Origin of the sequence: Novosphingobium sp. ZN18A2 (assembly GCF_036784765.1) — a bacterium.
Classification (GTDB): Bacteria; Pseudomonadota; Alphaproteobacteria; order Sphingomonadales; family Sphingomonadaceae; genus Novosphingobium.
In genome coordinates, this window is sequence record NZ_CP136651.1 from 2430971 (window position 1) to 2487499 (window position 56529).

The 56529-nt window shown below is 60.6% G+C and carries 50 protein-coding genes and 9 pseudogenes (2 of these 59 only partly in view); 29 read left to right on the top strand and 30 right to left on the bottom strand.

What is annotated here, in order from left to right; genetic code table 11:
• Positions 1-1179, top strand: a pseudogene (gene istA, locus RXV95_RS11555) (IS21 family transposase) (it extends 104 nt beyond the left edge of the window).
• Positions 1176-1976 carry an IS21-like element helper ATPase IstB gene (gene istB / locus RXV95_RS11560; RefSeq protein WP_216313962.1) on the top strand — a complete coding sequence of 267 codons (801 nt, stop codon included), beginning with the start codon at positions 1176-1178 and terminating at the stop codon, positions 1974-1976. Before istA (RXV95_RS11555) ends, istB (RXV95_RS11560) begins: the two are co-directional and overlap by 4 nt.
• A gap of 56 nt (positions 1977-2032) precedes the next feature.
• Here the strand turns inward: istB (RXV95_RS11560) and RXV95_RS11565 are convergent.
• Positions 2033-2376 (bottom strand): annotated as a pseudogene (locus tag RXV95_RS11565) (transposase); the annotation flags it as partial.
• Between the two features lie 176 nt (positions 2377-2552).
• Between RXV95_RS11565 and RXV95_RS11570 the strand changes: the two are divergent.
• From RXV95_RS11570 to RXV95_RS11580, 3 genes are all read left to right on the top strand, one after another.
• A complete protein-coding gene (locus RXV95_RS11570) occupies positions 2553-3383 on the top strand; it encodes an aspartyl protease family protein (RefSeq protein WP_338466204.1) in 831 nt (276 codons plus the stop codon).
• Between the two features lie 188 nt (positions 3384-3571).
• Positions 3572-4864: an FAD-dependent oxidoreductase gene (locus tag RXV95_RS11575; RefSeq protein ID WP_338466205.1), complete on the top strand. Its 1293-nt coding sequence runs from the start codon at positions 3572-3574 to the stop codon at positions 4862-4864.
• Positions 4865-4950: 86 nt separating this feature from the next.
• Positions 4951-5940 (top strand): sulfur oxygenase reductase family protein, encoded by a 990-nt coding sequence (locus tag RXV95_RS11580; protein WP_338466206.1) that lies wholly within the window; start codon positions 4951-4953, stop codon positions 5938-5940.
• Positions 5941-6071: 131 nt separating this feature from the next.
• Here the strand turns inward: RXV95_RS11580 and RXV95_RS11585 are convergent.
• From RXV95_RS11585 to RXV95_RS11620, 8 genes and pseudogenes are all read right to left on the bottom strand, one after another.
• Positions 6072-6443, bottom strand: a pseudogene (locus RXV95_RS11585) (transposase); the annotation flags it as partial.
• 104 nt (positions 6444-6547) lie between these two features.
• On the bottom strand, positions 6548-6757 hold the full coding sequence (locus RXV95_RS11590) for a hypothetical protein (protein WP_338466207.1): 210 nt from the start codon (positions 6755-6757) through the stop codon (positions 6548-6550).
• Positions 6758-6929: 172 nt separating this feature from the next.
• A complete protein-coding gene (locus RXV95_RS11595; protein ID WP_338466208.1) occupies positions 6930-7667 on the bottom strand; it encodes a spermidine synthase in 738 nt (245 codons plus the stop codon).
• Positions 7668-8430: 763 nt separating this feature from the next.
• Positions 8431-8631 carry a hypothetical protein gene (locus tag RXV95_RS11600; protein ID WP_338466209.1) on the bottom strand — a complete coding sequence of 67 codons (201 nt, stop codon included), beginning with the start codon at positions 8629-8631 and terminating at the stop codon, positions 8431-8433.
• A gap of 71 nt (positions 8632-8702) precedes the next feature.
• Positions 8703-8912, bottom strand: a complete 210-nt coding sequence (locus RXV95_RS11605) for a cold-shock protein (RefSeq protein WP_338466210.1) — start codon at positions 8910-8912, stop codon at positions 8703-8705.
• 193 nt (positions 8913-9105) lie between these two features.
• Positions 9106-9330: a hypothetical protein gene (locus RXV95_RS11610; protein ID WP_338466211.1), complete on the bottom strand. Its 225-nt coding sequence runs from the start codon at positions 9328-9330 to the stop codon at positions 9106-9108.
• Between the two features lie 255 nt (positions 9331-9585).
• Positions 9586-9816, bottom strand: a pseudogene (infA, locus tag RXV95_RS11615) (translation initiation factor IF-1).
• A gap of 506 nt (positions 9817-10322) precedes the next feature.
• Complete coding sequence (locus RXV95_RS11620) at positions 10323-10718, bottom strand: hypothetical protein (RefSeq protein ID WP_338466212.1); 396 nt, start codon at positions 10716-10718, stop codon at positions 10323-10325.
• A gap of 475 nt (positions 10719-11193) precedes the next feature.
• Between RXV95_RS11620 and RXV95_RS11625 the strand changes: the two are divergent.
• The 10 genes and pseudogenes from RXV95_RS11625 to RXV95_RS11670 form a co-directional block, all read left to right on the top strand.
• Positions 11194-11328 (top strand): annotated as a pseudogene (locus tag RXV95_RS11625) (IS3 family transposase); the annotation flags it as partial.
• Between the two features lie 123 nt (positions 11329-11451).
• Positions 11452-11625 (top strand): annotated as a pseudogene (locus RXV95_RS11630) (IS3 family transposase); the annotation flags it as partial.
• A gap of 136 nt (positions 11626-11761) precedes the next feature.
• Positions 11762-12040: a helix-turn-helix transcriptional regulator gene (locus RXV95_RS11635; RefSeq protein WP_338466213.1), complete on the top strand. Its 279-nt coding sequence runs from the start codon at positions 11762-11764 to the stop codon at positions 12038-12040.
• The gene (locus RXV95_RS11640; protein WP_338466214.1) at positions 12037-13086 is read left to right on the top strand and encodes an AraC family transcriptional regulator; all 1050 of its coding nucleotides are present in this window, start codon (positions 12037-12039) and stop codon (positions 13084-13086) included. The genes RXV95_RS11635 and RXV95_RS11640 overlap by 4 nt, the downstream gene beginning before the upstream one ends.
• 239 nt (positions 13087-13325) lie before the next feature.
• Positions 13326-14876 carry an acetolactate synthase large subunit gene (locus RXV95_RS11645; protein WP_338466215.1) on the top strand — a complete coding sequence of 517 codons (1551 nt, stop codon included), beginning with the start codon at positions 13326-13328 and terminating at the stop codon, positions 14874-14876.
• A 22-nt stretch (positions 14877-14898) separates the two neighbouring features.
• Entirely contained in the window at positions 14899-16053 is a 1155-nt protein-coding gene (locus tag RXV95_RS11650; protein WP_338466216.1) for an L-lactate dehydrogenase, read from the top strand.
• Positions 16050-17084: a fumarylacetoacetate hydrolase family protein gene (locus RXV95_RS11655; RefSeq protein ID WP_338466217.1), complete on the top strand. Its 1035-nt coding sequence runs from the start codon at positions 16050-16052 to the stop codon at positions 17082-17084. The genes RXV95_RS11650 and RXV95_RS11655 overlap by 4 nt, the downstream gene beginning before the upstream one ends.
• Before the next feature lie 12 nt (positions 17085-17096).
• A complete protein-coding gene (locus tag RXV95_RS11660) occupies positions 17097-17879 on the top strand; it encodes an aldolase/citrate lyase family protein (protein WP_338466218.1) in 783 nt (260 codons plus the stop codon).
• 162 nt (positions 17880-18041) lie between these two features.
• Entirely contained in the window at positions 18042-20195 is a 2154-nt protein-coding gene (locus RXV95_RS11665; protein WP_338466219.1) for a PQQ-dependent dehydrogenase, methanol/ethanol family, read from the top strand.
• Positions 20192-20605: a VOC family protein gene (locus RXV95_RS11670; RefSeq protein ID WP_338466220.1), complete on the top strand. Its 414-nt coding sequence runs from the start codon at positions 20192-20194 to the stop codon at positions 20603-20605. The genes RXV95_RS11665 and RXV95_RS11670 overlap by 4 nt, the downstream gene beginning before the upstream one ends.
• Here RXV95_RS11670 and RXV95_RS11675 read toward each other — a convergent pair.
• From RXV95_RS11675 to ilvD, 4 genes are read right to left on the bottom strand one after another with little or no spacing between them, the layout of a single operon-like run.
• Positions 20602-21807 (bottom strand): glycerol dehydrogenase, encoded by a 1206-nt coding sequence (locus tag RXV95_RS11675; protein ID WP_338466221.1) that lies wholly within the window; start codon positions 21805-21807, stop codon positions 20602-20604. The two genes, RXV95_RS11670 and RXV95_RS11675, sit on opposite strands and share 4 nt — an antisense overlap.
• Positions 21808-21812: 5 nt before the next feature.
• Positions 21813-23162 carry a GntP family permease gene (locus RXV95_RS11680; protein ID WP_338466222.1) on the bottom strand — a complete coding sequence of 450 codons (1350 nt, stop codon included), beginning with the start codon at positions 23160-23162 and terminating at the stop codon, positions 21813-21815.
• Positions 23159-24103 carry a D-glycerate dehydrogenase gene (locus tag RXV95_RS11685; protein ID WP_338466223.1) on the bottom strand — a complete coding sequence of 315 codons (945 nt, stop codon included), beginning with the start codon at positions 24101-24103 and terminating at the stop codon, positions 23159-23161. The genes RXV95_RS11680 and RXV95_RS11685 overlap by 4 nt, the downstream gene beginning before the upstream one ends.
• Positions 24104-25957 (bottom strand): dihydroxy-acid dehydratase, encoded by a 1854-nt coding sequence (ilvD, locus tag RXV95_RS11690; RefSeq protein ID WP_338466224.1) that lies wholly within the window; start codon positions 25955-25957, stop codon positions 24104-24106.
• Between the two features lie 165 nt (positions 25958-26122).
• Between ilvD and RXV95_RS11695 the strand changes: the two genes are divergently transcribed.
• Both RXV95_RS11695 and RXV95_RS11700 read left to right on the top strand, forming a co-directional pair.
• Entirely contained in the window at positions 26123-26902 is a 780-nt protein-coding gene (locus RXV95_RS11695) for an SDR family oxidoreductase (protein ID WP_338466225.1), read from the top strand.
• Between the two features lie 45 nt (positions 26903-26947).
• Positions 26948-27259, top strand: coding sequence for a DUF1330 domain-containing protein (locus RXV95_RS11700; RefSeq protein WP_338466226.1), 312 nt, complete (start codon positions 26948-26950; stop codon positions 27257-27259).
• A 308-nt stretch (positions 27260-27567) separates the two neighbouring features.
• Here RXV95_RS11700 and RXV95_RS11705 read toward each other — a convergent pair whose 3' ends face one another.
• Genes RXV95_RS11705 through RXV95_RS11720 form a run of 4 tightly spaced genes read right to left on the bottom strand, consistent with a single transcriptional unit; the run spans position 27568 to position 30858 of the window.
• A complete protein-coding gene (locus RXV95_RS11705; RefSeq protein WP_338466227.1) occupies positions 27568-28284 on the bottom strand; it encodes an IS6 family transposase in 717 nt (238 codons plus the stop codon).
• Between the two features lie 32 nt (positions 28285-28316).
• The gene (locus RXV95_RS11710) at positions 28317-29270 is read right to left on the bottom strand and encodes a fumarylacetoacetate hydrolase family protein (protein ID WP_338466228.1); all 954 of its coding nucleotides are present in this window, start codon (positions 29268-29270) and stop codon (positions 28317-28319) included.
• On the bottom strand, positions 29267-29836 hold the full coding sequence (locus RXV95_RS11715; RefSeq protein WP_338466229.1) for a cupin domain-containing protein: 570 nt from the start codon (positions 29834-29836) through the stop codon (positions 29267-29269). Before RXV95_RS11715 ends, RXV95_RS11710 begins: the two co-directional genes overlap by 4 nt.
• 26 nt (positions 29837-29862) lie before the next feature.
• Positions 29863-30858: an alpha/beta hydrolase gene (locus RXV95_RS11720; RefSeq protein ID WP_338466230.1), complete on the bottom strand. Its 996-nt coding sequence runs from the start codon at positions 30856-30858 to the stop codon at positions 29863-29865.
• 51 nt (positions 30859-30909) lie between these two features.
• On the opposite strand from RXV95_RS11720, the gene istA (RXV95_RS11725) reads away from it, so the two are divergent.
• Both istA (RXV95_RS11725) and istB (RXV95_RS11730) read left to right on the top strand, forming a co-directional pair.
• Positions 30910-32430 carry an IS21 family transposase gene (gene istA, locus RXV95_RS11725; protein WP_338468554.1) on the top strand — a complete coding sequence of 507 codons (1521 nt, stop codon included), beginning with the start codon at positions 30910-30912 and terminating at the stop codon, positions 32428-32430.
• Positions 32420-33199, top strand: coding sequence for an IS21-like element helper ATPase IstB (istB, locus tag RXV95_RS11730; protein ID WP_338466231.1), 780 nt, complete (start codon positions 32420-32422; stop codon positions 33197-33199). Before istA (RXV95_RS11725) ends, istB (RXV95_RS11730) begins: the two co-directional genes overlap by 11 nt.
• A 63-nt stretch (positions 33200-33262) precedes the next feature.
• Here the strand turns inward: istB (RXV95_RS11730) and RXV95_RS11735 are convergent, their stop codons facing one another.
• The 4 genes from RXV95_RS11735 to istA (RXV95_RS11750) all read right to left on the bottom strand — a co-directional run bounded on the left by RXV95_RS11735 (position 33263) and on the right by istA (RXV95_RS11750) (position 37627).
• Positions 33263-33637 carry a hypothetical protein gene (locus RXV95_RS11735; RefSeq protein WP_338466232.1) on the bottom strand — a complete coding sequence of 125 codons (375 nt, stop codon included), beginning with the start codon at positions 33635-33637 and terminating at the stop codon, positions 33263-33265.
• Between the two features lie 127 nt (positions 33638-33764).
• Positions 33765-35252 carry an ADP-ribosylglycohydrolase family protein gene (locus RXV95_RS11740; protein ID WP_338466233.1) on the bottom strand — a complete coding sequence of 496 codons (1488 nt, stop codon included), beginning with the start codon at positions 35250-35252 and terminating at the stop codon, positions 33765-33767.
• A 294-nt stretch (positions 35253-35546) separates the two neighbouring features.
• Positions 35547-36347 carry an IS21-like element helper ATPase IstB gene (gene istB, locus RXV95_RS11745; RefSeq protein WP_216313962.1) on the bottom strand — a complete coding sequence of 267 codons (801 nt, stop codon included), beginning with the start codon at positions 36345-36347 and terminating at the stop codon, positions 35547-35549.
• Positions 36344-37627, bottom strand: a complete 1284-nt coding sequence (istA, locus tag RXV95_RS11750) for an IS21 family transposase (protein ID WP_338466234.1) — start codon at positions 37625-37627, stop codon at positions 36344-36346. The genes istB (RXV95_RS11745) and istA (RXV95_RS11750) overlap by 4 nt, the downstream gene beginning before the upstream one ends.
• Before the next feature lie 486 nt (positions 37628-38113).
• Here istA (RXV95_RS11750) and RXV95_RS11755 point away from each other — a divergent pair, with 486 nt between their 5' ends.
• The 4 genes from RXV95_RS11755 to RXV95_RS11770 are packed head-to-tail and all read left to right on the top strand — an operon-like array spanning position 38114 to position 42520.
• Entirely contained in the window at positions 38114-38320 is a 207-nt protein-coding gene (locus tag RXV95_RS11755) for a CopG family transcriptional regulator (protein ID WP_338466235.1), read from the top strand.
• Positions 38317-39219: a site-specific DNA-methyltransferase gene (locus RXV95_RS11760; protein ID WP_338466236.1), complete on the top strand. Its 903-nt coding sequence runs from the start codon at positions 38317-38319 to the stop codon at positions 39217-39219. Before RXV95_RS11755 ends, RXV95_RS11760 begins: the two co-directional genes overlap by 4 nt.
• A complete protein-coding gene (locus RXV95_RS11765; RefSeq protein ID WP_338466237.1) occupies positions 39216-41936 on the top strand; it encodes an N-6 DNA methylase in 2721 nt (906 codons plus the stop codon). The genes RXV95_RS11760 and RXV95_RS11765 overlap by 4 nt, the downstream gene beginning before the upstream one ends.
• Positions 41933-42520 carry a hypothetical protein gene (locus tag RXV95_RS11770; protein ID WP_338466238.1) on the top strand — a complete coding sequence of 196 codons (588 nt, stop codon included), beginning with the start codon at positions 41933-41935 and terminating at the stop codon, positions 42518-42520. Before RXV95_RS11765 ends, RXV95_RS11770 begins: the two co-directional genes overlap by 4 nt.
• A 364-nt stretch (positions 42521-42884) precedes the next feature.
• Here the strand turns inward: RXV95_RS11770 and istB (RXV95_RS11775) are convergent, their stop codons facing one another.
• A complete protein-coding gene (gene istB / locus RXV95_RS11775; protein WP_338466239.1) occupies positions 42885-43664 on the bottom strand; it encodes an IS21-like element helper ATPase IstB in 780 nt (259 codons plus the stop codon).
• Positions 43654-45173, bottom strand: a pseudogene (gene istA, locus RXV95_RS11780) (IS21 family transposase). The gene istB (RXV95_RS11775) and the pseudogene istA (RXV95_RS11780) overlap by 11 nt, the downstream one beginning before the upstream one ends.
• A 512-nt stretch (positions 45174-45685) precedes the next feature.
• Here istA (RXV95_RS11780) and panB point away from each other — a divergent pair.
• A complete protein-coding gene (panB, locus tag RXV95_RS11785; protein WP_338466240.1) occupies positions 45686-46498 on the top strand; it encodes a 3-methyl-2-oxobutanoate hydroxymethyltransferase in 813 nt (270 codons plus the stop codon).
• Between the two features lie 250 nt (positions 46499-46748).
• On the opposite strand, the gene RXV95_RS11790 is transcribed toward panB, so the two are convergent.
• Complete coding sequence (locus RXV95_RS11790) at positions 46749-47699, bottom strand: GlxA family transcriptional regulator (protein ID WP_338466241.1); 951 nt, start codon at positions 47697-47699, stop codon at positions 46749-46751.
• Positions 47700-47808: 109 nt separating this feature from the next.
• On the opposite strand from RXV95_RS11790, the gene RXV95_RS11795 reads away from it, so the two are divergent.
• The 3 genes and pseudogenes from RXV95_RS11795 to RXV95_RS11805 form a co-directional block, all read left to right on the top strand.
• Entirely contained in the window at positions 47809-48237 is a 429-nt protein-coding gene (locus tag RXV95_RS11795; RefSeq protein ID WP_338466242.1) for a tautomerase family protein, read from the top strand.
• Between the two features lie 242 nt (positions 48238-48479).
• Entirely contained in the window at positions 48480-49697 is a 1218-nt protein-coding gene (locus RXV95_RS11800) for an alpha/beta fold hydrolase (RefSeq protein WP_338466243.1), read from the top strand.
• Positions 49698-49884: 187 nt separating this feature from the next.
• Positions 49885-50408: pseudogene (locus RXV95_RS11805) on the top strand (IS630 family transposase); the annotation flags it as partial.
• Positions 50409-50458: 50 nt separating this feature from the next.
• On the opposite strand, the gene RXV95_RS11810 reads toward RXV95_RS11805, so the two are convergent.
• The gene (locus RXV95_RS11810; RefSeq protein ID WP_338466244.1) at positions 50459-51298 is read right to left on the bottom strand and encodes a VCBS repeat-containing protein; all 840 of its coding nucleotides are present in this window, start codon (positions 51296-51298) and stop codon (positions 50459-50461) included.
• A 127-nt stretch (positions 51299-51425) separates the two neighbouring features.
• Positions 51426-51803 carry a hypothetical protein gene (locus RXV95_RS11815; RefSeq protein WP_338466245.1) on the bottom strand — a complete coding sequence of 126 codons (378 nt, stop codon included), beginning with the start codon at positions 51801-51803 and terminating at the stop codon, positions 51426-51428.
• Positions 51804-51952: 149 nt separating this feature from the next.
• Here RXV95_RS11815 and RXV95_RS11820 point away from each other — a divergent pair, with 149 nt between their 5' ends.
• Positions 51953-52168, top strand: a complete 216-nt coding sequence (locus tag RXV95_RS11820; protein WP_338466246.1) for a helix-turn-helix transcriptional regulator — start codon at positions 51953-51955, stop codon at positions 52166-52168.
• An 82-nt stretch (positions 52169-52250) separates the two neighbouring features.
• Here RXV95_RS11820 and RXV95_RS11825 read toward each other — a convergent pair whose 3' ends face one another.
• Both RXV95_RS11825 and RXV95_RS11830 read right to left on the bottom strand, forming a co-directional pair.
• Entirely contained in the window at positions 52251-53738 is a 1488-nt protein-coding gene (locus RXV95_RS11825) for an ADP-ribosylglycohydrolase family protein (protein ID WP_338466247.1), read from the bottom strand.
• A 117-nt stretch (positions 53739-53855) separates the two neighbouring features.
• The gene (locus RXV95_RS11830; RefSeq protein ID WP_338466248.1) at positions 53856-54707 is read right to left on the bottom strand and encodes an alpha/beta hydrolase; all 852 of its coding nucleotides are present in this window, start codon (positions 54705-54707) and stop codon (positions 53856-53858) included.
• Between the two features lie 306 nt (positions 54708-55013).
• Between RXV95_RS11830 and RXV95_RS11835 the strand changes: the two are divergent.
• A pseudogene (locus tag RXV95_RS11835) lies at positions 55014-55622 on the top strand (integrase core domain-containing protein); the annotation flags it as partial.
• A gap of 112 nt (positions 55623-55734) precedes the next feature.
• Here the strand turns inward: RXV95_RS11835 and RXV95_RS11840 are convergent.
• Both RXV95_RS11840 and RXV95_RS11845 read right to left on the bottom strand, forming a co-directional pair.
• A complete protein-coding gene (locus RXV95_RS11840) occupies positions 55735-56340 on the bottom strand; it encodes a cation diffusion facilitator family transporter (protein WP_338466249.1) in 606 nt (201 codons plus the stop codon).
• Between the two features lie 116 nt (positions 56341-56456).
• Positions 56457-56529, bottom strand: the end of a protein-coding gene (locus tag RXV95_RS11845; RefSeq protein WP_338466250.1) for an HGGxSTG domain-containing protein. The gene runs 194 nt beyond the window's last position; 73 of the gene's 267 nt are visible here — the last part of the coding sequence; the start codon falls outside the window, past its right edge; the stop codon is at positions 56457-56459.

Genomic DNA, 56529 nt, shown 5'->3' on the forward strand with positions numbered 1-56529 from the left:
TGGCTGGGGAGCCAAGCGGCTGTCGAAGGAATTTGGCTGCGCGCGCAACACGGTGCGCCGCTACCTTCGCGCCGGGGGCGTCGTGCCGTTTGCCAAGGCACCGCGCAAGTCGGCCTTTGACGGCTTGGATGACTGGCTTCGCGAACGGTTCTTCCGGCACAACGGGAATGCCGATGTTATCCGCCAGGAGTTGGCGAGCGAGCACGGGATCGTGATCGGGCTGCGTTCTGTCGAGCTGCGGGTCCAGCCCTGGCGGCGCGAATTGAGGGCGCACAAGAAGGCGACGGTGCGCTTCGAGACTCGCCCTGGGCATCAGCTGCAGATCGACTTCGGCGACACCAGGGTCTGGATCGGCGATGAGCGGGTCAAGATCCACCTGTTCGTGGCGACGCTGGGTTACTCGCGGCGGATGCATATCCGGCCTTCGCTCCGGGAGCGGCAGGCGGACTGGTTCGAAGGGATGGAGGGCACGTTCCTGCGGTTCGGCGGCGTGCCGACCGAGGTCTTGTTCGACAATGCGCGAGCCCTGGTCGACCATCATGATGCAGCGACCCGCGAGGTTCGGTTCAATACCCGGCTCCATGCCTTCGCGCGCTACTGGGGCTTCAGTCCAAGGGCGTGCGCTCCGTATCGAGCCCGAACGAAGGGCAAGGATGAACGCGGCGTCGGCTATGTGAAGCGCAATGCCATCGCAGGCCGCCGCTTCGCGAGCTGGGGCGCGTTCGTTGCCCACCTGGATCAATGGAACCGGGAGGTTGCCGACATGCGCGTTCACGGCACCACTGGCGAACTGCCAATCGTGCGCTTTGCCGATGAGGCGAATGCCCTGCGTCCGCTCAGCGGACGCGCACCGTTCGGCCAGCTGCGCGACCTGGCCCGCAAGGTGCGCTCCGACTGCGCGATCGACCTCGACACCAACAGCTACTCGGTCCCGTGGCGTCTCGTCGGCGAGACGGTTCAGGTCGTGGTTCTGGGCGGTCGCGTCATCGTCGTCATGCCGGCGAGGTCGTGGCCGATCATGCCCAATGCGAGGGTCGCCGGCAGCGGGTTATCGAACGGGCGCATCTGGCTGGGCTCGTCGGTGCCGCGCCCGGGCGCGCGACAATGCCGCCGGCTGCGCCGCCCGCGCTGTTGCGGCCGCTCGCCGAATACGAAGCGGTTGCGGGAGGGGCATGGTGATGGCAGTCGATCACGAGACCCTCATCGCCATGCTGGACCGGCTGAAGCTGACCGCAATCCGCGATCAGCTGGATACGCTGCTCGACGAAGCCGCACGCTCGGACATGACCTTGCGCGAAGCGCTCGCGTTCCTGGTCGGACGCGAAATCGCTCGGCGCGATGAACGGCGGATCTCCATGGCGAGCAAGATCGCCCAGTTCCCCTTCGTGCGCGAACTCGACGGCTTCGAGTTCGATGCGCAGCCTTCGCTGGATCCAGGGCAAATCCGGGAACTGGCGACGTGCCGCTGGATCGCACACGGTGACACGACGCTGTTCCTGGGGCCGCCCGGGACGGGGAAAACGCACTTGGCGGTGGCGCTGGGACGTGAGGCGATCCGGCAGAACTACTCGGTCCAGTTCGTCACGGCAGCAACGCTCGTGGCCCTTCTGGCCAAAGCCCACATGGACGGGAATCTCGATAAGCAACTCACGTTGCTGAGCCGGCCGAAACTGCTGATCATTGATGAACTCGGCTACTTGCCGTTCGAAGCCGACGCGGCTCACCTGTTCTTCCAGCTGGTATCGCGCCGTTACGAGAAGGGATCGATCCTGATCACCTCAAACCGTTCGGTCGGCGAATGGGGCAGCGTGTTCGGCGATCCGGTCGTCGCAACCGCGATCCTGGATCGCCTGCTCCACCACTCCACCGTGATCACCATCCGCGGGGACAGCTACCGACTTCGCGAAAAGCGCAGATCCGGCCTTCTGCAGAAGGCCGGATCTGCGCTCGACAACACCGCAACCGCACCGCAATGACAGGGGGTCAGTTCTTCAGTTCGCCCAAGGGGTCAAATCCTCGGTTCGCTTGACAGGGCGTCAATGAACGCCATCATCATCTCTCGCGGCGGTCGAGCTCCGCCATCGCAAAATACGCCGATGCCTTGCGCAGGATCTCGTTGGCGCGGCGCAGCTCCTTGACCTCGCGCTCCAGTAGCTTGAGGCGTTCCCGGTCATTGGCTGCCTGCGCCGCTGGCCCCGCTCGTCGGCTCGCCTCCTCGCGGCACCAGCGGCGCAGCGTCTCGGTCGTGCAGCCAACCTTCCCGGCGATCGAGGTCATCGCCGCCCATTCCGATGGGTAGTCCCCTCGATGCTCATCGACCATCCGCACCGCGCGGTCGCGAAACTCGGGTGAAAACTTGTTCCTTGTAGCGTTCATCACAGCTCCTTCTCACAAATAGGAGCCTCCGGAAAACCCGGGACGCTTCAAAGCCCCCACGCTCCACTCCGTGTCGCACGCTTGGGAGCACACTCCGCGACACCGTTTGTCAGGTTGACTTAGCCATTCGTCGACGCACCATTTCGACATGGCAGAACGGTGAATAGTGCCCGCGCATGATCCGTACCATCTTCACCATTGTGGCAGCCTGCACTCCCCTTTCTGCTCACGCAGAAAATCTGGTGGTTCGCGGCGACCGCTTGTTCATTCCGGTCAATGTGAAAGGCGAACGGATCGAAGCTCTGCTCGATAGCGGCGCTGAATTGACTGTATTCGACCGAAAATTTGCCGAAAGAACACAAATCCAGGGACAATCGGAAGTCGAGGCCAGAGGAACCGGCGCCAGCACAACCACCGCCACGTTGTCGAAGAATGTGCAAGTCAGCGCACTCGGTCGGCAAATCCAAATCCCGGTTGCGGCGATCATGGATCTCTCCGATGTTGGCACACGCTTGGTTCATGGGCCTTTGCCGATGGTGCTGGGCCGCGAGGTGTTTGATGCAGGGAAGTTGTCAATCGACATCCGCAATGCGCGCATCGAATGGCTTCCCGAAAGTGCCCAAATCTATGGACGCCGCCTCGCGCTGAAGCCTGCAAACGGCATCGAGACGATCACCGTTCGATTTGGGCCAAGCACCGAAGTGAACGCGGATTTCGATCTCGGCAATGGTACGGGCCTTCTCATTTCTGCAGATCTTGCCAAGCAACTGAAGCTTGCCCCCGTAGGAGTTGAACCGGGCGGAGGAATTGGTGGCGCGGCAGACCGTCTGGTCGTTTTCGTTCCGCAACTGGCTATAGCCGGCAAGACGTTTTACAATGTTCGTGCGCATGTTTCCGGCAACATGCAGGAACCGGCGAATATCGGAGTTTCAATCCTCCGGCATTTCCGGATCGTGACCGACTTTCCGAACGGTCAGGTTTGGTTTGAGGCGCAAGGCCCGGATTGAACATCCTTATCCCCTAAAGAGGCAGCATACCTCACTGAGTTGCTGTCAAACCGGACCAAATTCCGGCTAGATTGAATGCGCATCTCGCCGCCAATTTCAGGGAACCTGAACCAAATTTAACGTCGCCGTGCCGGAACGGATGGCGCTTGCAAGGCTTGGTCTAATGTGAGCCGCATAAGGAGCACCACATGACCAAAGCAACTCCGCATATCCTTGTCCTTGGTGGCAACTTCGCCGGCCTCGGCGCCGCGCAGAAGATTCGCGAATATGCCGGTGACGACGTTCGCATCACCGTGATGGACCGCAAGACCTACCTCCTGTTCGTGCCCAACATCCCGGGTGACGTATTCGAGGGACGCGATCCCGCTCTGGCCCAACGCATGGATTTGGTCGACACGCTCACCCGCGATAAGATAGATTTCATTCACGGCGACGTGAAGCAAATCGACGTCGATACCAAGTCTATACGCTTCACTCCGGCAGAGCGACCTGGTGCAGAAGACGAGACGATGGGCTACGACTATCTCGTAGTCGCAGTTGGCAACCGACTGGCCTTCGACCGGATCGACGGCTTTGCCGAGCACGGCCACACGGTAGCCGACCTCTATCACGGGAACCGCCTGCGCCGTTACCTGGAAGAAGAGTACAAAGGCGGTCCGATTGCGATTGGCTCAGCCCGATTCAACCAAGGAGATGGCGCCGACGGGCTGGAGCCCTATCCCGGTGGCAAAATCCCCCGCGCCACGGCCGCTTGCGAAGGTCCACCAGTTGAAGTCATGCTCTCGGCCGCAACTTGGCTCAAGAACCACGACCAGGGCGGTCCCGAAAAGGTGACCGTGTTCACGCCAGCCGACCTGATTGCCGAAGACGCGGGCGAGAAGGTAGTCAAGCAACTCCTAGATATCGCCGGCGGCATGGGCTTCAACTATGTCAACAAGGGTAAGGATATCGTGCGCTTGACCGCTGATGGCGTGGAACTGGCAAGCGGAACGTCAATTGATGCGGAAGTGAAGATCATCTTCCCCGACTGGGTCGCACACGATTTTCTTAAAGATCTGCCCATCAGCGACAACATGGGCTTCATCAAGACCGACCTGTTCATGCGCAATCCCGACTACCCGGATGTCTTCGCGGTTGGCGACTGCGCGGCGGTGACTGTGCCCAAGCTGGGCGCGATTGGGCATCAACAGTGCGATATCGCGGCGAAGCAGATCGCCAAGGACATTGGCAAGATAAGCGGTGAAAAAGCTGCCAGTCATTTACAACCGGTAGTCTATTGTATCGGCGACATGGGCGACAACAAGGCCTTCTACATCCGGTCGAACAGTTGGTTCGGCGGCGACACGCAAGTGCTCAAGATGGGCCACACCGCCTATTTCCTGAAGCAGGAATACCGCAACCTGTTCTTCATGCGGCACGGCAAGGTGCCCTCATGGGGGCTCGATTTCGCCGAGTTGCTGCAGGAGAAGGTCGCCGCCTGACGCGGCAGACACACCCCCAAGACCTTGAATGGCCACTCCGAAAACAAGTCGACTGGGACGCCACGTCCCGGCGAAAGGAAAAATTGATGCCCCGCGGAATGAAAAACGGCGTCGCGATCGCAATCAACCAGACATCGATCGTCAATCGCCCCGAATCGTTCGCCCAGATGCAGAAGGTGGGGCCGCGCGTTTGTATCACCACGGCCAACTCGCCCGATTTTCTTGGCTTCTATGCCCTCATTGAGGTGGGTTCGCACCCCGTCGGCGGAAGGTTCGGCGGCGCAAAGGTCGTCAACGCCGACAGCCTGCAGGCGATCATGGACGACCCCTCTGCAATCAACATCAATCCATTGAAGCTGTGGCAGTACACGGTCTGGAACAATCCCGACGCGCACGAGAAGATGCACGCGGAAAATTTCGAGCGCATCTTCGAGCTATGCTCAGACTGCCTGACCATGGTCGTCGAGGGACCTCAGGAACCGGTCTTCGAAGTTGTCGCGTCGGACATGCCGCCGATTGATGCGATGGTGGATTTGCCCGCACAGATGGGCGCCGCATTCGCCAAGCAGCAACCCGTGCCCAAGGCACGTCTCCAACTACAGCGTCTGGTCGCGATCGGCGAACATAAGTTGAAGAAGGGCACCGAGGCCGAATTTGAGAAGGGAGTGGTAGCGACGCTCAACACGCTCAAGAAGGAAGCGCCCGGAATGATCGGCTGGATGGTCATGAAGAGACTGGGCGAAGCCGCGCTTGGCCCGCTGCAATTCGGGCCTAAGGAAGTCTGGCAGTCGCTCGAGACGCTCGGCGCCAATCCGCCGGACGAACCGCGCACAGTTTGCGGCATCTACGGCAAAGACTATGACGGTGTTGCCATCCCTCACGAAGGTTACCCGGAATACTATGTTCACACGGAATGGCAGGATCCGACCGCACTGATGTTCGGACTTTCCCTGCCTGCGGTGAACCCCGAAATCCGCAAGATTCACGATGAAGGCGTGATGGAGCACCTGGTCAGTTCGCCACCCTACTACCGCGTGTTCGCGCCGATGATGGAAGACATGATTGCCTTCCACTGATCGTTTCTGCCACCATCGGATGTTCGAGCAGAAGCTACGGACATGGTATCGCCTTTCATAGAGGCTGGAATGCCCCGCTCGATCTCTCACGTTACCGAGCGGGGCATTCGTGCATGTGGCAGAGGTCCACTCTAGGTCACCGACTCATTATGCCGCAACCAAATCCTGATTGAGGCGAGTTGGACGGAGGCGAGGAAGTTGTCGTCGCGCTTGTCGTAGCGCGTTGCCACGGCTCTGAAATGCTTGAGTTTGCTGAAGAAGCGCTCAATCAGGTTGCGATATCGGTAGAGGAATGGGCTGAACGCGGATCGCCTGACGCGCTGGGGCATGGGCGGGATGTTGGCGAAAGCGCCTTTATCGGCGATGGCAGCGCGCAGATTGCCAGCATCGTAGGCGCGGTCTGCCAGCAGGATCGAACCGGGTGTCAGGCTGTCGAGCATTTGATGTGCACTGTGACCGTCATAGGCTTGCCCCTCGCTCAAGAGGAGACTGATCGGCAGGCCAAGCGTGGCCCCGAAGGATCTTCACAGGAATAATAACAGAACCCACGTGAGCTCCGGCAGGCCAACCAAAAGAAGAGTTGGATCGCAGCGGAGGAGAGGTCGAGCTACTTGGTCGCATATTCGCCGGGCTGGGCCTTGAACTTGTCTCGGGCAAACGCCTTGGCCGCAGCCGCCGAGCTAAAGACCTCCTCTTGAAGTTCGATATCGACCAGCGGATAGCCCTGTGAATTGTAGCGCGTGCTCCGCAAGGTAAGTCGAAAGTTCCCGTCCGCATCCTTCTCGATCAGAAATGGCTTATTTTCAGATTTGGACATGGATGGACTCCTGTTGAGATGACAAAGTCGAAATGGGCTCCTCTTTCGCCGCCCCCTGAGAATGAAGGGCCAGACCGGAAATTTTGCTGCGGGAGGCGGAGATCCGTCGTCTGCGACGAAGCCTTTCCGATATAGTCCGTCTCGACATTTATTCAACGAACCATGTTCCGGATCACGCCGCCGTCGAGGCTCTATTATGCGACGACGGCGCCTGATGATTCGACGACTTTGCCGCGAACACGAGCGTATGCCACTCGTCGCGACTGTCTGGATAGGCGGGGAGCGTGATCTCGTCGACGCTGAAGCCGACGGCCTCAAGCCGTTTGACGAACTCCGCATCGGGATAGGCTGACCAGACGGCCAGCACGCCGCCAAGGCGAAGCGCGGCATATGCTTCTCGCAACCCCCAGGCGCAATAGAGGCGTTCGTTGCCCAATGTCACAAGGCCATCGGGCCCGTTGTCGACATCCAGAAGAATGGCGTCGTAGCTTTCGCGGGTTTTGCTGATCTCGTCATAGACGTCGGCGATCCGTAGTGTGACCCGCTGGTCGTCGAGCGCGCCGGCGAACAGGTGGGACAGCGGCCCCTGCGCCCAAGCCACGACATCGGGCACGAGCTCGGCAACCACGATCCTTGCTTCGGGCGACCAGACGTCCAGCGCTGCTGCGAGAGTGTATCCCATGCCCAAGCCGCCGATCAGCACGTCACCTTCAGTCGAAGAGAGGCGTTCGCACGTCATTCTCGCCAGGGCCTGCTCTGAGTGAAAGTGGAGGTTTCCCATAAGCTCATCGGCGCCAACCTGGATCCAGAAGTCTGCGCCGTGACGCATGAGGTGCAATTCCCTGCCGCCGGGAATCTCGGCCCGATCCAACACCTCGACCGGTAGAATGGCGTCCGCGGCTTCATCCATTCTGTAATTTCCCTTGTTGTTTTTCGGCAAAGCGGACTGCAAGCCTGCGGCGCCTTGCGGTCATCTGGTGCCGCGCCTTGAAGTTCCTGCCGGTTGTTGGCGCATTGCACTTTGTGAGGCTGGCATAAGGAGGTGCTCTCGAAAGGTTATCGCATGCGACCGAGCATGAAGAATTGAGATGGTTGGAAATCCGTAATTCCTGGCTCACTTGACCAATCGAGCCTCACAAAAAGGGGCCTCTGCTCTCAATTGAGAGCAGAGGCCCTTAAGTGGAGTTCGGCATCACAAAAATGTGTTGCCTCCCTTCGGGTCGCCTGGTTGCAGGCTCTTCTGCATTCGGTTGTAATAGGTGTTCAAAATCGGTTCCGATGGCCATTCGCGGGCCTTTTCCAGCGCGTCGTGAGCGCGTATTCAGCCTTGGTCGCTTGCAATGAAAAGATAGGTCAGCCCATCGTCCAAGGCTGCGTTGCCTTCGTGAATGACCGTCATCGCGGCTTAACTTCCCGGCAACGGATGAAGAACCTGAGGGCTGCTCCTAGAAACAGAGCCTCGGGGAATGCGTGTGCTTGCTTACGTCATCCGGTGCGGAAAAAATCGGTCACATCGGCCTCCTCTTCGTAGCGGGAGCACAATGTGTCTCTCAGTCGCAGAAGCTCAAGGCAAATGACCGCGATAAACAAGTTGATAACATGTTCTCGAAACGATGTATCGCAAAAAAGGAGCCTCTTCTAATTTAGACTTGAGATATCGAAATTTATTTCGTCTATTCAGACGTTTGGCAAATTAGGCGGCCAGCTTGCGCCTTTTCACGCTCGCGCGCAATCTGGAGGGCGCGATTGGCCATCTCGCGCCATGCAGCCTCGGAACGCAGGGCCCTTTCCTTTATGTTGCCAAGCTGAGCAGTCTCGGCTTCGCGCGCCGATTCCTCGGCTCTAGCCTGAAGAAATTCGTAGCTAAGCGCCATGGGTAACCCTCCTTATGCTGAAAATGCCTGAGGCCCCCGGGGCGCCGAAGGCGGCCGGGGGCCCTGGCCAATCAGCTCGCGTTGCTGAGATTGACCGCGCTGGCCTTTCCATTGCGGCCTGTCTCGACCTCGTAGTTGAGGCGCTGATCCTTGGTGAGCGTCATCATGCCTGCCGCCTGGACGGCAGAAATATGGACAAAGCTGTCCGCGGAGCCGTCGTCAGGCTGGATGAAGCCATAACCCTTGTCGCCATTGAAGAATTTTACAGTACCGGTCGTCATGATCGCTTCCTTTCAAGAAACGGTTGTGGCCGGCGCGCGGAGATGCGCGCCGGTGTCGTGCGTCAAGTCGTCAATTGAAAGGAGGTCGTCGTCAGAAAGACAGAAAAACCGAAATAATCCGATTTTCATGCCAGCCGTCGATACCCGTCGAAATTCAACGAGAGCAGCATTTTTGTAGCACAGCCTAGCCGTCTTATACAGCTGTTTGTGGATCCGCTTTGAGTTGGGCCGCATTCGAAAATTGCGCCTTGCTCCAGGCACAGGCGGCCGCAGCCCCCAATCCATGCTGAAAGTCGCTGATGCGCCCCGCTATCCTGGAAGCCTTGGCGAGCTTTGCAAGCCGATCGTCATCGTTCGCGGCAATATCTGCGCCCATCATGGCGCGTTGGTGCGCCGCATATTCCAGATTCAGGTCCATGTCAGTTCTCCTGCGTGGGCGGGAATGCTGATGCATGGCCGCGAGTTGAAATAGGTGTCAGTCGACCATTGCCGCGACCAGGCGTCGCAGTTCGAGTGGGGGGATTACGGCAGCGACAGGCGTTGCGGCTTTCGCTGCCTTCGATTGCTCTGCGCCGTAGTGTAGCGACAGTGTGGTTCGCGGCGTGCCGCTCGTCTTTGAGTGGTCCATTGTATTTGCATTCGGCAGGTTCGCCCTGCCGCTTTCATAAAGGTGTCAGCGCCGGTATCCGCGTGCGCGGCCACCTGAAGGCCCTTGCCCCGGTGTCCGTTCGCGGAAGACGATCCGACCCTTGGTCAGATCGTATGGCGTCAATTCGACACGTACGCGGTCTCCGACGACCTATCGGATTCGGTAACGTCGCATCTTTCCGGCCGTGTAGGCGATGATGCGATGCTCATTGTCGAGGATGACGGCGAAACGCCCATCAAGCAGAATCTCGGCGATCGCGCCCTACATCGTAATGAGCTCTTCCTTCGCCAAGCCAGATTCCTTGCGCACGAAAAATTGTCCGCATGGGCGTATCCCAGTGCAGAGCCGTTGTGCATGAAAGGGAAAAGGCGCCAACTTCGCGCTTTCACGGACGTCGAGCAGTCATAATCCGTCGCAGGCGACGTCTGGCGATTTATAGATATACATAATTCCAGATAATTCAATAGCAAATAACGTTTATGCCTCAATAAATAATCAATATAGAAAAATAGCGCCGCGCGCAGCGCTATTTTCCGACAAATTTTGTAAATCATTCAGATTTTAACTGGCGGCGGTGCTGAGCCAGTGCATCGTCGAGGCTAGTGTAGACGTAGGGACCAACTCGGTATTGCGTCACGGTGACAGCGATGATCCCCTCGGGCAAAGCAGTACCCGGAATGCCAGCGGTCGAGCCGTCACCGCATTTCCGCGTCGGCGACGAGGCGACATCAGCACTGGGCATTTCGGGAGGTTGTGCCATGCTACTCATACCGTCCCTCGGGGAGTTCATCGCGTGGCGGCCTTGTCCAAAACGGGATTGCCTCGCCTCGGACAGACCTAATGCGCTTTTCATAGTAGGCGACGAGATCGAAATACGTCTCCCGGTCATCGGCCGATCCCGCTCGATCGGCATTCCTCCTCGCCAGCTCGTAATTGTAGATCAATTGATCGAGCGTCATGATCCAGTTCCTTTTTGAACAACGAAAAGGCTGCCGAGAAACTTCTTTTTTAACCCCGACCCGGCCGCTTTGATTGCCGGCGCAGTATTCTTGGTGGTATCGGCACTTCACCTGCTGCGGTTGCAGCTTGATGGCCAGTTTGCCGCCGCCGACCTTACTGGTCTTCGTGTTGGCACCGTTGGGCGACGCTGGACACATGTGCCCGTTGCTCTAGGTCCGACCCTTTGAGGTGACGCGCGCTCATGCCCTTTTCTGTGGCAATCTTGGCGGCGCCCTAGTCGCCCTGGCGACTGTCTACCTTGCCGAATTATGGCATGGCATTCCCTTCAACATCCTTGCAGCATGCCATAATTGGCAGATCTGCGACTAAGAGGCGGAACTGAAGGAGGCAGCTTCTCGAAGTTGGAAGCCTAAGACCGTCGATTTCGACCGGTAGCGAACGTTAGATGGGCCCTTTGCGGCTGGGTTTCAAGCCTTAATCACGATCTCATTCGTCCTGCGGCGCCAGTCCTAACGCATCCTGCCGTCCAGGTCTTTGCCTGCTCATATCCCAAGGCAGCCTAGCCACATCTAGCCAATCCGCTGAATTTGTTAGCGCCGAACTACGGCGCCTTTCGACGGTGTGAACCGCCCCGAGATTGCCGGAGGCCCCAACTCCTGAGAGGAAGGGTCAATGAGCAAGACGACGAACAAGTTCTCACCCGAGGTTCGCGAGCGAGCAGTCCGTATGGTGCTGGACAGCGAGAAGGATCATCCGTCGCGCTGGGCGGCGGTCACATCGATAGCCGGCAAGTTCGGCTGTTCGGGCTATCGTCGGTCCATTCCCCCGGCTCGAGTCCGAACGGGCCGCCACCGATCATGTCCTCAAGACGCGGCTGGCTGTCGCGCCGGGTACCTATCGCCATCCGGTGCATTCCTTCTGACAGTGCCGATCGAAGCCTTCGTCGAGCATTACAACAATCAGCGTTATCACGAGAGACTGAACAATGTGACGCCTGCCGATGCCTACTTCGGCAGGGCGCCGGCTATCATCAAACGAAGGGAAAGGATCAAGCGACAGACCATCGAATATCGCCGCTTGCAACACCGCAATCTGGCCGCGTAAACATCAACCCTCAGACGAGGCCCTCACTCCGCTAATCTACGCCGCGAGTTGTGCCAATTGTTCTGACGACGGACAGGCAGAACAGGTCGCGGCGCAAATTCGCGGGTTGCTGCCAATCGGAGGATGCAACCTGCCCATGGTCGCCAAGCAATTATCGGTCCATCCGCGCACTCTGCAGAACAGGCTTCTGGCCGAAGGTCTCGAGTTTCGAGAAATCATAAAGAATGAGCGACGCAAATTAGCCGAATCCTATCTGGGCTCGACACGCACGCCAATTGCAGAAATTGCTGTTCTGCTCGGTTACGCCGACCAGACATCCTTTACGCGCGCGTTTTCCGGCTGGTTCTCCATGTCACCAAGAAAATTCCGCAGGTCCAGGCAGGGTAGCCGGGCTGTAGGCAATTCAGTACAATGAAGTATTCTCCCCACTCATCTGAAAAGGACTCGCCAGGCGCCCGCGGCAGTGTGATCCGTGCCGGCAGCATGGAGGGCTATCGCAGCTTCCTGTTCGAACTGGGGGTCGATCCGCTGCCGGTGCTTGAACGTGCAGGGCTGGACAACGAAATTTTCTCTGACCCCGACACAGTGATCAGCACCGAATGCTACAGACGCGCGCTCAATCATGCGGCGATCACCACTGGCCTGCGTCATTTTGGCCTCCTCCTGTCGCAACGGCAAGCCTTCGAGAAGCTGGGTGCTGTCGGCTATCTCGTGCGCCATGCCCCGAACCTGCGTGTTTCGATCGAGCGTCTCATCTTGCATTTCCGGACACACGACACGGGGTCGATGACCGAGCTCGAGACGGAGGACAATTGCGCCCTCTGGCTCCATCGATTGTCCGGCGTGATCGATGCGCCAGCGATCCAGCAGACGGAGCTCGCGGTCGGCCTGGCTTGCCGGTTCGTGCGATCGGCCCTTGGCGAGACCTGGTGTCCCCAAGCAGTCTATTTCGAGCACCAGGCGCCCAGGGACGTTAGCCCATTTCAGGCCGTATTCCGATGTCCAGTCCTGTTCGGCCAGACACTGACAGGTCTCGAGATCGCCACGCCGGATCTCGACAAACCGCTTCGCCAGTCCGACCCCGGCTTGTTCAAGATCCTGGAACAGCACGTCACACAGATCGAGAAAGGCATGGGTGACGATTTCAGCGCAAGTGTGCGCACGTTAATTTTGCAGGACATCGAAAGCGGGACAGTCCGGATCGAAACCGCCGCCGCCAGAATGGGATTGCGCAAGCACGTCCTCCAGCGAAGGCTGAAGGCGGAGGGCACCAATTTCCAGGCAATCCTCGACGACGTACGCTACGAGATCGGGCGACGTTACCTGCTGGAAACCGATACTCCGATTTCGGAGATTGCCGGAATTCTCGGTTATGCCGAATCGGCAGTTTTCACCCGAGCCTTCGCGCGTCGGTCAGGCATGGCTCCGCGGCTCTGGCGCCAGACACACACAGCGTCATAACCCGGCAATCGGAGTGACCTATTCCGGATCGGCAAGGAACAGGCGCCATCCCGCGCAGCCGCTGGCACGTAAACCGGCATCGTGAAGCCAAGCCCCATGGCATCGCAGGCGAACGCCGTAATTTGACTTTTCGAAGCAAGACGGCCTTCAGAAGTCACTCGGGCACCAATCCGGCACTCTAAGCGGAAACACTCGATCCGCATGGGCAGGCACCATGCGAATCCCAAACCGCTGGAGAGATGGATGTGAACGGCGCAGAAGCCCTTATCGAAACCATGGCAGGATGCGGTGTCGACGTGTGCTTCGCCAATCCCGGTACATCGGAAATGCAACTCGTTGCAGCGATCGATGGCCAGCACGGGATGCGCGCCATTCTCGGCCTGTTCGAAGGTGTCGTGACAGGCGCCGCCGATGGGTATGGCCGGATGGCGGACAAACCGGCGATCACGCTTCTGCACCTTGGCCCCGGCCTTGCCAACGGACTCGCCAATCTGCACAACGCCCGTCGCGCAGGCTCGCCCATCATCAATATCGTGGGCGATCATGCGACCTATCATCTCCAGTACAATTCACCATTGACCAGCGATTTGCAGGGCGTTGCGCGGCCGATGTCCGATTGGGTCAAGGCCTCTCGCTCCGAACGCGATCTTCCGCAAGTCGGGGCGGAATCCTTTGCTATCGCGACCGCATATCCCGGACGGATCGCAACTGTTGTCGCTCCGGCCAATCATGCATGGACCGAAGGCAGCGCGGCTGCAGCTGCCACGACCGCACCGCCCGTGCCTCAGACACCCGATGCCGCGATTGACGAAGCTGCCGAAGCCCTTGAACAGGCGGACGGCGCTGTCGCCATCTACCTCGGTGGCCGCGCCTTGCGCGAAGACGCGCTGGAGTACGCCGGGCGCATCGCGGCGAAGATCGGTGCACGCCTGATCTGCGAGACCTTCCCCGCCCGCCTCCAACGCGGCGCCGGACGCGTGGCGGTAGAGCGGCTGCCCTATTTTGGCGAGCAGGGTGAAGAATACTTGAAGGACTTCAAGACGATCGTCTTCTGCGGCGCGGAACCGCCGGTTTCCTTCTTCGCCTATCCCGGCAAGCCGAGCTGGCTGTCGCCCGCGGGCGCAAAGCTCGTCCGTCTTGCCTCGATGGAGGAGGATGCCCTTGCCGCGCTGACCGGTCTCGCCGAGAAGCTTGGCGCGACAGACGAAGCGCCCAAGCAGCAGGCCGCGTTGCCCCTGGTGACAGACGGCAAACTCGACCCTGCAAACGTGGGCGCCGTGATCGCCGAGAAAATGCCCGCCAATGCAATTGTCTCGGACGAGGCGGCGACGGCCGGCCTGATGATCTTCCCGTCAACCGCCGGCGCACCGAAGCATGACTGGCTGACCCTTACCGGTGGCGCGATCGGCCAGGGCCTGCCGCTGGCCGCCGGCGCGGCGGTCGCCTGCCCGGATCGCAAAGTGCTGGCTTTGCAGGCCGACGGCAGCGGCATGTACACCTGCCAGGCCTTGTGGACGATGGCGCGCGAGAAGCTCGATGTGACGACGATCATCCTCAACAATGGCAGTTACTCGATCCTCAATATCGAACTGATGCGCGTGGGGGTTCAGAATCCGGGGCCAAAGGCGCTTTCGATGCTAGATCTCCACAATCCCGCGCTCGACTGGGTTTCGCTTTCGCTAGGCATGGGCGTGCCCGCTCGCAAGGCGTCGACCGTTGCCGAATTGCGCGAAGCCCTCGACGAAGCGTTGGCGCACAAGGGGCCGCGCCTGATCGAGGCGATTCTTTAAGCGGAGCCGGAAAATGCCATCATTGAACCTCGTTCCCGCCAGCGTCAGCGATTTTCGCCTTGGTGCCGAGAGGCGCCTGCCGCGCACACTGTTCGACTATGTCGATGGCGGTGCCGGTGCCGAAGTGACGCTAAAGGACAATGTCGCCGATTTCGAGAAGCTTCGCCTGGGCCAACGTGTGCTGCGCGATATTTCGAATACCAGCACCGAGATCGAGCTGCTTGGCGAAAAACTGTCCATGCCCGTCATCCTCGCCCCGATCGGGATGGGCGGCATGATGGCACGCCGTGCCGAAGTGCAGGCCAAGCGTGTTGCCGACAGCATGGGTATCCCCTTCACCCTGTCAACCATGGCGATCTGCCCGATCGAGGAAGTAGCAGCAGTTTCCCAAGTCCCAATGTGGTTCCAACTCTATATGTTCAGGGATCGCGGTATCGTGCTGGAAATGCTGGAGCGCGCCGCGGCGCACGGCGTCACCAAGCTGGTCTTCACGGTCGATCTCAACGTGGTGGGTACACGCTATCGCGACATCCGCAATGGGCTGTTCGGCGGTACAGACTTCTGGGGCAAGCTGCGCAGCGGTTTCATCGACTACGCCCTCCATCCCCGCTGGGCGCTGGATGTCGGGGTAAAGGGCGGGCCGCACAAGTTCGGCAATATCGCGAAATACTCCCCTGCCGCGAACGCACTACCCGACTATGCCGCATGGGTTCAAAGCCAGCTCGATGCCTCTGTCAACTGGGACGACATTGCGTGGCTGCGCACCCATTGGAGCGGCGAACTGATCCTGAAAGGTATTCTCGATCCCAATGATGCGCTTCAGGCACAGGCCGTCGGCGCCGATGCCGTGGTCGTCTCCAATCACGGCGGCAGGCAGCTCGACGGAGTTGCCTCTGGCGCGGAAATGCTGCCCCGCGTGGCCGATGCGGTCGGCGCCGCACTTCCGCTTATCGTGGATGGTGGCATCCGGTCTGGCCAGGATGTCGTCAAGGCGCTCGCTCTGGGTGCCAGGGCGGTGATGATCGGGCGACCGTGGATCTTTTCCCTCGCGGCGCATGGTGAAGCCGGGCTGCGACAGCTGCTGAAAGTGTTCAAGGGCGACATGAACACGGCTCTTGGTCTCAGCGGGTTTCCCCAAGCGAGCAAAGTTGACCGGTCGGCGCTGTTGGAGAAGTGATCGCCCGCAAGCGGCTAACGGATCGTTCGTTCGAGCAACGCGGGCGTCTTTACCGCGCCGATGGGCGAATTGCCAAAAAACCGATGTCGCCTTCGAAGCGGTCATCGCCAGTTCCACCCGCCAGCACCCAGCGATCCGGGACATCCGCGAAGACATCGAAGGCAACCTCGACCCCGGGTAAGGTGCTTTCGCCAATCCTGGACCAATCTGAAGGCCAGACCCCGATCAAATCCAAGGACCAAATCATGACCGTTGATCTTGCTTCCCGCCTATCCGACGAACTGTTTGACGCTCTGCGCAACCGCGCGCCAATTCCCCTGATCAGCGCGCGACATCCGGAACTGGATATCGATGAGGCATACCGGATTTCGCTCGGTGTGCTGGAACGGCGACAGGCCGATGGAGAAAGGCTTGTCGGCAAGAAGATCGGCCTGACCGCCAAGGCGGTGCAGCAGATGGTCGGCGTGGACGAACCCGATTTCGGCTTCCTCACCAATGCGATGCAATTTGCCGATGGCGGCACGGTCACCATCGCCGACAGCATGATGACCCCGATGGTCGAAGCGGAAATTGCCCTGGTGCTGAAGTCCACCCTGCCGACCGACGGGGTGACGCCGGAAATGGTCATGGACGCAACCGAATTTGCCGCCGCCTCTTTGGAGATCGTCGATACGCGCTTCGATACCCCAAAGATCACCATCGTGGACACGGTGGCCGACAACGCGAGCAGCGCCCTGTTCGTGCTCGGCAAGGACCGCGTCGACCCGCGCGAGGTCGACCTGGTGACGATGAAGTGCGAGCTGTTCCGCAACGGAGACAAGCTGTCGCAGGGTCTTGGCGCAGCGGTGCTCGGCTCACCCTTCATCAGCGCAGCCTGGCTGGCAAACCGGCTGGGCGCATTCGGCGTCGCGCTGGAAGCAGGCGATGTGGTTCTGCCCGGATCGCTCGTGCCCTTCGCCCCGATCGCCGCGGGCGACACGTTTGTTGCGGAGTTTGAAGGGCTCGGCCTGGTCAGTGCCACTTTTGCCTGAGGAGATCGCCTGATGAAGAACGCAGCTCTCGCCCAATGGCGCACCGGAGAATTCTCGGTCGGCGCCTGGATCAACCTGCCTGACCTCCACAACGCCGAAACGCTGGCGCGGATGGATTACGACTGGTTGTGTTTCGACTTGCAGCATGGATTGCTGTCGTATTCGCACCTGCTGGCGCTGATCCCCGCGATCTCGGCCACCGACACGACCCCGCTGGTGCGGGTCGCCGACAGCAGCGCTGCCGCAATCGGGCGGGTCCTTGATGCAGGCGCACACGGTGTGATCGTACCGATGGTCGACACCGCGGCACAAGCGGCGCAGGCCGCTGCGGCCTGCCGGTATCCACCGACGGGCAATCGTTCATGCGGGCCCATGCGCGGACTGTTGACCGACGGCATGACCTATCTTGCCACTGCCAACAGCGAGATTGCCTGCATCGCCATGATCGAAACCGCCGAGGGGCTCGCCAATGTCGAGGCCATCGCCGCGACCGAGGGTGTGGACGCGCTGTTCGTCGGCCCGGTCGATCTGTGTTTTGGCCTTGGCATCAAGCCGGGTGATTTCGCCAATCCGGCCTTTACTGCTGCGATCGAGCGGATTGTCGCTGCGACACATCGGGCTGGGATTGCCGCCGGGCTGTTCGGTTATAGCCCCGAGACGGCGAAAGCGGCGCGGGATCAGGGCTTCAATTTCGTATCGGCAGGGACCGACATCGCCTTCATGCGGCAAGGTGCGGCGGGGGCGCTTGCGACCGTCCGCGGGACAGAACCAAGAGCGGCACGAGGGGGCTACTGAGCCCGTACAGTCATCGCATAAATTGATATTTTGAGACAAGTCTTGTTGCATAATATCAACGCATTTGCAATTCGATCTGATTTAGGTGGATTACGTCCTTGCACCGCAATTGCCGGGAATTCCCAGCGATAGGCGGTTGCAGGATCCGGGGAGATGATTGCGATGAAACAGTTGAAGTGGGTGCCCGCCTTCGTTCTTGGCATGACCCTGACGGCCTGTTCGGGAGGGAACGACGCGAACGGCGGCCCTGCCGGTTCGGTCGATACCGCGCGGATCGCGGCGGCGAAAGACACGCCGCAGGACTGGCTGACCTATGGCGGCACCTACGACGAACAACGCTTCTCGCGGCTGGGGCAGATCACGCCCGCCAATGTCGCCAGTCTCGGCATCGCATGGAGCCACGACCTCAAGACCTCGCATGGCGTCGAAGCCACTCCGCTGATGGTCGATGGCATTCTCTATGTCACCAGCGCCTGGTCGGTGGTTCACGCGCTTGATGCAAAGACCGGCGCCGAGAAGTGGGTCTATGATCCCCAAGTGCCCAAGGAGAGGGTGGCCAAGGGCTGCTGCGACGCGGTCAACCGCGGCGTCGCCGTTTACAAGGGTAAGGTCTATGTCGGCACCTATGACGGCCGCCTGGTCGCTCTCGATGCGGGCACAGGCAAGGTGGTGTGGAGCAAGGTGACTGTCGACCGGTCCAAGCCCTACACGATCACCGGCGCTCCGCGTGCCTTCAAGGACAAGATCATCATCGGCAATGGCGGATCCGAACTCGGTGTGCGCGGCTATGTCACGGCCTATGATGCCGATGATGGCGACGAGGCCTGGCGTTTCTACATCACCCCGAATCCGCAGAAGAAGCCCGATGGCGCAGCCTCGGACGAAGTCATGGCCAAGTTCGCCAATGCCAGCTGGGGTGATGATGGCGCATGGACCACCGATGGCGGGGGTGGCGCGGCCTGGGATTCGATCGTCTATGACGACGTCAACAACCAGATACTGGTAGGAACAGGCAACGCCTCGCCCTACAACGCCAAGATCCGTGATCCGCACAGCAACGGCGACAATCTTTTCCTGTCGTCCATCGTCGCGCTCGATGCCGATACGGGCAAGTACAAGTGGCATTTCCAGGAAACGCCGCGCGATATCCTCGATTACACGGCCACCCAGTCGATCATTCTTGCCGACCTTCCGGTTGGCGGTGGGGGAAAGACGCGCCGGGTCATCATGCATGCGCCCAAAAACGGTTTCTTCTACGTGCTGGACGCGGCCACAGGCAAATTCCTCTCGGGCAAGGCCTATGCCGAACAGACCTGGGCTACTGGCCTCGACGCCAATGGGCGGCCGATCGAGAACCCGGCCATGCGCCAGTTCGACCGGAAGCCTTTCCTGGCCAAGCCGGCCCCGGCGGGTGCGCACAACTGGAACCCGATGGGATACAGCCCCAAGACCGGCCTGGTCTATATCCCCGCTCACGATATGGCGCAGCTGATCGAGGAGCGTCCGGGCGGCTGGAAGGCTGCCCTGAAGTGGAATCTGGGCTACAACTTCGCTGGTGGCCTGCCGCCGACTTATCCCAAGGGCGCGCTCGCGGGCGTTCGCTCCACGGTCAAGGGATCGCTGATCGCTTGGGACCCCGTAAAGCAGGAAGCCCGCTGGACGGTGAACTATCCCAAGCCGTTCAACGGCGGGATCCTGACGACCGAAACCAACCTGCTTTTCCAGGGCGACAGCATGGGAACCTTTCATGCCTATGACGCCGCAACGGGCAAGGAATTGTGGTCGATGAACCTCAAAAGTGGCATCCAGGCCGCGCCAATCACCTATGAGATAGATGGCGAGCAATATGTCGCCATCGCTACCGGATGGGGCGGCTCATGGGCGCTAAACTGGGGCTTTGCGTGGGATGAGGCCGTGGCTCCCGACGTCGGGCGGGTGTTCGTGTTCAAATTGGGCGGCAAAGGCACCGTGCGCGCTCAGATGCAATCCACCGTCGAGAAGACTCCAAAGGCCAAGAGCTTCGGCACGCCGCAGCAAATTGCTGCTGGGTTCCAGAACTATTCGGAGAATTGCATGGTCTGCCATGGCCCGATTGCCGTAAGTTCGGGCGTGGTGCCCGACCTTCGCTGGAGCACGGTCGCGGCCGATGGCGGTGTCTGGCAGCAGGTGGTGCGCGAAGGCATCCTGTCCGGCAACGGCATGGTCTCGTTTAAGGACCAGTTGACCGCGGACGAGGCGGAAACGATCCGTGCCTATGTCCTCGACCAGGCCTGGCTCGCGGTACGGAACGGCGACGCCAAGGCGCCCAAGCCATGAAGGTCAATGCGCTCGATCATGTGAACATCATCACCGATGACCTGGCCGGCACGGCCAGGTTCTTCGCGGAGATGTTCGATCTCGATGTTCACGATGGTCCGGAACCACTCAAGCCCGAATGGGCCCAGTGGCTATATGACGATGCCGGGCGCGCGATCTTCCACATCAACGCCAAGGCCATGCCCCAGGCCTATGGCCGCGAAACGCCTGCAGGCAGGGTCACGGGCGCGATCCACCATGTCGCGCTCAACTGCAGCGGCCATGCGGGATTTGTCGAACGGCTGGAGCGGAACGGCATCGATTATCGCCTGAACGAACTGCCGTCGGTCAACTTGCGGCAGATCTTCTTTCACGAACCCAATGGCGTGCTGCTGGAGCTGAATTTCTTCGGCGAAATGCCAGTCGATTAGGCGGACTGACGCGCCGCCGCACGCTGTGCCTGACCGATCCTGTCGGCTTCGACAACCGCCTGACGCGTCCGTTCGGCGGTCATCTCGAATGGCAGGTTGCCGAGGAACGGGAACGCCATTGTCCCGGCGATGAGCGTCCCGATCTCCGCGCTGTCGGATGACAGACCCAGATCGTCCAGGCACACCGGCAGGCCGAGCGCCGAGAGAAAGCCCGCCGCCTTCTCGGCCTCGTTCCGGTCACCTTCCGCCGCCAACTGGGTGACGATGCCCATCGCCACCATCTCGCCATGCAGGAACCGATCATGCACGGCAGGGATCAGCGAATAGCCCTGCGCCACCGCATGGGCGAGCGCGAGGCCGCCATTCTCCACCCCCAGGCTGCTGAGCAGCGTATTGGCCTCGATTATGTCCTCGAGCGCCGCATCAGGCACACCCTTGGTGACCGCCGCCATCGCCGCCGCACCATTCTCGTAGATCAGCTCCGCCGTGTGGCGTGCAACGATCGTACCGGTACGCGTCGGCGCGGCACCGAACACGGTGACGCCCATCGGCGCATTGCGGGTCGCCCGCGCTTCGTACCAGGTCGCGAGCGCATCGGCGATCCCGGCCGCCAGATAACGCGGCGCGGCCTGCGCAACGACAATGGAATCGATGATTACCAGCGCGGGATTGGCGTCATAGATTTCCGCATCCTCGGTCGCGCCATCCTCTGTGTAGATCACCGACAGGCAAGCGCCCGGTGCATCGTTCGAGGCGAGCGTTGGCGCCACGATAACGGGCACGCCAAGCCGGTGGGCCACTGCCCGCCCCGCATCGATCACCTTGCCCCCGCCGATCGCCACGACCGCGTCCACCGGCTGCTCTGTGGCGCGCAAACGGGCGGCCTGCGCCTCGATTTCAGCCCGCGTGCACTCGCCGTGAAAATGCGCCGCGACCACGCCGACGTCTTCACTCTCCAGGCTGGCGATGATCGCGCCGCCCTCGGCCCCGTGGCTACGCTGCGAAAGCAGCACGCCGCAACGCGAAAAGCCGAGGCGATTTGCATAATGCCCCATCTGCCCGAACACGCCCGGCCCCTGCACATAGCGTGCGCACGACCCCCAGACGCGCGGCAGCCCCGCCGCATTGGCCAGCGGTGCGGCGAACAGGTCGGGGGCGGTGAATTCCAGCTCGGATTCAGGCATGCTCGGGTCCTCGTGCATTCGGTTCAGGTTGCGCTGGCGAGCGCAATGCAGACGAGCGTCGCGATGATCGGAATGATTACGGTAATCACCGCGATATCGCGATAGGCCTGCCTGTGGGTCAGGCGAGTGATGGTGAGCATCGCGATCACCGCCCCGCAGTGCGGCAGCGAATCCAGTCCCCCGCTGGCCATCGCGGCCAGCCGGTGCATCTCTGCCGGATCAATGCCCATCGCGAGATATTGCGGGGCCAGCGTCTGCATGAAAATCTGCAGCCCGCCCGAGCCCGAACCCACAATACCCGAGACAACGCTGACCGCGCCGAACATCGACAACAGCGGGCTTTCCTTGAACGACAACATCATTGCCGCAAAATTCTGGAAGCCCGTCGTCAGCACCACCACGCCGCCAAAGCCAATCACCACGGATGTGGCGAACAGCGGCATGATTGCCTCCTGCGCGCCCTCTCCCAGCACCGCAAGTGGACGCGAACGCACTCTTGCGAACAAGACCAGGCCAAGCGCGCTGCCCGCAAACAGAGCCAGCGACGGCCACAACACCGGCTGGGCGCCGGCAAATTCCGAGACAACACCGGGCAAGGCGGCAGCGCCCAGGCGAGGCAGGACGATCAGGCCCACGACAGTGACCAGCGGCAGCAGGGCCAGGGTCCAGTGCGGCAGCACTTCGCGCCCCGCGTCCTCGCGGCAAACCGGATCGCCCGGCGCCGGGTCGAACCCCTCACCCGCTACCTTGGCCTCGCGCCGTTGCCATTCGAGATAGGTCATGCCGAGCACGAACATGATCGTCGCCCCGACAAGACCCAGCATCGGCGCGGCATAGAGGTTGGTTCCCAGGGTCAGCGTCGGAATGATATTCTGGATCGAAGGCGTGCCCGGCAGGGCGGTCATGGTGAACGTTCCCGCGCCCAGCGACGCCGCTGCGCAAAACAGGCGCTTGGGAATGTTTGCCTCTTCCAGCAGCCGCAACCCCAGCGGATACATGGCGAAGATGACCACGAATACCACCACCCCGCCATAGGTCAGAACGGCGGTGGCCAAGACCGTGATCCACAGCGCGCGATCCGCCCCCAAAAGCCGCACCAGCGCCATGGCGATACCTGCTGCCGCGCCGCTTTCCCCCATGACCCGTCCGAACATCGCGCCCGCCAGAAAAAGGGTGAAGAATTTGCCCGCGAAGGCAAACGCCCCCAGCTTTCCGAACAAATACCCGTTTTCAAAGGTATCGCCGAGCGGCAGCCCGCTGGTGGCGATGACCAGCATCGAGCACACCAGCGAGGCGAGGATGATATTCGTGCCGCGCAGCGCAAGCCAGATCAGCAATGCCAGGCTGGCGAGCAGGCCGAGCGAGGAAATCATACCGCTGATTGCGGCAGGGGCACCGGATCGTTCACGCTGCCATCTCGGAGAAAGCGCACGATATTGCCGATCCCGCGCTGCACCATATCGCTGCGGCATTGCGCCGTTGCACTGCCGATATGCGGGGTCAGTACGACCTGCTCCATCTCCATCAGCCGCCGCGGCACCGCGGGCTCGTCGACAAAGACATCAAGCCCGGCCGCCGCGATATGACCGCTCTCAAGCGCCGCTATCAAGGCGTTCTCGTCCACCAGCGGACCTCTTGCGGCATTCACCAGCACGGCCCCCTGTTTCATCGTGGCAAGTGCCCCGGCATCGATCATGTTGTGCGTCTCGACGGTCAGCGGCGCATGGAGCGTCACAATATCGGCCTGGCTTAAAAGGTCATGCAGGCTGGGCCTGTATTCGGCGCCTGTTTGCGACGCGGCAGGACTTTCGGCCTGGTCGATGTAAAGGATCTTCATGCCGAAGCCGGTGGCACGGCGCGCCACTGCCCGACCGATCGCGCCGAAGCCGACAATGCCCAGCGTTGCCCCGTTGACTCGTGTGCCCACCGGCGGAATCCCCCCGCCCGCCCATTTTCCGGCGCGCAGGTAACGTTCGCCTTCGCCCAGACGGCGAGCAGCAGCGAGGATCAACGCAAATGACAGGTCGGCGGTGTCTTCTGTCACGACCGGCGTATTCGACACGATCAGGCCTCGCCGTGCGGCTGCGTCTCGATCGATATTGTCAAAGCCGACGCCAAGATTGGCGATCAATCCGACGCTCGCCGGAAGCCGCTCGATCAGCGCGGCATCGACCGGGTCGACCGCCGTCGCCAGATAGGCCACCGCATCGGCTGGGATACCCTCTTCGGGCGAGACGAAGCGCAGCTCGTCTTCACCCACTGTAACGGGGGGCAACGGAAGGGCGCGACTTGTCCCGATGTTCAGCGTCGCCATTCAATTGTCCTCCGGCGGCAGGCGCACCCCGCCGCGATCGGCGCTGGTTGCAAAGTGGGCGTAGATCTTGAGTGCGTTGGATACATGACGTTCGCGCAGGCCCTTGGGCTTCCAACCCTTGGCGTGTGCGTTCTCCTCTGCCCGGCGACGATCGAGCTCCGTGTCATCGACCAGAAGGTTTATCGAGCGGTTGGGAATGTCGATCTCGATCTGATCGCCTTCCTCGATCAGCGCTATCGCACCGCCGGCAGCCGCTTCAGGCGAGATATGTCCGACTGACAGGCCCGAGGTTGCGCCCGAATACCGCCCGTCGGTAATCAGGGCGCAACTTTCCGCCAAACCAACACCCTTGAGGATCGTCGTCGGCATCAGCATTTCCTGCATTCCCGGCCCGCCCTTCGGCCCCTCGTAACGGATAACGATAACATCGCCTTGCGCGATTATGCCCTTGGTCCGTATCGCTTTCACCGCTGGCTCCTGCGCGTCGAAAACGCGGGCCCGGCCCACGAACCTGAGCATATGCGGCTTGACCGACCCGGTCTTCACTACGCAGCCGTCCTTCGCGATATTGCCGAACAGGATGGCAAGCCCACCTTCCTGGCTGTGCGCATGGTCGATGTCGCGAAGGCATCCTTCTTCCCGGTCGAGATCGAGCTCTCCGCGCGTTTCATGGGACAGCGCCTGCGCGCCGGTGCGACCTGACGCGTCGGCCGAATACCAGGTGCGGACGGCTTCATCATTGGTTCGCTTGACGTCCCATTTTTCGAGCACATCGCCCAGCGTTCCATCCGGTTCGGCCAGGTGCCGCGCGGACGTGTCGATCTTGCCCGCACGTTCAAGCTCGCCGATAATACCGATTACGCCGCCCGCCTTGTGGACGTCTTCCATAAAGTAATCGGACGTGGCCGGCGCTACCTTGCACAGGAAGGGAATTTCGCGTGACATGCGGTCGATGTCCGCCATCTTGAAATCGACCCCGCCCTCTTCCGCAATCGCCAGCAGGTGGAGGATGGTGTTGGTTGACCCGCCCATGGCAATGTCCATCGCCATTGCGTTCATGAACGCCTCCCGCGTGGCTATGGAGCGTGGCAGGACAGCGTCATTGCCCTGTTCATAATAGCGCTTGGTAATGTCGACGATCGCCCGACCCGCCTGCTGGTAGAGCCGCCCCCGATCCGCGTGGGTGGCAACGAGCGACCCGTTGCCCGGCAGGGCCAGACCCAGCGCCTCGGCCAGGCAGTTCATGGAATTGGCTGTGAACATCCCCGAACAAGAACCACAGGTGGGGCAGGCGTTTGCCTCGACATCTTCGATGCGCTTCCCGAGTTTGTGCGCGGGATTGAGCGTCGCCACGACCGTGTCGGTTGCATCCATCCGCTGCAATTCGCCATCGATTTCAATCCGCCCGGCTTCCATCGGACCGCCCGAAACATAGACAGTCGGCAGGTTCAGCCGCATTCCGGCCATCAGCATCCCCGGCGTGATCTTGTCGCAATTGGAAATGCAGATCAGCGCATCGGCGCAGTGGGCGTTGACCATATATTCGATCGAATCGGCGATGAGGTCACGACTGGGCAGCGAATAGAGCATGCCGTCATGCCCCATTGCGATACCGTCATCGATCGCGATGGTATTGAACTCGCGCGGGATTCCTCCAGCTTCCCAGATCGCATCGCATACGATCCGGCCGATTTTGTTGAGGTGGACATGTCCCGGCACGAATTCGGTAAAGCTGTTGGCGACCGCGATGATCGGCTTGCCGAAGTCGCTGCCTTTGACGCCCCCCGCCCGAAACAGCGCCCTTGCACCGGCGGCCAACTGGCCTGTTGTGACCTTGTCTGAACGATACGCCATGGCTGATCTCTCAATTGCTGGTTTCGCGAACCTATACTCGTCGCTCCTCGGGAAATTGATTTTTCAAACCTCGTGACTGCCACGCGAAATCAAGCAGATCTGCATCGTCCTGCGATTGCAATCCCAAGGCTCGGCCAGCGGCTATGACGATTTACGGGAGGAATCATGGATCTGGGAATTTCGGGAAGGACGGCGCTGGTGTGCGCCTCGAGCGACGGACTAGGATTCGCCTGCGCCAAATCCCTTGCGGAAGCGGGCGCACGAATCATCCTCAATGGACGCGACCCGAGCAAGCTTGCCAAGCGGGTGGAAGACTTGCGGCGGGAATTTGACGGCGAGGTTCTCGCGGTTGTGGCCGACGTTGGGACTGAAGCTGGTCGTTCGCAGCTGCTGGCAGCCGCTGGCGAGGTGGACATCCTGGTAAACAATAACGGCGGACCGTCACCCAAACCCTGGCGCGAGCTTGACCGCGAAGCAATTGTTGCCGGGATCGATGCGAACATGTGGGCCGCAATCGCCATGATCCAGGCCGTCCTGGATGGGATGGTGGAACGCCGCTTCGGCCGCATCGTCAACATCACTTCTGCAGCCGTCAAGATGACAATGCCCGGCTTGGAACTGTCCACCGCAGCCCGAAGCGGACTAACCGGCTTTGTCGCGGGCATCAGTCGCGATGTTGCAAGTGCGAATGTCACGCTCAACAACCTGTTGCCCGGCGCCTTCGAAACGGCGCGAATGGAAGCCTTGGCAGAGAGGATTGCGGCGCAGAAAGGTCTGATCGCCGCAGATGTCGCCGCGGCCCAGGCCAAGCAGATACCCGCCGGCCGTCTGGGCAACCCGGCGGAATTCGGTGCGACCTGCGCGTTTCTGTGCTCGGCCCACGCCGGGTACATGACCGGACAGAATGTTCTGATCGACGGCGGCGCATACCCTGGCGTCAATTGACCCGGCAATCCCTGTTCACGTTAAACTCAAGCGAGCGCTGGAACCATGTCAGAGATGAACCCGAACGGACCAAAGGCCTATTACCTGATCGAGATCGCGATCCATGACTTCGAGCGCTACCGGGAATATCCCAAGGGCGTCGAACCGCTGATCGAGCGATATGGCGGACGCTACCTCGTGCGGGGTGGCGAGGCGACCTCGCTGGAAGGCGCGGAGCCCGGAGGCAGAATAATCGTGCTCGAATTCCCGAACATGCAGGCCGCGCAGGATTTCGCCAATTGCGATGAATATCCTGCCGTTGCCAAGCATCGCCTCGCATCTTCGGCATCTCGAATCCTGTTGGTAGAAGGCATCTAATGGTGTGGGTAGTCGTGAAACGGAGGGTATGTTTCCGCTAGGTTTCGTGGACAAAGGTTGACAGCGGACTCGCCGATTGATTCAACGCTGACTTTTGGAGGCGGCGTTGGGCGAACGGATTGGATTGGCGGACGACGAATGGGCGATCATCGGCACGTTGTTGCCGCCTGAGCGTGGTCGCGGTTGCCGCCCTGCACAGGACAACCGGTTGTATTTCGAAGGCATGATGTGGATTGCCCGTACGGGTGGTGTCAGTCGGATGAAAACTGCTCTCCACTGGACGCAAGGCTCCCGGAAAGCGTCCTGCCTCAGGCCATAAGGGACTGCCACTCGGCGAGTGCCGCCGAGCGTCGTTCCTTGTAGACTTGCCTGCTGACGAGGTGGCGTTCCTGGGAAAAATGGTTGTGGACCGAGGCGTGAACCGAAGCGAATTTCTGTAGCGTCTTCATGCGCCGGAAGCGCTGCATCGCCCGCTCTCGTCGTCGGAACGGCAAGTGTGAATTCTCGGCCCGGTTGTTCAGATGCCGACCAACTTCCCGGCGCCCCTCGTTTCCGAGCTCATGCATGGCCGCCGGATACGAGCGCAGCCCGTCGGTGACGATCGTCTCGGCCTTGCCGTGCCGCTTCAGGGCCTTCTTCAGGAACCGCAAAGCCGCGGATTTGTCACGTTTCTTGGTGACATAGGATTCCAGGACTTCGCCTTCGTGATCGATAGCCCGCCACAGGTAGCGCATCTCGCCGTTGATCTTCACGTAGGTCTCATCCAGATGCCACCGCCAGTGCCGAAAGCCCCGCATCCGGCTCACCCGCTGGCGCCGGATATCAGCCGCGAACATAGGACCGAACCTGTTCCACCACAGCCGGACCGTCTCGTGACACAAGTCGATGCCCCGCTCGAACAGCAAATCCTCGACGTTCCGCAGGCTCAGCGGGAACCGGACATAGAGCATCACCACCAGCCGGATCACCTCCGGCGAAGAGTGAAAATAACGGAACGGCGAAGCTGGTTTTCGAGCGCGGGGCATGACCCCGCCCTACCCTCGCCCCATCCCATTCGCTAGCCGATGCAGTTCATTTGACAGTGCCGCTCTGAACCATCCTTGGCGCGACCGACCATCCTGATGCAATCTCCGAATGCCATAAATGGTGTTTTAGGCGCGCCGTGGGCAATGATTTCAATGGCGCGTACCTCGGAAATACAGCTTGAGCCGACATCGGCATAATTCCTGTTCGATACGGTACCGGATCCGATCACGGTCCCTGCTACAAGATCACGCGTGAGGGCTGCATGGGCCACAAGTTCATGGAACCCGAAGGCCATCTCTCCACCGTTGGCAGAGCCGAAACGGTTGCCGTTCCAATCAATCGCTAGATCGAGATGAGCGCGCCCATTTTGCCATGCATCGCCCAGTTCATCCGGCGTGACGGCGAACGGCGCCATCGAACAGGCCGGTTTGGCCTGTACCCAGCCGAAACCGGTTTTCATCTCCACGGGTGCGATGGCGCGGAGTGACCAATCGTTTATCTGCACGATGAGCCGAATATGCTTCATTGCATCAGCGGCATTCGTGCCCATCGGCACATGATCGACGATAACCCCGAACTCGCCCTCGAAATCGATACCGTGGTCGGTGGTTGGCAATGGAATGTCGTCCGTTGGCCCGAAGAACCGATCGGACATACCTTGATACATCAGCGGTCTGTCCGTCTCGATCGGATCGTGTCCGAAGGCGACCTGCATCAAATCGCCATGTGTCGAGAACGCGGACCCGTCGAGCCATTGCCACGCGCGAGGAAGCGGTGCCGCGATGCGATCTGACGTCAATGGTTCACCCTCGCCCGCCGCAAGCCGGGCCTGGGCCTTCCGGAGGGCTGCCTGCCCGGCGTTCCAGTCATCCATCAACGACTGAAGTGTTGGCACTTCGCCCACTTCAATAAAACGGGCACCCGCTTGATCGACGACTGAAAGCACGCCGTCGGGCGATCCGTCTTTCAGCGTTGCCAGCTTCATGGGCGAAGATCCTCCTCGAACCGGCCGTCTATCAGCACGAAGCAGATGCGGCAGTTCTTGTCAGACCGATTGGCCCAGCCATGATTGGTTCCACGCTGTACAACGATATCGCCCGCGCGAACGGTGGTTTCGCCTTCATCCATGATGAGCACAAGTTCGCCTTCGAGAACTATGCCGTAGTCGATGGTTTCGGTTCGATGCATGTGCGCGTGACGCGCGCCGGAATGCATGTGCGAAGATGCGTCCGCTGCGCCCACTTCCGCGAAATGCGCTCGCGCCTGCTCGGTAGTGGTTCCTGCAAGTTCCGGCGCATCGGGAGGAATGTCGAGCACACGGATGCGAGTGCCGTTCTTCGGAGGCGCCAACCTGATGCCATCTTCCTGCGGCTCGCCCGATGCTGCGTCGATCGGCGCTGGCGTGGCTTGCGTGTTCCACACCTCATGAAACAGCGGTCCGGTCTCTCCGCCGATGCGCTTCACGCGGGGCACGGCGCCGTCTTCCTGAATGATCGCGCGGCCTTCGCTGTCGTGCCCGGTCACGATCCGGCGGACTGTTGCATCGCCCATGATAAATTCCTCTCTCGAACCCGATATCAGGCAGCCGTCCTGCCGCCGAGCGTTTCGGCGAACCAGTCGGCAATGTAGTCGATCGCGAAGGCGTGGTTATCCGCGCCGACGTGCTCGACGCCACCCTCGCGCGGGGTGAACCACTTGAGCTCGCGGCGCGGCGAATTGACCAACTGGTCGTAGGCCTGCTGGGCGTAGTCCTTGCTGATCTGGCGGTCCTGGACGCCGTGGGTGACGAGGAACGGCACCTTGATGCGGTCCATGTGACCGTTGAGGTTCATGTCCTTCGTGTTCTCGAGGAAGTCGTCCATGTCGCTCGCGCCGAACACCCAGAACACGTGGCCCCAGTAGTGCGGAACGGGGTTCTCACCCTCGCGCTGCATCCGCTTGTACTGCACTTCGTGCCAGTTGTGGTTCGCGCCCCACGCCGCGCCGCTGGCGAAACGCGGCTCGTAAGCGACCGCGCGCGGCGCGAAGTGGCCGCCCAGCGAGATGCCGGTCATGCCGATCTTGTCGTTCAGGACGTCGTCGCGCGTTTCGAGATAGTCGACCCACTTCGAAGCCCACTTCTCGCTGTGTGGCGTCGCAGGTAGGCCCTGCAGCCGCAGCGCTTCGCCGGTGCCCGGCTGGTCGACGCAGATCGAGTGGATGCCGCGCTTGGCAAGCGCAGTGGGGAAGCCGCCCATCCACAGCATCTCCTTCATCGAGTCGAGGCCGTTGCAATAGACGACGCAAGGCGCGGGGCCTTCCACCGGAGCCTTGTGGAACAGCCCGGTGATTTCCTTCCCCTCGTAGGGAATGGTTATCTTCTCAACAGGTTCGTTGGTATACTTCATGCCGCGCAGGAAGTTGGTGATCGCCTTGTCATAGGTCGCGGCGCGCCCGGCCGAGCCGTGCGCCTGCATGCGCTCGCCAGTCTGGTAGTAGATCGCCGAGCGCTTGAACTTGTTGCCGGCGGAGTGTTGATTTCCGTTGAGAGTTGACCCGGGAGAGGCATAAATTTCCACTGAGAAGTGACCCATGTTCTGACCTTTCCCCTGGCTTTGGCGTCGGGGGATTATGGAGTGATCGACATGGCGTTACTGAGCGTAATCCGGCGCTGGCATTTCCGTGATGGGATGCCGATCCGGGAGATTGAGCGACGGACCGGTCTCTCGCGTAATACGATCCGCAAGTATCTTCGCAGCGGTGCGGTTGAGCCCAGGTTCAAGGTGCCCGACCGGCTAAGCAAGCTGGACCCGTTTGCCGAGAAGCTGGCGGGATGGTTGCGGATCGAGGCTGGCCGCTCGCGCAAGCAACGGCGCACGGTGAAGCAGATGCACGCCGATCTCGTCGCCCTGGGCTTCGATGGTTCCTACGGCCGTGTTGCGGCCTTTGCGCGCAACTGGAAGGCCGACCGGCAGCGTGATTCCCAGACCAGCGGGCGCGGGACCTTCGTGCCGCTGGTGTTCCAGCCAGGCGAAGCGTTCCAGTTCGACTGGAGCGAGGACTGGGCGATCATTGCCGGCAAGCAGACCAAGCTGCAGGTGGCGCACACCAAGCTGTCGCACAGCCGGGCGTTCATCGTCAGGGCCTATCTGCTCCAGACCCACGAGATGCTGTTCGATGCGCTGACCCAGGCCTTCCGGGTGCTCGGCGGTGTGCCGCAGCGCGGGATCTTCGATAACATGAAGACCGCGGTAGATCGGATCGGCAGTGGCAAGGCGCGACAGGTCAACGCCCGGTTCGCGGCCATGGCCAGCCATTACCTGTTCGAGCCCGAGTTCTGTAATCCGGCTTCGGGGTGGGAGAAGGGGCAGGTCGAGAAGAACGTCCAGGATGCCCGCCGCCGGCTATGGCAGCCGATGCCCAGCTTCCCCGATCTCGATGCGCTCAATGCCTGGCTCGAAGAACGCTGCATCGCGCAATGGGGGCAGATCGCACATGGCGCGTTGCCCGGCAGCATCGCCGATGTGCATGCCGCGGAGGTCGCCAGCCTGATGCCGCTGGGGCGGCCCTTCGACGGCTTCGTCGAGCATACCAAGCGGGTATCGCCGACCTGCCTCGTAAACTTCGAGCGCAACCGTTACTCGGTGCCGGCCTCCTTCGCCAACCGCCCGGTGAGCCTGCGGATTTACCCGGACCGGATCGTCATCGCCGCCGAGGGCCGGTTCCTGTGTGAGCACGAGCGGATCATCGAGCGGGGCCATCATCTTCCCGGGCGGACCATCTATGACTGGCGGCACTATCTGGCGGTGATCCAGCGCAAGCCTGGCGCTCTGCGCAACGGCGCGCCGTTTACCGAGATGCCCGATGCGTTCCGCCAGTTGCAGGGATATCTGCTCAAGCGGCCCGGCGGCGACCGGGAGATGGTCGAGATCCTCTCGCTGGTCCTGCACCATGACGAACAGGCAGTGCTGTGCGCCGTCGAACTGGCGCTGGAGGGCGGTGTTCCAACCAAGACCCATGTGCTCAACATCCTGCATCGGCTGACCGACGGCAAGGCGCCGCCAGCATCACCCATCGACGCGCCACAAGCCCTGCGCCTTGCCCAGGAGCCGCTCGCCGACGTCGGCCGCTATGATAATCTGCGGGGGCTGCGCCATGCGTCATGATCCCGCCAGCGCTGCCGTGGAGGTCATGCTGCGCGGCCTCAAGATGTACGGCATGGCCCAGGCGGTGAGCGATCTCATCACCCAGGGCGCCCCGGCCTTCGATGCCGCCGTGCCGATCCTCTCGCAGTTGCTCAAGGCCGAGATGGCAGAACGCGAGGTCCGGTCCATTGCCTACCAGATCAAGGCCGCCCGGTTCCCCGCCTACAAGGATCTGGCCGGGTTCGACTTCGCATCCAGCGAAGTGAACGAGGCCCTGGTGCGCCAACTGCACCGTGGCGAGTTCATCGATGGCGCTGACAATGTCGTACTGATCGGTGGCCCTGGAACCGGCAAGACTCACATGGCCACTGCCCTGGGTATACAGGCCGTGGAACACCACCGCAGGAAGGCACGGTTCTTCTCCACCGTCGACCTGGTCAACATGCTTGAACAGGAAAAGGCCATGAACAAGGCTGGCCAGCTTGCCGAGCGCCTGCTGCGCCTCGACCTCGTAATCCTCGACGAGCTCGGATACCTGCCGTTCAGCCCGTCAGGCGGGGCGCTGCTGTTCCACCTCCTCTCCAAGCTCTACGAGCAGACCAGCGTGATCATCACCACCAACCTCAGCTTCAGCGAATGGGCTGGCGTGTTCGGCGATGCCAAGATGACCACCGCACTGCTCGACCGGCTCACCCACCACTGCCACATCCTGGAAACCGGCAACGACAGCTTCCGGTTCCGGGCCAGCTCCGCGGCTCCCAAAACCAGAAAGGAACAATCACCCGCTTGACCCTACCCGCTCATCGCGGGAAACACACATCCAACCGGGTCACTTCTCGATGAAAATCCCGGGTCAACTCTCAACGGAAATCAACAGCTTGGTATAGCCCAGCTTGTGCAGCACCCGCAGGTGCCTGCGCACGGACTTCAACGGCATGTCGAGGTGCTCGGCGATGAAGGCGTCCGTCAGGAGCTCGTCATCGACCCCGTCCACCACGAGCAGGAAGATCTTGACCTGGCTCGTGGTCAGGTTTTCGAGCTTCTCTTTCTGGACGAAAGCGACCACGCCGTCCTTGTCATAGGGCGCGATCACGTCCCAATCGAAGGTGTAGAGCTGCCGGAAAGGCGGCTTGGTGTCTTTGTTGAACGGCAGCACGTTGCTGCTCGGATCAGGCGCGGGCTTCACCTGGTTGGGAGCATCGGCGGAACGGTTGTTGAAGTTGGCCATAAGGACCCTCGTATTCGGCGCGGCACACATGCTTGTAGACCGCTTCGCCGTCCCCCAATGCTGTTGTCACGACCTGTGGGCAGCAAAGCGGAATTCACTGCCTCTCTTCTGAAATCGTCCATGCTGCCTAGCCAGCCTCCCCATCCGGTGCGGTCATGTCGGCCATGGTGTGGAGCAGGTTGGCCGTGGAGAGCAGGAGGTCATTCCAGGCGAGCCGCTCGAGCCAGTGCGGCGGGATGCCCGAGAGGCCATGGAGCGCACCGGCCAGCTGGCCGGTGATTGCCGCGGTGGTGTCGGCATCGTCGCCAAGGTTGGCGGCAAGAAGGACCGCATCGGCAAAAGTGCCGGTCCGCGCCACGCACCACAGCGCTGCCTCGAGCGAATGCGCGACATAGCCCGAGGACTTGATGGCATCGCGCGCCTTGCCGCGCCATGAGCCCGCCATGATCGGGGCGATGGCCCCGGCATAGGGGCCGGTGCGGGTCCGCAGGACCTGGCTGCGCGGGTGGCCGGTGATGGTCTCGGCGAGCACATCGGCGAAGGCCACGCAGGCATCGACCGCTTCGGGCGTGCCGTGCGTGGTGCGGCTCTGGCGCGCGGCATGGTCGCGGCGCTTGTCTGCATCCCACAGGTAGCGCAGCGCCACCGGCGCCAGCCGCATCAGGCTGCCGTTGCCCGCGCTCATCGGATCGGTCGATCCGGCGATGGGATTACCACTGGCCTTGAACCGCTGCAGTGCCTGCCGGGTGGTCACGCCGATATCGAAGCAGGTGCCGGTGCACGAGTTCTCGCCTTCCTCGTACCACTTGAGGAAGCGCGCCATGAGCTCGTCCTCGAAGGGCCCCACGGACTGGAACGTCTCGGCCAGTGCCAGCGCCATCGCGGTATCGTCGGTCCACTCCCCCGGCTCGAGCCCGAACGGGCCTCCGCCTGTCATGTCGGTAAGCAGCGGCTGGCTGTCGCGCCGGGTGAACTCGAGCGTGGTGCCGATGGCATCGCCGACGGCAAGGCCGAGCAATGCGCCGCGCGCGCGGTCGAGCACCGCATCATCGCTACGGTCGGGCGCCTCCTCGGGGATTTCTTCGCGGCAGAAGAGATGCGCGCCCTGCTCCGCGGTCTCGATGGCACCGGGCCGAGCTTCGCGGACCATGTCCTTGGCTTCCCTGTCGCTCACGCCCAGTTCGATCAGCAGGCGAGCGGCAACCGTCCCTGCCCGGCCCAGCCCGCCCTTGCAGTGAACCAGCACGTTGAACCCATCGCGCAGGATCGCGCGCAGCTCAGGCCCCTTCTCGCGCCAGGCATGCTCGAAGGCAAAGCCCGGCACGCCCGCATCGCGGATCGGCAGGTGGTACCAGGCCATGTGTGCTTGGACCACCGCTGCGCCGAGATCGCGCACGCCGAGGCTTTCCAGTTCATGCTCTTCAACCAGCGTCACCACGGCCGCCGCGTTCCAGCGCCGGATCGCCTCGACATCGAGCGCGAGGTCCCTGTTCCAGCTACCTGTTGCCGCACTCGCCTGCTTCTTGCCCGGGCAGAACGTGATCCCGATCAGTCCCTGCCCTTCATCGGCCTGGACTTCGGCGATCTGCAATGGATGGCTGGTGCTTGTGCGCATGGACGTTTCCCCTGTTCTCGATGACGGGGAGACGTGATCCATAGGTTGCCGAACCTTACAACAACTGTATGGTTCTGCTCATATTATTTGCTATATCCGTTCCCGGTTACACAGCCAGTTCGCGCAATCGCGGCGCCATGGCGCACGGTGTGACCGGTCAACCGGGTTTCTGATTGCGCGTTCATGACCAACAAATCATCCTGATTGGACGGGGCGTATTTTGCCTATCCTCCCAGTGGTGTCAAGCGAACCGAGGATTTGACCCCTTGGGCGAACTGAAGAACTGACCCCCTGTCATTGCGGTGCGGTTGCGGTGTTGTCGAGCGCAGATCCGGCCTTCTGCAGAAGGCCGGATCTGCGCTTTTCGCGAAGTCGGTAGCTGTCCCCGCGGATGGTGATCACGGTGGAGTGGTGGAGCAGGCGATCCAGGATCGCGGTTGCGACGACCGGATCGCCGAACACGCTGCCCCATTCGCCGACCGAACGGTTTGAGGTGATCAGGATCGATCCCTTCTCGTAACGGCGCGATACCAGCTGGAAGAACAGGTGAGCCGCGTCGGCTTCGAACGGCAAGTAGCCGAGTTCATCAATGATCAGCAGTTTCGGCCGGCTCAGCAACGTGAGTTGCTTATCGAGATTCCCGTCCATGTGGGCTTTGGCCAGAAGGGCCACGAGCGTTGCTGCCGTGACGAACTGGACCGAGTAGTTCTGCCGGATCGCCTCACGTCCCAGCGCCACCGCCAAGTGCGTTTTCCCCGTCCCGGGCGGCCCCAGGAACAGCGTCGTGTCACCGTGTGCGATCCAGCGGCACGTCGCCAGTTCCCGGATTTGCCCTGGATCCAGCGAAGGCTGCGCATCGAACTCGAAGCCGTCGAGTTCGCGCACGAAGGGGAACTGGGCGATCTTGCTCGCCATGGAGATCCGCCGTTCATCGCGCCGAGCGATTTCGCGTCCGACCAGGAACGCGAGCGCTTCGCGCAAGGTCATGTCCGAGCGTGCGGCTTCGTCGAGCAGCGTATCCAGCTGATCGCGGATTGCGGTCAGCTTCAGCCGGTCCAGCATGGCGATGAGGGTCTCGTGATCGACTGCCATCACCATGCCCCTCCCGCAACCGCTTCGTATTCGGCGAGCGGCCGCAACAGCGCGGGCGGCGCAGCCGGCGGCATTGTCGCGCGCCCGGGCGCGGCACCGACGAGCCCAGCCAGATGCGCCCGTTCGATAACCCGCTGCCGGCGACCCTCGCATTGGGCATGATCGGCCACGACCTCGCCGGCATGACGGACGATGACGCGACCGCCCAGAACCACGACCTGAACCGTCTCGCCGACGAGACGCCACGGGACCGAGTAGCTGTTGGTGTCGAGGTCGATCGCGCAGTCGGAGCGCACCTTGCGGGCCAGGTCGCGCAGCTGGCCGAACGGTGCGCGTCCGCTGAGCGGACGCAGGGCATTCGCCTCATCGGCAAAGCGCACGATTGGCAGTTCGCCAGTGGTGCCGTGAACGCGCATGTCGGCAACCTCCCGGTTCCATTGATCCAGGTGGGCAACGAACGCGCCCCAGCTCGCGAAGCGGCGGCCTGCGATGGCATTGCGCTTCACATAGCCGACGCCGCGTTCATCCTTGCCCTTCGTTCGGGCTCGATACGGAGCGCACGCCCTTGGACTGAAGCCCCAGTAGCGCGCGAAGGCATGGAGCCGGGTATTGAACCGAACCTCGCGGGTCGCTGCATCATGATGGTCGACCAGGGCTCGCGCATTGTCGAACAAGACCTCGGTCGGCACGCCGCCGAACCGCAGGAACGTGCCCTCCATCCCTTCGAACCAGTCCGCCTGCCGCTCCCGGAGCGAAGGCCGGATATGCATCCGCCGCGAGTAACCCAGCGTCGCCACGAACAGGTGGATCTTGACCCGCTCATCGCCGATCCAGACCCTGGTGTCGCCGAAGTCGATCTGCAGCTGATGCCCAGGGCGAGTCTCGAAGCGCACCGTCGCCTTCTTGTGCGCCCTCAATTCGCGCCGCCAGGGCTGGACCCGCAGCTCGACAGAACGCAGCCCGATCACGATCCCGTGCTCGCTCGCCAACTCCTGGCGGATAACATCGGCATTCCCGTTGTGCCGGAAGAACCGTTCGCGAAGCCAGTCATCCAAGCCGTCAAAGGCCGACTTGCGCGGTGCCTTGGCAAACGGCACGACGCCCCCGGCGCGAAGGTAGCGGCGCACCGTGTTGCGCGCGCAGCCAAATTCCTTCGACAGCCGCTTGGCTCCCCAGCCAAGTTCATGCAACCGCACCATCGCGGCCACCTCGTCCGGTTGAAGCATCTCTTCTCCCTGCACAGCAATCGCCTGTGCCGGGATTTCTGATGTCCCTATCGTCATCTGTCCCTCCTCTTGTCGAACCCAGAGGGGGTCAGTTCTCAGATTCGGAAGGGGGGCAGTTTCTCACTTCGCCTGACAAGTGGACTAGCCCGGATATCTCACACCACCATTTGATTTGACGTATGGGCGGGCTTTTCGCGGTCTTTCGGCGGCGACAGCGGCGGCCACGAGGCGTGGCGGCAGCTCAAGGGAGCATTTTGGCAGTTGCGGGGCGAGGAGCACCGTTCCCGCGATGGCGGGTGGAGCGAGGCAGCGGATTTCGGACTGTGCGCTGTCTGTTTCGTCAGCGCGCCGCGGCAGTTCGCAAGGCGAGATGTTCCAAGATGGGGACCAAATAGCCACCACGTGGACACGAGCTAAAAGCGCCAACGGCGAGAAGCGACAGAGCTTGCACACCCCCGACCTCATCGTCCACGTTCGTTATTTGTTCTGCCCTATTGCAAAGTGCCTCAGTGTGCTGCAAGGTGCAGCAAAAGGGGAATCGCGATGGCAGCCAAAAATCGTGTCACGGTCAATCTTGAGGACGAAGAATACGAAGCCCTCGTCGACGTTGCGACGAGAGCCGATCGCTCGATTGCGTGGGTTGGAAGGCAGGCAATCGTGGAGTTCCTAGCGTCTCAAGAAAGGAAGGAAGTGCCCCTCCTCGCGGCTGCAGGAACGGGCAGTTCATTCCTTGGAAAGCCGAAGGGATGAAGTATCTCGGCGGCGACATTTACCAGGGTGATTGCCTTGATGTTATGGCTGACTTGCCCGATCAGTCGGTTGATTTAATCCTTTGCGATCTGCCATATGGCACCACGCAAAATAAGTGGGACAGCGTTATTCCGCTAGACGAGCTTTGGTCCCAATATCGAAGGATCATCAAGCCAAAAGGCGTGATCGCCTTGTCATCGCAGGGCATCTTTACGGCGCGACTGATGCTGAGCAATGAGGCTTGGTTCAAATACAAATTCGTGTGGGTGAAAAGCAAGCCGACGAACTTCCTCAACGCGCGTCGGCAACCCCTTCGACAGCACGAGGACATCTGTATTTTCTACGGCAGGCAGCCGGATTACAGGCCAGTCATGTCGAAAGGTGAACCTTACGACAAAGGCACGCGCAAGGCGCAGTATACCGGAAGCTACGGGGACTTTAAGCCTGTCCAGGTGAAGAGTGATGGCGAGCGGTTTCCGACAGATACTCTCTACTGCAAGACAGCTGAAAGCGAAGCTGGTGGCCGAGTCTGGCACCCCACCCAAAAGCCTGTGGCGCTCGGGCGATACCTCATTCGAATGTTCACAGGCGAAGGGGATGTGGTGCTCGACAATGCATTCGGCAGCGGAAGCTTTCTTGTCGCCGCGGCACTTGAGGGGAGGCGCTTTATCGGGATTGAAAGGAATGAAGAAGTCCACCTCTTCAAGGAAGAGCGGATCGACTATATCGATGTGGCAAAAGAACGGCTTGCTGAGGTCGAGGCAGCTATGAAAGCAATGCAGCCGCCGCCGCCGCTCTTTTCTGCCTTGCAGCCGGCGGCAAGAGCTGGCCAGCCCAACCGACGCGGTATGGTAGATGTTGATGCCGTGATCCGCGATGCCGAGAGGCAAGCGGTATGAATGGCGGGGCCGCGACCTACAACGAGAGGTCCTGGGCGATAGACCTAATCGGCCACCTCAAACATTTGGCCACGGCCAATAACCGCTCCATTAAGGATGCGGGCGGGGAGCAGACCGTGAAGGCGGAAGGGGGAAGCCTGTTCCCCGATGTGCTTCTGTTCGGGGACCGCGCCACAGCGCGGATTCTGCAAGGCTGGGAATTGAAGATGCCCGACACGGGCATTGATGATTTCGAGTTTCGCGACAACGCCGAAACGAAGGCCCGTGCGCTCGGTCTCGATAGCTTCCTGCTTTGGAATGTCTCTTATGCTCATCTGTATGTCCGCGATGCGGCAACGGATGAATATGTGCGCAGCCACGCCTGGGACGATCTGGCCGACGTAACGACGCGCACTGCCGTTGTCGGAAACCGTAAACGCTGGGAAGCGCTGGCCGGCGAAATCTTCCGCCACCTTAATGACCTTTTTGACCGTGGCTCCCTTCAGGGTCGTCAGTTCATCGACGCCTATCGAAGCGGTGGCGTCACTGCGCTTATCATGGAGAATGCAGGTTCTGTCGCGGAAGTGCTGATCGCCGCAGCCCGCAGGGACGCGCGTTTGCGCGCGGAAATGGCGCTTTGGTGGGATCGCTCGCGAGCTGAATACGCTGGCGGCACAATGGAGCAGGTGCTTGCGCAGGCCGTGATCTCGAACTGGATCGGAAAGATTCTGTTCGGGCATATTTTGCGCGAAAAGGACGCCAGAGCGCAGCGGGTTGCCGCAATCGACGATGAAACGACGCCAGAGGAAGCGCTGGCACTGTTCCGTCAGCTCTCCGAAGATTGCAATTTCTGGACGATCTTCTCGGACAGCATTGGTTTGTCGGTGATCCCGAATGTCGTTTGGGATCAGCTCAAGCAATTCAACAAGCTGCTGTCTGACCTGCGCGTGGGCTCCGTCGACCAAGGGCAGCTATCGGGTGTTCTTGAGGCGACGGTGGAAGTGGCCGTGCGCAAACTGCGTGGCCAATATCCAACGCCAATCGAGCTTGCTCGCCTCCTAGTCCATCTGTGTGTCCGCGATACCGTCGATGACAGGGTGCTCGACCCGTGCTGCGGAAGCGGCACGATCGCGCGGGCTGCGATGGAACAAAAGATTACCGCAGGGGTGGCCGCTGATCGTGTGGCGGCAACAGTCTTTGCGGGGGATCAAGATCCCCAGGCCGTGCAGATCGCGACGTTCGCGCTCGCGAAGCCGAGCCTTATGCATATGCCGCTGCGCATCTTTCAGCGGGACGCCTTCACGCTGGAGCCAGCAACGGCGATTGACTTCCGCAATCCAACCGACGGGACGGTCTTTACGGAAGCCTTGGGTAATTTCGAGGCGATAACGAGCAATCTGCCTTTCGTCGCCCAGGAGGGCCGCAAGCAGTATGGCAATGCCCTCGATCGCGTGACCGCAGGGATGGGCGAAGAGGGGGAGCGGTTTACGCGCCGCGCTGACGTTGCTGCTTATCTGCCCTTCTCGCTGCATCCGCTCCTCGTGGACGGCGGGCGCCTTGGCATCATCATTACGAACGCCTGGCTTGGAACGGATTGGGGTGATGCCTTCTACAACCTGCTTGGCCGCTATTATGATCTGAAGGCGGTCGTGACTTCGGGCGCGGGCCGGTGGTTTCAGAATAGCGAGGTCGTCACTAACATTTTGGTGATGGAAAAGAAGACTGATCCGGCCCAGCCAAGTGGGGATATCAAGTTCGTCGTGCTGACCCGGCCACTGGAGGAACTGGCCGACGAAGAGGCGGTGCAAATCGCGGCCGCACAAATCGAACTTGGCCAGACTCAGAACGATACCATGACCATCCGCGCGATCAGCCCTGCTGATCTTGATCGGTTTCGGCGTATTGGTCTTGGCGGGAATGCGCAGTTTTCTGACTGCGATTGGGTCCTCGGACTGCCTCTCACGCCGTTGAAGGACCTGTTCACGGTGCGTCGGGGGGAGCGGCGAGGCATGAACGCACTGTTCTATCCGCGTGCCGGCCACGGGATCGAGGCCGAGTATATCAAGCCTTTGGCCAAAAGCCCCACGGACTTCTCGCGGCTGCGCTGCCCCGCAGCAAAGGAAGCGTTTTCGTGCTCTCGCACCGAAGAGGAGCTTGCTGCGCTCGGGCACACCGGTGCGCTTAATTGGATCAGGCGATTCAAGACGCCGGAGAACATGGCGAAGCTGGGGACCAACGGTCTGCTTTGGTATGAGATGAAGGCGGACACGCTGACTGATCTTGTGATGTTCATAAATTACGGTGATCGTTTGTTCGTTGGCCGGGTCGATCCGCCAGCCTTTGCTGACCAACGGTTGGTCAGGCTGGAGCCAAAGGGCGCGGTGGATATCGACCTTGCCCACGCGCTGCTCAATTCCACGATCTCGATGTTTATCATTGAGGGTATGGGCTTCGGTCGAGGGCTTGGAGCTCTCGATTTGAATAAGGATCGGATCGAGGACTATATGCAGCTCCTCGATCCGGGTCAGCTCGATCAGGCGGGGATCGACGCGATCAAGGCCGCATTTTCGCCGTTGCTCGCGCGTGACGTTCTCAACGTCGCTGACGAACTGGAGCAGGCTGACCGGCAGGCCTTTGACGATGTAATCATCGCAGCGTTCGGCTTGGGCATCGACCGGCAACGGATTTACGATGCGCTTCTGTCACTTGTGGAGATACGCCGGACAGCTCTGGAATGATGCACGGCGATGACGACTTCGATGCCGGGGCAGGAGACCTTTTGTCACCACTGACCGAAATGGAGTTCTTGCAGCTTTTGCTCCGTGACCTTCATGATGATCTGCCTGGCCGGATCACAAGGATGCGCTACCTCGGAGATCAAGCAGGCACCTTGGGGTCTGCCGGCACAATAATTTTGGGCGGTTCACCCGCCTATAATGCATTCGCGGAAGCCCGATCCTCCTTTGTGAACGGCAACTATGCCGCAACGATCATTCTTTGTCAGGCGATGGCCGAGAATCTGCTCGCTGCGGCTATCCAACTAGACGGTGGCTCGGTTCCAAATCGCGTGGCGTTTGCCGAGACTTTGCGTCTTTGCGAGGGCAAGGGGTATCTCACCGGCCACGACAGTGCTGAGCTCAAGAAGCTCGCAAACCTGCGAAATCCGCTCGCCCACTATCGTAGCTTGGACGATCCCTCTCACGTTGACCGCCGGTCAATGACCGAAAAAGCGCATTTCCTTGAAATCTTGGAGCGTGATGCATTCTTTGCCATTGCGCTAATCATGCACATGTTGGGGGAAAAACCATTTCGAGTGGGTTAGCTCGTCATTCCTGAAATGTTTGCGTCGATTCCTTGTGCCGGAGGAACGCCAGCGTGTGGCAGGTGCGAATTTTCGGCCTCAAGATCGGCGCTCCGATATCTCTGCTCAATGAATGCAGTATGACGGATTTCCACAGGCGAGAGCAGGGCGTTGCCGATGCGATGGGCGATGGGACACGAGTAGTTCTGGTCAGAGATAGCCGTAACGTCGCCCGCCAGGTGCTGTCGTTGTCACAAACTCACCATGGATGGCCTTCGATTGTGCAACTAAATTCTTGATGTTGATTTCCGTTGAGAGTTGACCCGGGATTTTCATCGAGAAGTGACCCGGTTGGATGTGTGTTTCCCGCGATGAGCGGGTAGGGTCAAGCGGGTGATTGTTCCTTTCTGGTTTTGGGAGCCGCGGAGCTGGCCCGGAACCGGAAGCTGTCGTTGCCGGTTTCCAGGATGTGGCAGTGGTGGGTGAGCCGGTCGAGCAGTGCGGTGGTCATCTTGGCATCGCCGAACACGCCAGCCCATTCGCTGAAGCTGAGGTTGGTGGTGATGATCACGCTGGTCTGCTCGTAGAGCTTGGAGAGGAGGTGGAACAGCAGCGCCCCGCCTGACGGGCTGAACGGCAGGTATCCGAGCTCGTCGAGGATTACGAGGTCGAGGCGCAGCAGGCGCTCGGCAAGCTGGCCAGCCTTGTTCATGGCCTTTTCCTGTTCAAGCATGTTGACCAGGTCGACGGTGGAGAAGAACCGTGCCTTCCTGCGGTGATGTTCCACGGCCTGTATACCCAGGGCAGTGGCCATGTGAGTCTTGCCGGTTCCAGGGCCACCGATCAGTACGACATTGTCAGCGCCATCGATGAACTCGCCACGGTGCAGTTGGCGCACCAGGGCCTCGTTCACTTCGCTGGATGCGAAGTCGAACCCGGCCAGATCCTTGTAGGCGGGGAACCGGGCGGCCTTGATCTGGTAGGCAATGGACCGGACCTCGCGTTCTGCCATCTCGGCCTTGAGCAACTGCGAGAGGATCGGCACGGCGGCATCGAAGGCCGGGGCGCCCTGGGCGATGAGATCGCTCACCGCCTGGGCCATGCCGTACATCTTGAGGCCGCGCAGCATGACCTCCACGGCAGCGCTGGCGGGATCATGACGCATGGCGCAGCCCCCGCAGATTATCATAGCGGCCGACGTCGGCGAGCGGCTCCTGGGCAAGGCGCAGGGCTTGTGGCGCGTCGATGGGTGTGCTGGCGGCGCCTTGCCGTCGGTCAGCCGATGCAGGATGTTGAGCACATGGGTCTTGGTCGGAACACCGCCCTCCAGCGCCAGTTCGACGGCGCACAGCACTGCCTGTTCGTCATGGTGCAGGACCAGCGAGAGGATCTCGACCATCTCCCGGTCGCCGCCGGGCCGCTTGAGCAGATATCCCTGCAACTGGCGGAACGCATCGGGCATCTCGGTAAACGGCGCGCCGTTGCGCAGAGCGCCAGGCTTGCGCTGGATCACCGCCAGATAGTGCCGCCAGTCATAGATGGTCCGCCCGGGAAGATGATGGCCCCGCTCGATGATCCGCTCGTGCTCACACAGGAACCGGCCCTCGGCGGCGATGACGATCCGGTCCGGGTAAACCCGCAGGCTCACCGGGCGGTTGGCGAAGGAGGCCGGCACCGAGTAACGGTTGCGCTCGAAGTTTACGAGGCAGGTCGGCGATACCCGCTTGGTATGCTCGACGAAGCCGTCGAAGGGCCGCCCCAGCGGCATCAGGCTGGCGACCTCCGCGGCATGCACATCGGCGATGCTGCCGGGCAACGCGCCATGTGCGATCTGCCCCCATTGCGCGATGCAGCGTTCTTCGAGCCAGGCATTGAGCGCATCGAGATCGGGGAAGCTGGGCATCGGCTGCCATAGCCGGCGGCGGGCATCCTGGACGTTCTTCTCGACCTGCCCCTTCTCCCACCCCGAAGCCGGATTACAGAACTCGGGCTCGAACAGGTAATGGCTGGCCATGGCCGCGAACCGGGCGTTGACCTGTCGCGCCTTGCCACTGCCGATCCGATCCACCGCGGTCTTCATGTTATCGAAGATCCCGCGCTGCGGCACACCGCCGAGCACCCGGAAGGCCTGGGTCAGCGCATCGAACAGCATCTCGTGGGTCTGGAGCAGATAGGCCCTGACGATGAACGCCCGGCTGTGCGACAGCTTGGTGTGCGCCACCTGCAGCTTGGTCTGCTTGCCGGCAATGATCGCCCAGTCCTCGCTCCAGTCGAACTGGAACGCTTCGCCTGGCTGGAACACCAGCGGCACGAAGGTCCCGCGCCCGCTGGTCTGGGAATCACGCTGCCGGTCGGCCTTCCAGTTGCGCGCAAAGGCCGCAACACGGCCGTAGGAACCATCGAAGCCCAGGGCGACGAGATCGGCGTGCATCTGCTTCACCGTGCGCCGTTGCTTGCGCGAGCGGCCAGCCTCGATCCGCAACCATCCCGCCAGCTTCTCGGCAAACGGGTCCAGCTTGCTTGGCCGGTCGGGCACCTTGAACCTGGGCTCAACCGCACCGCTGCGAAGATACTTGCGGATCGTATTACGCGAGAGACCGGTCCGTCGCTCAATCTCCCGGATCGGCATCCCATCACGGAAATGCCAGCGCCGGATTACGCTCAGTAACGCCATGTCGATCACTCCATAATCCCCCGACGCCAAAGCCAGGGGAAAGGTCAGAACATGGGTCACTTCTCAGTGGAAATTTATGCCTCTCCCGGGTCAACTCTCAACGGAAATCAACAATCTGGACTATGGAGCCAAAGCGACAAGGGCAACATCCATGCCGGAAGCGTTTGTCATCGCCTCCACGCTCAAATGCGAAAGGAAAACTCGCGTTCGCGAACTGCTCGATAGCTGTCAAGGCAATGGTGGGATCGGTTAGTGCGGAGCTGATTGCAAGATTGCATTCGGCTACGCGCAGGCAGGCAGGATTCGTCTGGCCTTCCGCATCGTCTTCGGCGGTGACTGCTATGCGGCACAGGTAACATTAAGGGTTCCCCCCACCCGTTGCAGGTTTTTTGTGCCCTTTCTCTAAAATGATGTGGATCCATCAATCTCGACTCCTTGAAATAGAGCAATTCAGCAGCAGCAATGGCCCTAGCTGCACCATGTGGTTGTCGAGCTAAGATTTAAGGATTTTCATGATGTCAAAGTTATCAAATCTCAAAAGGTTGACTGCACCGGATGTTTTTGCACGAAAAAATGCCCAGCCGATTGTGATGCTTACGGTATACACGGCCAGAATGGCCCAACTCTTGGATCACCATTGCGACGTATTGCTGGTGGGAGATAGTCTCGCCCAGGTTGTCTACGGTTACGATTCGACATTGCCGGCTACGCTTGAAATGATGATCGCGCATGGACAGGCTGTCGTGCGTGGATCGAAAAAGGCATTGGTCGTAGTCGACTTGCCGTTTGGGTCCTATGAAGAAAGCATAGAGCAAGCTTTTCGGTCGGCATCTATGCTGATCGACAAAACTGGTGCCGGTGCCATCAAACTTGAAGGTGGCCAAGCCATGGCGCCGACTATCGAGTTCCTCACGAAGCGCGGGATACCGGTCATGGCTCATGTTGGATTGACCCCGCAGGCTGTAAATGTGCTCGGGGGATATTCAGTTCGCGGGAGAGGGAATTCGGAGTTTTCCAGTATCTTGGATGATGCGAAAGCCGTCAGCGAAGCGGGTGCCTTCTCCGTCGTGACTGAAGCAATCTTAGAAAGTCTCGCCGATTCAATTACAGATACAATCGTCTGCCCAACTATCGGGATTGGCGCTTCGGCAAGATGTGATGGTCAGGTACTCGTCGTCGACGACATGCTGGGAATGTTTGAAAAGAACGCCAAGTTTGTGAGGCGGTTCGATAACCTGGCGCACCGGATAGACCAGGCTGCCGATGCCTATGCAAGATCGGTAAGGGAACGCATTTTTCCAGCCTCCAACAATTGCTATAATTGAAGATTGATTGCGCCTTTAGAACGAAGGTCGGGAGGATTTCTCAGGAGTTCAAACAGTAGCTGAGTGAGCACGTCTATGGCTCGAAACGTCGGACTTGCGCTGATTGGCGGTTGTCCAAGCGATGCTTTGGTTCGACGCCCCTGATTTGGGCATGATGGGAGCCGCGGCTGGGTTTAGCGATATCGAAAATTTGCAGCGTGCATGATGCATGAGCGACTTCAGTCTCTCAGTCGCCAAAGCGGAACTGTCGTCACTGAGATGCATCATCATAGCTTCTGTGAGGAATCTGACGAAATCTTCGCGGCGAGTGGCCGTAAGCGCGAATGAAGGCCCGGCGCATTCTATCGCGGTCCTGAAAACCGGACTCGCTTGCGACAGTCTCCAGCGAATGTCGTCCATTCTCAATAAGGATCTGCGCTGCCTCCAGACGAAGACGCTCAACTGCTTTGGCGGGCGAATGACCGGTCTCTTGCCGGAATGCTCTGCTGAACTGACGCGGGCTGAGGCTTGCAACATGAGCGAGTTCCTCAACCGATAATGGATTTGCCAGGTGCTCCTTGGCATATATCAAGGCCCGTTGAATGCGATCTGATCTTGGTTCTAATTCAAGAAGCGCAGAAAATTGCGATTGGCCGCCCGGCCGACGATGATAGACGACTAGATGGCGCGCAACGCAGCGAGCGGTATCGCTGCCGTGGTCTTCTTCGATTAGAGCCAAGGCCAGGTCAATCGCCGCCGTCATCCCAGCGGATGTCCAAACCGGGCCGTCCGCAACGAAGATCCGATCGTCATCCACCTTAATTGCAGGAAACTTCTTGCGAAGGGTCGCAGCGTGCCCCCAATGGGTCGTTGCTACGCGTCCGTCGAGAACGCCTGCTTCGGCGAGTGCAAAAGCTCCGGTGCAGATACCTGCTACCCGTCGCGCCTGATTTACCGCGCCTGCAATATAGGCGCATAGTGAGGGACTAGCTGGCCGTGGTCTTGATTGCCCCACTACCATCAGTGTGTCGGGTACGGTCCCAAGGGGTTCTGTAACAACAGATACCCCTGACGAGGAACAAACCGGTCCGCCATACTCGGACAGAATTCTACATCGATAAGCTTGGATTTGCAGCACAAAATTAGCGAAATCGAAGGGTGTGACGGCCGCTAGGCCCATGAGTTGAAAGTGGTCCTGCAGAACAATTCCAATCGTCTTCATTCTTTGATTGCTATGGCTCATTTTGCCGTTTTTATGACATTTCAGCCAAGGGGCACAACAGCTAAGACCCATCCACGAGCGGTCCAGCTCCATTCTTGGAGACAATGTTATGCCACTGTGGAAGATTTATCATCCGGTCAACGCCTTTTCCGATGTCGACAAGAAGGGAATTGCGCAGGCCATTACAAGTGTTTACCAAAATTTTATGCCGCGATTTTACGTTGGTGTGACTTTTCAGGAAGTATCGGAAAGCAACATCTATATCGGCGGCGAGCCTCATTCTGAATTTATACGAATTTCGATTGACCATATCGCGCGAACATTTCAATCTGTTGATTTGAAGATTACATTCTTTAATAGAATAAATACTTTGCTGGAACCATGGATCGAAAGTCGCGGTTACGACTGGGAAATGCATGTCGACGAGACGCCCTTCGACCTCTGGACAATTCAGGGCCATTTCCCCCCTCAAGAGGGTACACCTGACGAGCGGCGATGGATGGAAGAAAATCGGGCCTCGGCGCGGACCCACGCCTAAAGCCTGGCATCGTTCCAGCGAAGCCTTTGTGTCCGGCGGGTTGCGCTGTAAACTATTTGTCCACAGGCGATACCGAACGGAAGTTAACCGGTCAGTGAGAGCCGTTGTCGTGGTTTGGGCTTGTTCACAAGGCCTAGGACACCGTCGTGACTGAAATCGCATTCTGACTTTTGGTGCGGTTGACCAGAATGCAGCAAAGAACCAAGAGCCGAACCCAGATTGAACTTGATGCAAGGTGTTTGATGTATAACAGGATTTCCTACAGGTTCTTTCTCGCGCTGGCGCTGTTTCTGTCCTGCGCCCTGTCAAGCCAATCCTCGGCAAATGCTGGGATCACGACTGGAAACGGCGCCGCAAATCCGCCTGATAGCTATGCAAAAGCACGGTCAATTATTGCCGACGTGCAAAAGATAGTCACGCCAAATGGAATAGACGAAACAAGCGTCGTCGTTCTAGGCGGTTCGCGGCAGGTGATCAATATTCGTGGAGAAAATCGCGACAACCCAATTCTTCTGTACATTCACGGTGGGCCGGGTTCTGTCGAAATGCCAATGGCATGGACGTTCCAACATCCCTGGGAAGATTTTTTCACGGTCGTGCAGTGGGACCAGCGAGGCGCTGGACGGTCTTATCCGCTCAACGATCCCAAGAAGATCGCTCCGACACTGCGATTGGAGCGCTATCGGGACGATGCGATCGAACTGATCGAGCAGCTGCGAGCAAAGTTCGGCAAAAAGAAAGTGTTCGTTCTAGGTCACAGTTTCGGATCGGCCATCGGCCTTGCCGTCGCAGAAAAGCGGCCCGACTTGCTCTACGCCTATATCGGCATGGGACAATTGATCGACTTCCGTGAAAATGAGCGTGTGGGCATGCAGCATACCCTCAAAATCGCTCGCGAACGCGGTGATGAGCCTGCCGTAAAAGCCATCACCTCCTTAGCGCCATATCCAGACGCTGGCCCCTTCACGATTAAGCAGGCGGACGCATGGAGGGTTTGGGCAAATAAATACGGTTCGCTGGCGGGCTTGCGGCCAAACGCGGATTTTTATTTTGATTCGACAAAACTTTCGCCTCTCTACACCCCAGCAGATCGTATCGCATGGGGAAAAGGGAGCGAATTTACTGTCACTACCTTGTGGCCACGCCTTGCGAACGTATCATTTAGTAAGCTTCACAAGCTCGACGTGCCGGTGATGTTTCTATTGGGACGGCACGACAACACAACGCCCTCAAGTATTGCCGCCCGCTGGTTAAGCAAATTGTCCGCACCCCAAAAGACCATTTGCTGGTTTGCGTACTCTGGACATTTGCCCATGATCGAAGAGCCCGGAAAGACGCTTTTGGCCCTGCTTATAGCAAAGCAGAGCGTCAAAGAGGGAAGATCAACGAATCCAATCAACCCACTGGCTGGTTCTTTTTGTAAGAAGCTACGCGGCCCAGAAGGCGCCACAATTCGCTGAGTGAACAAATGGCCGGTTTCGAGGATCAATATCCAAACACTGGAAGACCGCTTTGTTGGCACCTTCGACCTTATGTACACTGTGGAGTTAGGCTAGAGCGGGTTCCACACGATCTGACTCGGCAGGGATTCCCATTGCGGCTGCGTTGTGATTCAGACTTCCTGCTGGTGGCAGGAGGCCAGCATGGATGGCACGAACGCTTTCACAGGATCTTCGGGACAGGGTCGTTGCAGCGATTGATGGCGGCCTGAGTTGCCGTGCGGCGGCAGCCCGCTTCGGTGTCAGTGCGTCGAGCGCGATCCGCTGGCGATAACTTGCCCTGGAGCATGGTCAGGCCGTGGCCAAGCCGCGCGGCGGTGACCGACATTCGGGCAAGATCGAAGCGCATGGCGGCTTCATTCGGGAACTGATCGCCGAACAGGGAGACATGACCCTGGTCGAGGTTCAGGCGCGGCTGATCGAGCGCGGCGCCCCGGTCGGGATCGGCACGGTGCATCGCTTCTTCGTGCGTCACGGGATCACGCGCAAAAAAAGACCGGGCGCGCGATCGAGCAGGACCGTGCCGACGTCCTGAAGCAACGTCGGCATTGGTTCGACGGCCAGATCGACCTCGAACCCGAGCGCCTCGTCTTCATCGACGAGACTTGGACCGCCACCAACATGACCCGCAGCCACGGACGCTGCCCGAAAGGCGAGCGGCTGCGGATGGGTTAGGCCATTCCGCACTGCCGCTCGCGACCAGCATTACCCACGGACGGACCCTAATCGCCCTGCAAGTTGGCGTTGATATCTCGTGAAATCTTGTCGAACAGGTCGATTATCGACTCCCCTATGCGGGCCTGTGCGAAGGACATGACACACCGCAGGGGAAGGCGCTTGCCCTTTGGCTTGATAGGTATCACCTTGCCATCAACGATATGTTCGGCCCTGTCGATCCGGCCATCGTGATCGACGTCCTGCACCCATGCCGTTGCGCCTTTGTCCGGATAGCCATCGCCATCCATGTCAATTGCCCCGATGATCCATAGATCGAAGCGTCCATCGCCATTGGTATCGACGCCGTGCTGGTGCCACCAAAGGACCGACTTGTCCCTCGTCACGAGCGACCCGCCGTAAAAGACGATCCAGTCCGGCCGCCCATCGCCGTTCAGGTCAAAAAATGCCCCGAAATCCTGAGACTGCTTGTACCTGTTCGGCCGATAATAAACATAGAAATCCGCCTTTCCGTCAGCATCGCGATCCTCGAGTTGAAATTCCATGCCGTCGAGGTTCGACCGCACCGCCTTCCTCAGGACCTTTTTGCCTTCCGGCTTCAGCCATAAGCGATCGAACAAATCGTTGATTGCGCCGTAAATCTGCAAGCGGTGTTCGGAACTGTAGGGGCCAATTTCGGAGACCGTGCGTTCGACGTAGCCCGCGCGTTCCAGTCCTTCCCCGCCTTGGTTCACGGTTTCCTGGGTGGGCGTAACCGTGCTGCCATATGCTGCCGTCGCGGCGACCATGGTCAATACTCCAGCCAGACCACGCACAAGACGTCGCGGACGTTGATGACGCAAGTTAAGTTGAGCACTGCCAAATACGATGTGCTTGTCGAGCCACATTGTCCCTTCCCATCCAACCTGTAGCGCCATGCCTCGACGTGCGATCCGGCTCATTGACCGCCATCAAACCGCCCGAAGTTGACCGAGCAGCGCCAGAACTCCCCACCGCGCCAATCGATGCCGGACATTACCACGTCCATCCAAAAACCCCGGGAGCCCACAGCACCAGGAAAACGAACACGAACCAGGCAAGAGCGCAGGTTGCCAAGGAGACCAGCGCGGCCATCTTCCATGGCCTTCGGCGCCAAATTTGAACGGCGGCTGGAATCCCGCCAAGCGAAAGCAAAAGCGGCAGCACCAGAGAGCCGATGTCGCGCGCGAGTGTCCAGACAACAGGCGGATCAAAAACTCCGCCGATGGAGGCGATGACAAACTCCCAGAGCGTCGCCGTGGCGACCGCCGCGCCAAGCAGGAACCAACCCGCAAAAAACAATATGGCTTGATGTCGATATCGCATCCGCAAAGCCTCGTGCCATGGGTCTTTGCCTTCAGTAAAAAGATTCATCTGCCTATCGCAGAAGAAAGCAAGTCCGGTGTTTTCCCGTTAATGCACCAAAGGAAAGCCGGCTCAAACGCGGGCTCATCAGCGCCTTGCTCAAAACCGGGGACATCGAGGGCCGCTGAGTCGATCAGAGGCCGCAGCTATCCCCTGACATGCTGTCGCCTGCGAGCTGCCGTGCTGCGCGCGACCTGCTCAGGCTCTCGCGGGCCGATCTCGCCCGGCTGGCCGAGGTCAGCGTGTCGACCCTGCGCCGCTTCGAGACCGGCAACGGGACGCCGAGCGCCTATGCCTCGCGCCAGATCCTTGCCGCGCTCAAGAACGAGGGCATTTCCTTTATCGGTCCATCGGGGCAGCCTGAGCTCAAGTAGGCGGTGAAGGTGCCCTTCCCGTCGCTCACCCTTCAGTTGCGCTACGCGCGATTTGCAAACGAACCCGGCGCTGGTTTGCGACCTAGCTGCCCTCTCCATCCGGTGCGGTCATGTCGGCCATGGTGTGGAGCAGGTTCGCGGTGGAAAGCAGCAGGTCGTTCCAGGCGAGCCGCTCGAGCCAGTGCGGCGGGATGCCCGAGAGGCCATGGAGCGCACCGGCCAACTGGCCGGTGATCGCCGCGGTGGTATCGGCATCATCGCCAAGGTTGGCCGCGAGAAGGACGGCATCGGCAAAGGTGCCGGTCCGCGCAACGCACCACAGCGCTGCCTCGAGCGAATGCGCGACATAGCCCGAGGAGCGGATCGCATCGCGCGCCTTGCCGCGCCATGAGCCCGCCATGATCGGTGCGATGGCCCCGGCATAGGGTCCATTGCGGGTCCTCAGGACGTGGCTGCGCGTCTGACCGACGATGGCATCGGCGAGCACATCGGCAAAGGCCACGCAGGCATCGACCGCCTCGGGCGCGCCGTGCGTGGTGCGGCTCTGGCGCGCGGCATGGTCGCGGCGCTTGTCTGCATCCCACAGGTAGCGCAGCGCCACCGGCGCCAGCCGCATCAGGCTGCCGTTGCCCGCGCTCATCGGATCGGTCAATCCGGCAATGGGATCGCCGCTGGCCTTGAATCGCATGAGCGCCTGCCGGGTGGTCACGCCGATATCGAAGCAGGTGCCGGTGCACGAGTTCTCGCCTTCCTCGTACCACTTGAGGAAGCGCGCCATGAGCTCGTCCTCGAAGGGACCCACGGACTGGAACGTCTCGGCCAGTGCCAGCGCCATCGCGGTATCGTCGGTCCACTCGCCCGGCTCGAGCCCGAACGGGCCGCCGCCTGTCATGTCCTCGATCAGCGGGTGGCTGTCGCGCCGGGTGAACTCGAGCGTGGTGCCGATGGCATCGCCGACGGCCAGACCGAGCAGCGCGCCGCGTGCGCGGTCGAGCACCGCGACATCGCTGCGGTCGGGTGTCTCCTCGGGGATCTCCTCGCGGCAGAGGAGATGCGCGCCCTGCTCCGCGGTCTCGATGGCACCGGGCCGGGCTTCGCGGACCATGTCCTTCGCTTCCATGTCGCTCACGCCCAGTTCGATCAGCAGGCGAGCGGCAATGGTCCCTGCCCGGCCCAGTCCACCCTTGCAGTGCACCAGCACGTTGAACCCATCGCGCAGGATCGCGCGCAGCTCTTCGCCCTTCTCGCGCCAGGCATGCTCGAAGGCAAAGCCCGGCACGCCCGCGTCGCGGATCGGCAGGTGGTACCAGGCCATGTGTGCATGGGCCACAGTCGCGCCGAGATCGCGCACGCCGAGGCTCACCAGTTCGTGGGGCTCGACCAGCGTCACCACCGCCGCTGCGTTCCAGCGCTGGATCGCCTCGACGTCGAGCGCAAGGTCGCGGTTCCACGCCCCCGTTGCCGCGTTCGCCTGCTTCTTGCCCGGGCAGAACGTGATCCCGATCAGCCCCTGGCCCTCCCCAGCCTGGACTTCGGCGATCTGCAATGGATGGCTGGTGCTGGTGCGCATGGACTTTCCCCTGTTCCGTATGACAGGGGCACGTGATCCATAGCTTGCCTGCACTTACAACAAATATATGGTTTTATGTGATTTTATGGGGATTTAGTCAGACGCCCGCGCAAAAACTCAGACAGGCATTGTCCGGGACAGGAATTCGAGCACGGCTGCGTTGAACTGATCGTTGCGGTCGCCCGCGACCATGTGACCCGCGCCCGTTATGTTGGTGACTTCAAGCGCGGGAATCCGACGCCTGAGGTCGGCAACACCCTCGTCAGTGACGATGTCAGATTTTAGCCCCCGGACCAGCATCGTTGGAATCCGGTCGGTCCAGTCCGCTTCGTCCATCACGCTGAGCAGGAAACGTGGCTGGCCTTCTGCTCCATCCAGGATGCGCGGATCCCAGTGCCAGCGCCACCGACCGTCGGGGTCTTTGCGCAGGTTCTTGGCCAAGCCCGAAAGATCGTCCGGCCTCGGCCGGCCGGGATTGTAAGCGGCAATTGCGTCTGCCGCTTCTTCAAGATCGACAAAACCTTCGGGGCGTGAGGTCATGAAGGCACGGATGCGCGCGACACCATCAATCGAGACGAGCGGCACGATGTCCACCAGCACAAGAGCCGCGGGATCAAGCCCCTCAGTCGCTGCCTTGAGCGATGTCGCCCCACCGAGCGAGGCGCCAACGAGGGCAAAGGGACTGTTCCCGGCCGCAACGACAGACCTGAGATCAGCCGCCCGCCCTGCCAGATCGTAGCGACCCTGAGGGTCCCAATCGCTCTCGCCGTGGCCGAGCAGGTCATAGTTTATGACCCGATAGCCGGCATCTGCCAGTTCCACCCCGGCACGCGACCAACTGTGCCGCGTCTGCCCACCCCCATGACCAAGCACGACGGTCGGAGCCTCCTCCGGGCCCATTATGTCGGCAGCGATGGTCAGGCCGTTGCGCGTGGATATTCGGATTGTCGGCACGGCAGGCATCTCCATATTCGAGCCTTACAGGAGCCAGGGAGCGCCCTGCCCTGCCCGCGTAATGCCTCACAAGTCAATCAGGTGAGTTCGCTCTGACGGTGCACCGGCATGGTTCAGGGCTTGGGCGGCACGATGCCCTCGGCCGGATAGGCCGGCAGCAATGGCGGCGCGGGCGGCGCGAACGACTTGCCCTGTAGCTTCTGCATCAGCACGCTAACCGCGGGTTCGAGCTGCTTGTCGTGAAGCCGACAACCGCTTGTTTGGACACTCCGGAACGACGGGTTTTGGGTACGCGATCTGCATTTGGCCGTTCGTTCAGATAAGCGGGCCTTGGGCACGCGGGCACCGATGACGATCCCGCAAGGCCCCAACCAGCGCTGGAGCCTGGACTTCGTATCGGATGCCTTCGCATGTGGCCGCAGGTTCCGAATCTTCGCCGTTGTCGACGACTACAGCCGGGAGTGCGTGCGCCTGATCGCCGATACGTCGATTTCCGGCGCACGGGTCGGGCGTGAGCTTGACGCAGCGGTCTTCGAGAGGATGGCACGACCCCACACGATCGTGAGCGACAACGGCACCGAACTGACCAGCATGGCGATCCTGCGCTGGTCGAAGGACCGCAATGTAGAGTGGCACTACATTGCGCCGGGCAAGCCCTACCAGAACGGGTTCATCGAGAGCTTCAACGCACGCCTGCGCGACGAGTTCTTGAACGAGACGATCTTCACCAGCCTCGCCCATGCCCGCCAGGAACTGGAAGCCTGGCGACACGACTACAACCACTTTCGGCCCCACTCGAGCCTCGGGAACAGAACCCCGGCTGAGATCGGGGCAGGATCAAGCGGCGAACCATATTGGGGGCATGCCCCCAATATGGTTGTTGCCATTACGCCCAGCGAAGGGCATCAAAACGGCCCAAGGCTCTACTGATAACTGGTAGAAACTTCGGGCTCAGACCAGCTCTTCCTGCTCTTGAGGTCTGCGGCAAGAGCGACACGAACATCGTCCAAATATTCGGCGTGCCCGATGGCGACGTAGGCGCTCAAATCGCTCGCTGCGCGCCGCGCGCGTCCGAGATGATCTCGAAGGCCTCGCGCATGACATATGCTGCGATGGCTGCGCCAACCGCGAGATCAAAATAGCGCGAGCCGGTCGCCACTACGGCGAGGCCAGAAAGGATAACCGCGGCATTCGCGATGACATCCGCCCGGGTGAATATCCATGCAGCGCGCAAATGAACCTCGTCATTGCGCTGACGCGACAGGAGGCGCAGCACGATGATGTTCACGACCAGGGCCAGGGCAGCGATTGCGATCATCCACCCACCTTCCGGCGAGCCGCCGTCGATGAACCGCCTGACAACTTCCACAAAAAGGCCCGCGCCGAGCGCGAGCAGAGCCAGACCGCTGAACATCGCCGCGTTGGCCTTGAACCGCAGCGAATTGCCGATGGCAACCAAGGCAATCGCATAGACCACTGCATCCGAGAGCATATCGAGCCCGTCCGCGATCAGCCCTGCTGAATTCGCGAAGATGCCGGACGAAGTCTCGACCAGGAACATGAAGGCATTCAAGCCAAGCGCGATGCGCAAGGCCCGCTTTTGCGTGTCGCTTTCGAGAGGTGGAGGTGCGCAGCCGCAATCGGTCATGGAGGCCTCCTAGCAGCTGGGACCGATCATGACATCCGGCGCGTCGCGTAACGTCTGCGATCAACGCTGCTGGACAAGATCCTCGTTCGAACATCAGCCCGCTGGACCGACGGCGCTCACTTCACCGCGGCAAGCTCTTCCTTGACGCGCTTGATCAGCAGGCGCGCGTCGCGGTCCTGTGCCAGCGAC

Bases quoted from the DNA above. Each gene is read 5' to 3' on its own strand.
- RXV95_RS11600 (WP_338466209.1), bottom strand. From the start codon at position 8,631: ATGGCGCTTAGCTACGAATTTCTTCAGGCTAGAGCCGAGGAATCGGCG.
- RXV95_RS11670 (WP_338466220.1), top strand. From the start codon at position 20,192: ATGAAGGTCAATGCGCTCGATCATGTGAACATCATCACCGATGACCTG.
- RXV95_RS11675 (WP_338466221.1), bottom strand. From the start codon at position 21,807: ATGCACGAGGACCCGAGCATGCCTGAATCCGAGCTGGAATTCACCGCC.
- RXV95_RS11840 (WP_338466249.1), bottom strand. From the start codon at position 56,340: ATGACCGATTGCGGCTGCGCACCTCCACCTCTCGAAAGCGACACGCAA.
- RXV95_RS11710 (WP_338466228.1), bottom strand. From the start codon at position 29,270: ATGAAGCTGGCAACGCTGAAAGACGGATCGCCCGACGGCGTGCTTTCA.
- RXV95_RS11715 (WP_338466229.1), bottom strand. From the start codon at position 29,836: ATGGGCGATGCAACAGTCCGCCGGATCGTGACCGGGCACGACAGCGAA.
- istA (WP_338468554.1), top strand. From the start codon at position 30,910: ATGGCGTTACTGAGCGTAATCCGGCGCTGGCATTTCCGTGATGGGATG.
- RXV95_RS11830 (WP_338466248.1), bottom strand. From the start codon at position 54,707: ATGGAGATGCCTGCCGTGCCGACAATCCGAATATCCACGCGCAACGGC.
- RXV95_RS11665 (WP_338466219.1), top strand. From the start codon at position 18,042: ATGAAACAGTTGAAGTGGGTGCCCGCCTTCGTTCTTGGCATGACCCTG.
- RXV95_RS11595 (WP_338466208.1), bottom strand. From the start codon at position 7,667: ATGGATGAAGCCGCGGACGCCATTCTACCGGTCGAGGTGTTGGATCGG.
- RXV95_RS11740 (WP_338466233.1), bottom strand. From the start codon at position 35,252: ATGCGCACAAGCACCAGCCATCCATTGCAGATCGCCGAAGTCCAGGCC.
- RXV95_RS11705 (WP_338466227.1), bottom strand. From the start codon at position 28,284: ATGCCCCGCGCTCGAAAACCAGCTTCGCCGTTCCGTTATTTTCACTCT.
- RXV95_RS11800 (WP_338466243.1), top strand. From the start codon at position 48,480: ATGTATAACAGGATTTCCTACAGGTTCTTTCTCGCGCTGGCGCTGTTT.
- RXV95_RS11755 (WP_338466235.1), top strand. From the start codon at position 38,114: ATGGCAGCCAAAAATCGTGTCACGGTCAATCTTGAGGACGAAGAATAC.
- RXV95_RS11820 (WP_338466246.1), top strand. From the start codon at position 51,953: ATGCTGTCGCCTGCGAGCTGCCGTGCTGCGCGCGACCTGCTCAGGCTC.
- RXV95_RS11680 (WP_338466222.1), bottom strand. From the start codon at position 23,162: ATGATTTCCTCGCTCGGCCTGCTCGCCAGCCTGGCATTGCTGATCTGG.
- RXV95_RS11790 (WP_338466241.1), bottom strand. From the start codon at position 47,699: ATGAAGACGATTGGAATTGTTCTGCAGGACCACTTTCAACTCATGGGC.
- RXV95_RS11580 (WP_338466206.1), top strand. From the start codon at position 4,951: ATGCCCCGCGGAATGAAAAACGGCGTCGCGATCGCAATCAACCAGACA.
- RXV95_RS11575 (WP_338466205.1), top strand. From the start codon at position 3,572: ATGACCAAAGCAACTCCGCATATCCTTGTCCTTGGTGGCAACTTCGCC.
- RXV95_RS11570 (WP_338466204.1), top strand. From the start codon at position 2,553: ATGATCCGTACCATCTTCACCATTGTGGCAGCCTGCACTCCCCTTTCT.
- RXV95_RS11660 (WP_338466218.1), top strand. From the start codon at position 17,097: ATGAAGAACGCAGCTCTCGCCCAATGGCGCACCGGAGAATTCTCGGTC.
- RXV95_RS11735 (WP_338466232.1), bottom strand. From the start codon at position 33,637: ATGGCCAACTTCAACAACCGTTCCGCCGATGCTCCCAACCAGGTGAAG.
- RXV95_RS11640 (WP_338466214.1), top strand. From the start codon at position 12,037: ATGAAGTATTCTCCCCACTCATCTGAAAAGGACTCGCCAGGCGCCCGC.
- RXV95_RS11825 (WP_338466247.1), bottom strand. From the start codon at position 53,738: ATGCGCACCAGCACCAGCCATCCATTGCAGATCGCCGAAGTCCAGGCT.
- istB (WP_338466231.1), top strand. From the start codon at position 32,420: ATGCGTCATGATCCCGCCAGCGCTGCCGTGGAGGTCATGCTGCGCGGC.
- RXV95_RS11810 (WP_338466244.1), bottom strand. From the start codon at position 51,298: ATGTGGCTCGACAAGCACATCGTATTTGGCAGTGCTCAACTTAACTTG.
- RXV95_RS11610 (WP_338466211.1), bottom strand. From the start codon at position 9,330: ATGGACCTGAATCTGGAATATGCGGCGCACCAACGCGCCATGATGGGC.
- RXV95_RS11760 (WP_338466236.1), top strand. From the start codon at position 38,317: ATGAAGTATCTCGGCGGCGACATTTACCAGGGTGATTGCCTTGATGTT.
- RXV95_RS11590 (WP_338466207.1), bottom strand. From the start codon at position 6,757: ATGTCCAAATCTGAAAATAAGCCATTTCTGATCGAGAAGGATGCGGAC.
- RXV95_RS11700 (WP_338466226.1), top strand. From the start codon at position 26,948: ATGTCAGAGATGAACCCGAACGGACCAAAGGCCTATTACCTGATCGAG.
- RXV95_RS11605 (WP_338466210.1), bottom strand. From the start codon at position 8,912: ATGACGACCGGTACTGTAAAATTCTTCAATGGCGACAAGGGTTATGGC.
- RXV95_RS11645 (WP_338466215.1), top strand. From the start codon at position 13,326: ATGGATGTGAACGGCGCAGAAGCCCTTATCGAAACCATGGCAGGATGC.
- RXV95_RS11815 (WP_338466245.1), bottom strand. From the start codon at position 51,803: ATGAATCTTTTTACTGAAGGCAAAGACCCATGGCACGAGGCTTTGCGG.
- RXV95_RS11685 (WP_338466223.1), bottom strand. From the start codon at position 24,103: ATGGCGACGCTGAACATCGGGACAAGTCGCGCCCTTCCGTTGCCCCCC.
- RXV95_RS11765 (WP_338466237.1), top strand. From the start codon at position 39,216: ATGAATGGCGGGGCCGCGACCTACAACGAGAGGTCCTGGGCGATAGAC.
- RXV95_RS11770 (WP_338466238.1), top strand. From the start codon at position 41,933: ATGATGCACGGCGATGACGACTTCGATGCCGGGGCAGGAGACCTTTTG.
- RXV95_RS11620 (WP_338466212.1), bottom strand. From the start codon at position 10,718: ATGTGTCCAGCGTCGCCCAACGGTGCCAACACGAAGACCAGTAAGGTC.
- RXV95_RS11720 (WP_338466230.1), bottom strand. From the start codon at position 30,858: ATGGGTCACTTCTCAGTGGAAATTTATGCCTCTCCCGGGTCAACTCTC.
- ilvD (WP_338466224.1), bottom strand. From the start codon at position 25,957: ATGGCGTATCGTTCAGACAAGGTCACAACAGGCCAGTTGGCCGCCGGT.
- panB (WP_338466240.1), top strand. From the start codon at position 45,686: ATGATGTCAAAGTTATCAAATCTCAAAAGGTTGACTGCACCGGATGTT.
- istB (WP_338466239.1), bottom strand. From the start codon at position 43,664: ATGCGTCATGATCCCGCCAGCGCTGCCGTGGAGGTCATGCTGCGCGGC.
- istA (WP_338466234.1), bottom strand. From the start codon at position 37,627: ATGACGATAGGGACATCAGAAATCCCGGCACAGGCGATTGCTGTGCAG.
- RXV95_RS11695 (WP_338466225.1), top strand. From the start codon at position 26,123: ATGGATCTGGGAATTTCGGGAAGGACGGCGCTGGTGTGCGCCTCGAGC.
- RXV95_RS11635 (WP_338466213.1), top strand. From the start codon at position 11,762: ATGGTCGCCAAGCAATTATCGGTCCATCCGCGCACTCTGCAGAACAGG.
- RXV95_RS11795 (WP_338466242.1), top strand. From the start codon at position 47,809: ATGCCACTGTGGAAGATTTATCATCCGGTCAACGCCTTTTCCGATGTC.